43 protein-coding genes are annotated in these 50333 nt (G+C 48.8%); 30 read left to right on the forward strand and 13 right to left on the reverse strand.

Features of this window, described 5'->3' with window-relative positions:
• Window positions 1-467: 467 nt before the first annotated feature.
• The 5 genes from guaB (at window position 468) to BLT32_RS11505 (ending at window position 5926) form a co-directional block, all read left to right on the forward strand.
• On the forward strand, window positions 468-1937 hold the full coding sequence (gene guaB / locus BLT32_RS11485; RefSeq protein WP_053954408.1) for an IMP dehydrogenase: 1470 nt from the start codon (window positions 468-470) through the stop codon (window positions 1935-1937).
• An 11-nt stretch (window positions 1938-1948) separates the two neighbouring features.
• Window positions 1949-3526, forward strand: a complete 1578-nt coding sequence (guaA, locus tag BLT32_RS11490) for a glutamine-hydrolyzing GMP synthase (protein ID WP_053954409.1) — start codon at window positions 1949-1951, stop codon at window positions 3524-3526.
• Window positions 3527-3843: 317 nt separating this feature from the next.
• On the forward strand, window positions 3844-4095 hold the full coding sequence (locus BLT32_RS11495) for a helix-turn-helix transcriptional regulator (RefSeq protein WP_058576717.1): 252 nt from the start codon (window positions 3844-3846) through the stop codon (window positions 4093-4095).
• A 5-nt stretch (window positions 4096-4100) separates the two neighbouring features.
• Window positions 4101-5312, forward strand: a complete 1212-nt coding sequence (locus BLT32_RS11500) for a type II toxin-antitoxin system HipA family toxin (RefSeq protein WP_053954411.1) — start codon at window positions 4101-4103, stop codon at window positions 5310-5312.
• 89 nt (window positions 5313-5401) lie between these two features.
• Window positions 5402-5926, forward strand: a complete 525-nt coding sequence (locus BLT32_RS11505) for a hypothetical protein (RefSeq protein WP_053954412.1) — start codon at window positions 5402-5404, stop codon at window positions 5924-5926.
• 183 nt (window positions 5927-6109) lie between these two features.
• Here BLT32_RS11505 and BLT32_RS11510 read toward each other — a convergent pair whose 3' ends face one another.
• Window positions 6110-6859: a 3',5'-cyclic-nucleotide phosphodiesterase gene (locus BLT32_RS11510; protein ID WP_053954413.1), complete on the reverse strand. Its 750-nt coding sequence runs from the start codon at window positions 6857-6859 to the stop codon at window positions 6110-6112.
• A gap of 69 nt (window positions 6860-6928) precedes the next feature.
• Between BLT32_RS11510 and BLT32_RS11515 the strand changes: the two genes are divergently transcribed.
• The 6 genes from BLT32_RS11515 to BLT32_RS11540 all read left to right on the forward strand — a co-directional run bounded on the left by BLT32_RS11515 (window position 6929) and on the right by BLT32_RS11540 (window position 13671).
• Window positions 6929-7588: a DUF998 domain-containing protein gene (locus BLT32_RS11515; RefSeq protein WP_053954414.1), complete on the forward strand. Its 660-nt coding sequence runs from the start codon at window positions 6929-6931 to the stop codon at window positions 7586-7588.
• Window positions 7581-9842, forward strand: a complete 2262-nt coding sequence (locus tag BLT32_RS11520) for a heavy metal translocating P-type ATPase (protein ID WP_053954415.1) — start codon at window positions 7581-7583, stop codon at window positions 9840-9842. The genes BLT32_RS11515 and BLT32_RS11520 overlap by 8 nt, the downstream gene beginning before the upstream one ends.
• Window positions 9843-9848: 6 nt before the next feature.
• Complete coding sequence (gene murI / locus BLT32_RS11525; protein WP_053954416.1) at window positions 9849-10595, forward strand: glutamate racemase; 747 nt, start codon at window positions 9849-9851, stop codon at window positions 10593-10595.
• 447 nt (window positions 10596-11042) lie between these two features.
• Window positions 11043-11342: a type II toxin-antitoxin system HigB family toxin gene (locus BLT32_RS11530; RefSeq protein WP_053954417.1), complete on the forward strand. Its 300-nt coding sequence runs from the start codon at window positions 11043-11045 to the stop codon at window positions 11340-11342.
• A gap of 10 nt (window positions 11343-11352) precedes the next feature.
• Window positions 11353-11730, forward strand: a complete 378-nt coding sequence (locus BLT32_RS11535; protein ID WP_053954448.1) for a helix-turn-helix domain-containing protein — start codon at window positions 11353-11355, stop codon at window positions 11728-11730.
• Between the two features lie 252 nt (window positions 11731-11982).
• The gene (locus tag BLT32_RS11540; protein ID WP_053954418.1) at window positions 11983-13671 is read left to right on the forward strand and encodes an NAD-dependent malic enzyme; all 1689 of its coding nucleotides are present in this window, start codon (window positions 11983-11985) and stop codon (window positions 13669-13671) included.
• Here BLT32_RS11540 and BLT32_RS11545 read toward each other — a convergent pair.
• Window positions 13668-14819 (reverse strand): trans-sulfuration enzyme family protein, encoded by a 1152-nt coding sequence (locus tag BLT32_RS11545; protein ID WP_053954419.1) that lies wholly within the window; start codon window positions 14817-14819, stop codon window positions 13668-13670. The two genes, BLT32_RS11540 and BLT32_RS11545, sit on opposite strands and share 4 nt — an antisense overlap.
• 109 nt (window positions 14820-14928) lie before the next feature.
• On the opposite strand from BLT32_RS11545, the gene azu reads away from it, so the two are divergent.
• From azu to BLT32_RS12995, 6 genes are all read left to right on the forward strand, one after another.
• A complete protein-coding gene (gene azu / locus BLT32_RS11550; protein WP_053954420.1) occupies window positions 14929-15375 on the forward strand; it encodes an azurin in 447 nt (148 codons plus the stop codon).
• 84 nt (window positions 15376-15459) lie between these two features.
• Window positions 15460-16515 (forward strand): efflux RND transporter periplasmic adaptor subunit, encoded by a 1056-nt coding sequence (locus BLT32_RS11555; protein ID WP_053954421.1) that lies wholly within the window; start codon window positions 15460-15462, stop codon window positions 16513-16515.
• Window positions 16515-19610 carry an efflux RND transporter permease subunit gene (locus BLT32_RS11560; RefSeq protein ID WP_053954422.1) on the forward strand — a complete coding sequence of 1032 codons (3096 nt, stop codon included), beginning with the start codon at window positions 16515-16517 and terminating at the stop codon, window positions 19608-19610. Before BLT32_RS11555 ends, BLT32_RS11560 begins: the two co-directional genes overlap by 1 nt.
• Window positions 19611-19718: 108 nt before the next feature.
• Complete coding sequence (locus tag BLT32_RS11565) at window positions 19719-19994, forward strand: helix-turn-helix domain-containing protein (protein ID WP_053954423.1); 276 nt, start codon at window positions 19719-19721, stop codon at window positions 19992-19994.
• On the forward strand, window positions 19987-20619 hold the full coding sequence (locus BLT32_RS12990) for a HipA N-terminal domain-containing protein (RefSeq protein ID WP_053954424.1): 633 nt from the start codon (window positions 19987-19989) through the stop codon (window positions 20617-20619). The genes BLT32_RS11565 and BLT32_RS12990 overlap by 8 nt, the downstream gene beginning before the upstream one ends.
• Before the next feature lie 62 nt (window positions 20620-20681).
• Window positions 20682-20984, forward strand: a complete 303-nt coding sequence (locus BLT32_RS12995; RefSeq protein WP_235444014.1) for a HipA domain-containing protein — start codon at window positions 20682-20684, stop codon at window positions 20982-20984.
• Here the strand turns inward: BLT32_RS12995 and BLT32_RS11575 are convergent.
• The 4 genes from BLT32_RS11575 to BLT32_RS11590 form a co-directional block, all read right to left on the reverse strand.
• Complete coding sequence (locus BLT32_RS11575) at window positions 20977-21705, reverse strand: transporter substrate-binding domain-containing protein (RefSeq protein WP_053954426.1); 729 nt, start codon at window positions 21703-21705, stop codon at window positions 20977-20979. The genes BLT32_RS12995 and BLT32_RS11575 overlap by 8 nt on opposite strands.
• Entirely contained in the window at window positions 21706-22161 is a 456-nt protein-coding gene (locus BLT32_RS11580) for a tellurite resistance TerB family protein (protein WP_053954427.1), read from the reverse strand.
• An 8-nt stretch (window positions 22162-22169) separates the two neighbouring features.
• Entirely contained in the window at window positions 22170-23537 is a 1368-nt protein-coding gene (locus tag BLT32_RS11585; protein ID WP_053954428.1) for a sensor histidine kinase, read from the reverse strand.
• Window positions 23538-23795: 258 nt separating this feature from the next.
• A complete protein-coding gene (locus tag BLT32_RS11590; protein ID WP_053954429.1) occupies window positions 23796-24731 on the reverse strand; it encodes a LysR family transcriptional regulator in 936 nt (311 codons plus the stop codon).
• Between the two features lie 169 nt (window positions 24732-24900).
• Between BLT32_RS11590 and BLT32_RS11595 the strand changes: the two genes are divergently transcribed.
• From BLT32_RS11595 to aceK, 3 genes are read left to right on the forward strand one after another with little or no spacing between them, the layout of a single operon-like run.
• Window positions 24901-25191 (forward strand): helix-turn-helix domain-containing protein, encoded by a 291-nt coding sequence (locus BLT32_RS11595; protein WP_053954430.1) that lies wholly within the window; start codon window positions 24901-24903, stop codon window positions 25189-25191.
• Window positions 25181-26341, forward strand: a complete 1161-nt coding sequence (locus BLT32_RS11600) for a type II toxin-antitoxin system HipA family toxin (RefSeq protein WP_235444013.1) — start codon at window positions 25181-25183, stop codon at window positions 26339-26341. The genes BLT32_RS11595 and BLT32_RS11600 overlap by 11 nt, the downstream gene beginning before the upstream one ends.
• 50 nt (window positions 26342-26391) lie before the next feature.
• Window positions 26392-28086 (forward strand): bifunctional isocitrate dehydrogenase kinase/phosphatase, encoded by a 1695-nt coding sequence (gene aceK, locus BLT32_RS11605; RefSeq protein WP_053954431.1) that lies wholly within the window; start codon window positions 26392-26394, stop codon window positions 28084-28086.
• Here aceK and aceA read toward each other — a convergent pair.
• The 4 genes from aceA to argE all read right to left on the reverse strand — a co-directional run bounded on the left by aceA (window position 28070) and on the right by argE (window position 34182).
• Window positions 28070-29407 (reverse strand): isocitrate lyase, encoded by a 1338-nt coding sequence (gene aceA / locus BLT32_RS11610; protein ID WP_053954432.1) that lies wholly within the window; start codon window positions 29405-29407, stop codon window positions 28070-28072. The two genes, aceK and aceA, sit on opposite strands and share 17 nt — an antisense overlap.
• A 43-nt stretch (window positions 29408-29450) precedes the next feature.
• Window positions 29451-31034 carry a malate synthase A gene (aceB, locus tag BLT32_RS11615; protein WP_053954433.1) on the reverse strand — a complete coding sequence of 528 codons (1584 nt, stop codon included), beginning with the start codon at window positions 31032-31034 and terminating at the stop codon, window positions 29451-29453.
• A gap of 285 nt (window positions 31035-31319) precedes the next feature.
• Window positions 31320-32945: a methyl-accepting chemotaxis protein gene (locus tag BLT32_RS11620; protein ID WP_053954434.1), complete on the reverse strand. Its 1626-nt coding sequence runs from the start codon at window positions 32943-32945 to the stop codon at window positions 31320-31322.
• A gap of 76 nt (window positions 32946-33021) precedes the next feature.
• Window positions 33022-34182, reverse strand: coding sequence for an acetylornithine deacetylase (argE, locus tag BLT32_RS11625; protein WP_053954435.1), 1161 nt, complete (start codon window positions 34180-34182; stop codon window positions 33022-33024).
• Between the two features lie 98 nt (window positions 34183-34280).
• Here argE and argC point away from each other — a divergent pair, with 98 nt between their 5' ends.
• From argC to BLT32_RS11660, 7 genes are all read left to right on the forward strand, one after another.
• The gene (argC, locus tag BLT32_RS11630) at window positions 34281-35306 is read left to right on the forward strand and encodes an N-acetyl-gamma-glutamyl-phosphate reductase (RefSeq protein ID WP_053954436.1); all 1026 of its coding nucleotides are present in this window, start codon (window positions 34281-34283) and stop codon (window positions 35304-35306) included.
• Window positions 35303-36040 (forward strand): acetylglutamate kinase, encoded by a 738-nt coding sequence (gene argB, locus BLT32_RS11635; RefSeq protein WP_053954437.1) that lies wholly within the window; start codon window positions 35303-35305, stop codon window positions 36038-36040. The genes argC and argB overlap by 4 nt, the downstream gene beginning before the upstream one ends.
• A 2-nt stretch (window positions 36041-36042) precedes the next feature.
• Window positions 36043-36993: an ornithine carbamoyltransferase gene (locus BLT32_RS11640; protein ID WP_053954438.1), complete on the forward strand. Its 951-nt coding sequence runs from the start codon at window positions 36043-36045 to the stop codon at window positions 36991-36993.
• The gene (locus BLT32_RS11645) at window positions 36990-38201 is read left to right on the forward strand and encodes an argininosuccinate synthase (RefSeq protein WP_053954439.1); all 1212 of its coding nucleotides are present in this window, start codon (window positions 36990-36992) and stop codon (window positions 38199-38201) included. Before BLT32_RS11640 ends, BLT32_RS11645 begins: the two co-directional genes overlap by 4 nt.
• 3 nt (window positions 38202-38204) lie before the next feature.
• Entirely contained in the window at window positions 38205-40067 is a 1863-nt protein-coding gene (argH, locus tag BLT32_RS11650; protein WP_053954440.1) for an argininosuccinate lyase, read from the forward strand.
• Window positions 40068-40238: 171 nt separating this feature from the next.
• A complete protein-coding gene (locus BLT32_RS11655) occupies window positions 40239-41816 on the forward strand; it encodes a beta-helix domain-containing protein (RefSeq protein WP_053954441.1) in 1578 nt (525 codons plus the stop codon).
• A 72-nt stretch (window positions 41817-41888) separates the two neighbouring features.
• Window positions 41889-44594: a TonB-dependent receptor domain-containing protein gene (locus BLT32_RS11660; RefSeq protein WP_053954442.1), complete on the forward strand. Its 2706-nt coding sequence runs from the start codon at window positions 41889-41891 to the stop codon at window positions 44592-44594.
• A gap of 70 nt (window positions 44595-44664) precedes the next feature.
• Here BLT32_RS11660 and BLT32_RS11665 read toward each other — a convergent pair whose 3' ends face one another.
• Window positions 44665-45564 (reverse strand): mechanosensitive ion channel family protein, encoded by a 900-nt coding sequence (locus BLT32_RS11665; protein ID WP_053954443.1) that lies wholly within the window; start codon window positions 45562-45564, stop codon window positions 44665-44667.
• Between the two features lie 99 nt (window positions 45565-45663).
• On the opposite strand from BLT32_RS11665, the gene BLT32_RS11670 reads away from it, so the two are divergent.
• A complete protein-coding gene (locus tag BLT32_RS11670; RefSeq protein ID WP_053954444.1) occupies window positions 45664-47256 on the forward strand; it encodes an ABC-F family ATPase in 1593 nt (530 codons plus the stop codon).
• On the opposite strand, the gene BLT32_RS11675 is transcribed toward BLT32_RS11670, so the two are convergent.
• Window positions 47253-47912, reverse strand: coding sequence for a DUF1707 SHOCT-like domain-containing protein (locus BLT32_RS11675; protein WP_053954445.1), 660 nt, complete (start codon window positions 47910-47912; stop codon window positions 47253-47255). The two genes, BLT32_RS11670 and BLT32_RS11675, sit on opposite strands and share 4 nt — an antisense overlap.
• Before the next feature lie 193 nt (window positions 47913-48105).
• On the opposite strand from BLT32_RS11675, the gene BLT32_RS11680 reads away from it, so the two are divergent.
• Window positions 48106-49317 (forward strand): M24 family metallopeptidase, encoded by a 1212-nt coding sequence (locus tag BLT32_RS11680; RefSeq protein ID WP_053954446.1) that lies wholly within the window; start codon window positions 48106-48108, stop codon window positions 49315-49317.
• Between the two features lie 144 nt (window positions 49318-49461).
• On the opposite strand, the gene BLT32_RS11685 is transcribed toward BLT32_RS11680, so the two are convergent.
• Window positions 49462-50028: an ATP-grasp domain-containing protein gene (locus tag BLT32_RS11685; RefSeq protein WP_053954447.1), complete on the reverse strand. Its 567-nt coding sequence runs from the start codon at window positions 50026-50028 to the stop codon at window positions 49462-49464.
• A 31-nt stretch (window positions 50029-50059) separates the two neighbouring features.
• On the opposite strand from BLT32_RS11685, the gene BLT32_RS11690 reads away from it, so the two are divergent.
• The coding region (locus tag BLT32_RS11690; RefSeq protein WP_176764958.1) for a transposase at window positions 50060-50333 on the forward strand (274 nt) is incomplete at its 3' end.

The raw sequence follows: 50333 nt of genomic DNA on the forward strand, positions 1-50333 counted from the left end.
CTGGCCCGAATCTCCTGGGCTATGCTACACAAGCAGCAGGAATTTAAATTGAATTAAAACAGTATTTAAGTCTCATCCAGCAATGCGTAGTTGCATGGTGCAACAGGTAAAACCGACCCTTGAGATGCCGAGAGAACCTAGTGAGTTATAACTCAGAAGGGACGATATAGCGCCAAGGGTGCGGTTATCCATGAAGGCCAGAGCTCACTGAGGAATCACTTGCAGCTCAAAACAGGCCGTATATACGAGTGCAGTTTTATCCTGTCCACCTCACGCAAAGCTGGTTAGCAACAAGGTGAAATTATGTAACTAAACAACTTGCGTAATGTGAGGTGTCCATATATGGGTTTACGGCGTCCGGGCAGCTCCATAATATACATCCCAGCATTCATTATTTCCGCTTGCGTCAGCCGGGCAAAACGGGTAAAATCCACCCGCAACATGAATCCAGTCACGGAGTGTTGCACATGCTGCGAATTGCCCAAGAAGCCTTGACCTTTGACGACGTTCTGCTCGTTCCTGGTCATTCCGAAGTTCTCCCCCATACCGCTGATTTACGCACGCAATTAACGCGTGGAATTTCAATGAATATTCCGATGGTTTCGGCCGCCATGGATACGGTTACCGAATCAGCATTGGCAATTGCGCTGGCGCAAGAAGGTGGTATTGGTTTTGTCCACAAAAACATGACACCAGAGCAGCAGGCTGCACACGTCCGTAAAGTCAAAAAATACGAAAGTGGCATGGTTACAGACCCTGTTACTGTCCAACCGACAACAACCATTGGTGAAATTAAACAACTGACTGCCGAGCATGGCTTTCAGGGGTTTCCTGTGGTTGAGAAAAACGGTGATTTAGTCGGTATTGTGACTGGCCGTGATACCCGTTTTGAAGATGATGACGCGAAAGAGATTCGCCATGTCATGACGGGCAAAGATCGCTTGGTGAGTGTGCATGAAACGGCACAAAGCGATGAAATACTGCAGCTTATGCACAAGCATCGTATTGAAAAGATTTTAGTTGTGGATGACGCTTTCAAACTGAAGGGCATGATAACCCTGAAAGATTTTGAAAAAGCGGAAAACAAACCGAATGCCTGTAAAGATGAAAAAGGCTCTTTACGTGTTGGTGCTGCGGTTGGCGTTGGTGCTGGCACGGAAGAGCGCATCCAGCTTTTAGTTGAAGCGGGTGTTGATGTACTGCTTATTGATACTTCGCACGGTCATTCACAAGGTGTGTTAGACCGCGTTAAACAAGCGCGTAAAGACTACCCCGATTTACAAATTATTGCCGGCAACGTTGCGACCGCAGCGGGCGCTAAGGCGTTAGTTGAAGCCGGCGTCGATGCCGTGAAAGTTGGTATTGGTCCAGGCTCTATTTGTACAACGCGTATTGTTACCGGTTGTGGTGTGCCGCAAATCAGCGCCATTAGTGACGCGGTTGATGCATTAAAAGGCTCTGGCGTTCCTATTATTGCCGATGGCGGTATTCGCTTTTCAGGTGACATTGCTAAAGCTCTGGCGGCTGGCGCGCACTGCGTTATGGTTGGCAGCATGCTAGCCGGTACTGAAGAGTCACCGGGGGAAGTCGAGCTTTACCAGGGACGCTACTATAAATCGTACCGTGGTATGGGCAGCTTAGGCGCCATGAACCAAAGCAACGGCTCGTCTGACCGCTACTTCCAGAAAAGTAATGAAGCCGACAAGTTGGTACCGGAAGGTATTGAAGGACGCATCGCATACAAAGGCCCAATTTCTGCCATTATCCATCAGCAAATGGGCGGTCTGCGCTCGGCAATGGGTTTGACCGGTTGCCCGACTATTGAAGACATGCGCACCAAACCGCAGTTCGTAAAAGTGACGGCTGCCGGCATGGGCGAATCACACGTACACGATGTGCATATTACGAAAGAAGCACCGAACTACCGCAGCTCTTAACAGGATGACGAATGACTAGAGATATCCATGATCACCGAATATTGATTTTAGACTTTGGCTCGCAGTATACACAGCTGATAGCCCGCCGTATTCGTGAAATAGGTGTTTACTGTGAGCTTTGGGCGTGGGACGTTGACGAAGCCGATATTCGGGATTTTAATCCGAAGGGCATTATTCTTTCTGGTGGTCCGGAAAGCGTCGCTGAAGAAGGCTCGCCGCGTGCGCCAGACTATGTATTCGAAGCCGGCGTGCCTGTGTTTGGTATTTGCTACGGCATGCAAACGATGGCGCATCAATTAGGCGGCTCAGTGCAGTGCTCATTAGAGCGCGAGTTCGGTTACGCACAAATTGAACTGGTGGAAAAAAGCCCTCTGTTTGAAGCCATTGAAGATGCCGTCTCTGAGTCAGGTGCGCCTCTACTGGATGTTTGGATGAGTCACGGTGACAAGGTTGAAGCTATTCCTGAAGGCTTCCACACCGTCGCAAAAACGTCTTACTGCCCTTATGCAGCAATGGCGGACGAAGAGCGTCAATTTTATGGTGTTCAGTTTCACCCGGAAGTAACACATACCCGCCAGGGCGAGCGTATGTTGGAGCACTTTGTCAGCGGTATTTGCGGCTGTGAAAAGCAATGGACACCGGCGAAGATTATTGATGACGCGGTAGAGCGTATTCGCGAACAAGTCGGTACTGACAAAGTCATTCTGGGCTTGTCGGGCGGTGTTGATTCATCGGTTACGGCAATGCTGTTGCACCGTGCCATTGGCGACCAACTGACCTGTATTTTCGTAGATAACGGTTTGCTGCGCTTAAATGAAGCAGAGCAAGTGATGGAAATGTTCGGCGACCATTATGGCCTGAACATTCTGCCTATTGCCGCTGAAGATCGCTTCTTAGATGCGCTTAAAGGCGAAAATGACCCGGAGAAGAAGCGTAAAATTATCGGTAATACCTTCATTGAGATTTTTGATGAAGAAGCCGGTAAGCTGACCGAAGTGGATTGGTTAGCACAGGGAACTATTTACCCTGACGTGATTGAGTCGGCGGGCTCGAAAACGGGTAAGGCGCACGTCATTAAGTCACACCATAATGTGGGCGGCTTGCCTGAAGATATGCGTTTGAAGCTGGTTGAGCCATTGCGTGAATTGTTTAAAGACGAGGTGCGCAAAATAGGTCTGGAGCTTGGCTTGCCGTATAACATGCTGTATCGCCATCCGTTCCCTGGGCCAGGCTTAGGCGTTCGTGTATTGGGCGAAATTAAGAAAGAGTACTGTGACTTGCTGCGTCGTGCTGATGCTATCTTCATTGAAGAGCTGCACAATGCAGACTGGTATCACAAAGTCAGCCAGGCATTTGCGGTATTCCTGCCGGTGCGTTCTGTGGGCGTTATGGGTGACCAGCGTAAGTATGACTGGGTTATTGCGATTCGTGCCGTTGAGACCATCGACTTCATGACGGCACGTTGGGCACACCTGCCTTATGAACTGTTGGAGAAAGTCTCTAACCGCATTATTAATGAAGTTAACGGCATCTCCCGTGTGACTTACGACATCTCTGGTAAGCCTCCCGCAACGATAGAGTGGGAATAGCTATTGACTGGCTGTCGCAGGGAACCTTCCGAAAGACGCCCGCAAGTACATCCCTGTGGGGCTTGAGAGCGCCGTCCATGGCGCTGCACACTTTCTCCAGATTTTCCTGCGACAGCGTTACGTCAATAGCTGATACCTTCGACACTCTGGCATAACGTGCCTTAACACTCGTAACGCTTGCAAGTGCCTCAACTGCCTTTTGAGCTCTCCCCCGACAGTTCTTCATTACTAGCGAATAAGTTATTTTGACAGTTATTCTTGTCATTTCTGTGTTTTTTACTATTATGACAAATATATTTGTCAAAAAACTATTTGTTATGACTCCACGAAAAGAAATTGGTAAGCAGCTTCAGCAAGAGCGTAAGGCTCAAAAAATGTCACAAACGGAAGCTGCGGAGAAGATTAAAAGTAATCGTCAAACTATTTCAGCAATTGAGAGAGGTGTTTACCTGGGCTCGATTGCGACGTTTGAAAGGTACCTAATGCTCTTTGGCTATTCGCTGGCCATTACGAAAACAAAAATGCCGACGTTTGAAGAGCTTGATGACTTATTCCCGATGGAGGACTGAATAAAATGGCTGATGAATTAGCTCAGTATCCATCGCGTATAAGAGAACTCGAGATATACCTGAACGACCAACTGGCGGGGCGGCTGGTTCATGGTGCTCAGTATAGCTTTAGCTACGAAAAAAACGCCTGTCCGGTGTCTCTTTCTATGCCCAACCGGCTGGATCCGTATTCGTCAGGAAAGTTACCACCAATTTTTACGATGAACTTGCCGGAAGGTTTTGTGCGTCGATATATTGAGGAGCGATTAAGGCGCTATGCGATTGTAAACGACATGTATCTGTTAGCGCTGCAGGGGGATAACGGAATTGGCGCTATTAATTATCGGAATAATGAGTTGCCGCAAAGACCTCTGGAGAAAACGTCTCTGCAAGATATTTTGTCTTGGGATAATTCAAAAGAGTTGTTATTTCCGCAGCTTCTTGAGCGTTACTATTTGCAAACAGCGATATCTGGAGTTCAACCAAAAGTTGTTGTTCCCTCAGAAAAAGCGACGTTAGTTTATCCGGATTTGATCATTAAAACCTCCGATGAAGAATTTCCTAAACTCACCGCCAATGAGTTTATCTGTATGTCTGCGGCTAAGTTTTGTGACTTAGAGACACCTGACTTTTGGTTGTCTGATGATAGGCAGAACTTTGTCATGAGACGCTTCGATATTAATGGTGATAAAAAATACGCAGTTGAGGATTTTTGTGTACTCACCAAAAGAGACTCGACTGACAAATATCGCTCAAGTTATGAGCAAGTTATGAAAGTGGTTAAATTATTTACGCAGAGCACAAAGCAGCTTAATAAGTTGTATCAGTACATTGTTTTTAATGTTCTGATTGGTAATGGGGATGCTCACCTTAAAAACTTTTCCATTTTTTACGATGTTGCGAATAACAACGATATTCGACTGACGCCTATTTACGATGTGACGCATACAATTATTTATCCGACCATAGATAACGATATGGCGCTTAAGTTGTATGGAAGCAAAGCCTTTCCATCGGCTTATTATTTAAGAAAGTTGGGTGAGGATTTTGGTATAGCGAAACCCCTTGAGCAAATAGAAGTGATGGCGGATAAGTTATCTGACTTTATTAATGATTTTTCGGACTGGGCTATTTTCCCTGAGCTAAAAGAGTCACTGGAGCAACATCTATCTCGTGTAATGGTATCCCAGCCAACCATTAAAGGCTTCCGGCATCATAAAAGACGAAAATATACCTAACTTAGTTTTACCGAACTTTTACAGTGAGAAGCCTGTTGAAAAGCCTTTTAGGTGCGATAATAGAATTATTGTAACCAAGGAGGTAAGTCATGAAAAAGTTCGTATTATCAACAGCGCTAATTGCAAGTGGTTCGCTTTTCTTCTCAGCAGCGAGCAATGCTGACAGTGTTAATTATATTAGCGGTGGTTTTAACGACTTTTACAACTCAGACTTTTATGTAGAAGGCTCAACGAGTATTGCCGACAACTGGGTTGGCGAAGTGCAATTTACCGACATGGGTGATTACTCACTTCGCGCTGGCGCTAAGTATTTTCTGGATATGGGTGCAGACCGCCAGTTCAACACTTTCTTGAAAGGTGGTGTTAGTCATTATGACTTTGGTAACAGCGATGACACTAGCGCTTATGCTGGTATCGGCGCTATGACCAAGTTAAGTCAGCAGACTACCGCAATTGTTGATGCGGGTTACGACTGGGGTTTAGACGGCTTTGCATCGGTTAGCGCACGTTTACGTTATGCGTTTACTGACCGCTTCTCAGCTGACGCGGGTTTCCGCGGTAACTTCAACAGCATCGACAACGAAGTTCACTTAGGTGTTACTTACAGCTTCTAAGCGTTGATACAAGCATTGAAAGGTAGGGAGAGTCGCTTGTGAGCGCAAAGAGTATGAAGCCCCTAATGACGGAGTGTCGAAGGCCACGGAAGGCCTTCGTCAAGCCCTCATGGATGAGCTTGTAGCGTCTCCGACATAAGGGGCTTTATGCTCAAGCGAAACAAGTGATTCCCCTACCTTGAATTAAAGCACCACCGTATTTTTATGCGGTGGTGTTTTTGTGAGTAGCTCTCGTAGCTGTGCTTCGTAACTGGGTTTTAGATGAGTCACCCAAAGCTCTTTGGGCTGTAGCTTTAAACTGGCTAAAGCTTCCCGGAGCAAGCTTGGTGTCATGTGTTTGGTTTTCTGTGCGACGTCCATGAGCTCATCGGGAAAAGCGCATTCCAGCATTAATGTATCAATGTCACCGAGTGCGTTGAGTTGCTGGGTTAAAACGCTGCCGGCAATGGTATCCGCACAAAAGACAAAGTGTTGGCCGTTGTTCTTCACGCTGTAACCGACGGTTGGCACGCTATGCTCCACTTCAAAAGCTTTAATGCTCATGTCATCAATATCCACGCAATGGCCGGGCTGAATTTCTTCAAATTTTAAAATGGCTCCGGCACCTTCGGTCATGCTGCTGAACTCTGGCCATATGTCACCATTAAAAATATTGTCACGCAGTTTTGCCAGGGTATGCGGCAAAGCGTAAACCGTAACGGGTAAGTGCTCACTGTCGTATTGATTGCTTAAAAACGTGGGGAGTGCGGCAATGTGGTCCATATGGGAATGGGTCAAAAAGACATGACGCACTTGCCGCATTTGCGCCAGGCTTAAACGGTTTAAGCCGGTGCCGGCGTCAATAATGATGTTGGAGCGCAGCTGAATGCAGGTGGAACCATTTTTATTGTCGCCGCTCAAACCACCACTGCAACCTAACACTTGAATATTCACAAATGACACCCATCTTGGATTACACTGGGATGAAAGAGTATCATACTTAAAAACAGCCGAGGAGGCGTCATGCCCGAAGCCGACAATACACCTGCACAGCACAGCTCACCCATATTACCGCAACTCATTATTCTGACCGTCTTTTGGATTGGTTTACAGCTGGTTGCCAGTTGGGTTAAGCCGGGTTTTTCGCATATGAGTCAGTATATTAGCGAAATTAATGCCACCGGCACTCAGGCGGCAGGTGTTTTGGGTTGGGTCGGCTTTATTCCGCTGGGCATGATTGCGGCGGGTTTGCTGCTCACTGTACGCCCACACATACGAGTAAAAGGCGTTAGTCAGTTTGGTTGGTCATTATTGTTTTTCTATCCGCTGGCTTATATTGGCAGTGCGCTGGCGCCTTGCGACACCGGCTGTCCGGTAGACGGCTCAAGTTCGCAGGCGATACATAACGGTATTGCCGTTATCAGTTACTTTGGTTTTGCGTTGGGGGCATTGTTATTGGCGCTGACGCCGAAAACCACCTGGCCGGTTCGCGCGGCTTTTGTATTATTAGCGTTTATTGTTGCCTTAGGCTTCCTGTTGATGACTTCGCCGGAGCTGGCTGAGATTCGGGGCGCAGTACAACGTTATGTTGAAGTGGCGCAATTAATTGTCTTCTGGCTGCTACTGTGGCTGAAAGATTCGCAGGCCAATGGCGGTCAAACAACGGGAGCGCAGCATGAGTAAATCTGTTCGTTTAGGCATTCAGGGAATGAGTTGTGGGTCGTGCGCCGGTCGTGTGGACAAAGCGCTGAACGGATTAGAGGGTGTGGAAGCGTCGGTGAACCTGGCGTCGGACAGCGCCGAAGTGACCTATGCTGACAAGCTATCCGTGGATGACTTGATTAAAGCGGTGCAGGACGCAGGCTACGATGCCCACGAAGTGGTTGATCGCGACAAACAAATGCGCGAACAGCGTGAGCAACAGGCAAAAGAAATGCGCACGTTAAAAGGCCAGTTATGGCTTTCTGCATTGCTGACGCTGCCGGTGTTTATACTGGCCATGGGCAACCATATGGTGCCGGTATTTTCCGAGTGGGTGCATAACTCACTGGGCTTACAGACCAGCTGGTGGATACAGTTAGTGCTTACTACGGTGGTATTAGCGGTTCCTGGCGCGCGTTTTTATAAGTTGGGTATGCCTGCTTTATTCCGTGGGGCGCCGGACATGAACTCCCTGGTGGCTTTGGGCGCTACCGCCGCCTGGGGTTACTCGGTCGTGGCAACAATAGTTCCCTCCTGGCTGCCCAGCGAGTCAGTGAACGTTTACTTCGAAGCTTCTGCGGTTATTGTCACGCTGATATTGGCGGGGCGCTTTATGGAAGCGCGTGCCAAAAGCCATACGTCCGATGCTATTCAGCGACTGATGAGTCTGCAAAGTAAAACCGCACGAGTCGTGCGGGACGGTGAGGTGACCGAAGTCGATATTGCTGAACTGGGTAAAGGTGATGAAATTGAAGTGCGTCCGGGCGAGCGTATTGCACTGGATGGCGAAGTGTCTTCCGGTGACAGTTATGTGAACGAAGCCATGATTACCGGCGAACCCGAGCCGGTACATAAAGAAAAAGGCGACAAAGTGGTCGGCGGTACGCTTAATGAAAAAGGCACGCTGCGGTTTAAGGTCACAGCGACCGGCGAAGGCACCGTGCTGGCGCAGATTATCCGTATGGTTGAGCAGGCTCAGGGCAGTAAATTGCCGATTCAGGATACTGTGAACCGTATTACATTATGGTTTGTACCGGCGGTCATGCTGGTGGCGTTGCTAACCTTTGTGGTGTGGTACTTTGTGGCCAGTGAGTCAGCACTGACCTTTGCGCTGGTTAACGCGGTGGCGGTGCTAATTATTGCCTGCCCCTGCGCAATGGGGCTGGCAACGCCTACGTCTATTATGGTGGGTACAGGTCGCGGTGCTGAAATGGGCGTACTGTTCCGTCAGGGCAGTGCTCTGCAGGCGTTGCAGCAGTCGAAAGGCGTTATTTTTGATAAAACCGGCACGCTGACAGAAGGCAAACCGACCATTACCGACTGGCTTACCCTGAGTGACTTTGAGGAAAAAGAGGTACTGACATTAGCAGCCTCGGTTGAAGCTAAGTCAGAGCACCCCACCGCAGAAGCTCTGGTCAACTACGCCAAAGAGCAGGACATTAAAGTGAGCGAACCCGACAGCTTTGAAGCCATTTCCGGCTTGGGTGCTACGGGTAAAGTCGATGGTAAAACGCTTTATATTGGTACCAGCGAGCTGATGCAGGACAACGGTATTGCGCTTGATAACGAACCTGATGACGCGAAAAGCTGGTCTGAAAGCGGCCGCACACCCATTTATGTGGCGGTCGATGGAAAGCTGGCTGCGGTATTTACTCAGGATGATCCTATTAAGTCCAGCGCCAAAGAATTGATTAAACGCTTGCATGACGACGGCCTGAAAACGGCAATGGTCACAGGAGATGCCGAGTCCACTGCAAAACGCATTGCGAAAGAACTGGGCATTGACGAGGTGGTGGCTAACGTTAAACCCGATGGCAAAGTGGATGCCGTAAAGCGCCTTAAGAAGGAGTGGGGTCAAGTCATATTTGTAGGGGACGGTATTAATGATGCGCCGGCATTGGCCTCTGCTGACGTGGGCTTTGCTATAGGCACGGGCACCGACGTGGCGATTGAATCCGCCGATGTGGTGCTGATGTCAGATAATCTGACCGTGGTGCAACAATCATTTGCGCTGTCGGAAGCGACTATGCGCAACATTCGTCAGAATTTATTCTGGGCGTTTGCTTATAATACTGCGCTGATTCCTGTCGCGGCGGGTGTACTGTATCCGTTTTTCGGGATTTTGCTGTCGCCGATGCTGGCGGCAGGTGCGATGGCGCTGTCCAGCGTCTTTGTCATAACTAACGCGCTGCGTCTTAAAACGGTAAGCCTGGGCGCACAGGCGGAAAAGGAATAAACAGACATGAAAGTCGGAGTTTTTGACAGCGGTGTGGGTGGTTTAACGGTAGCTCGATCGTTGCAGCAAAGCGGTTGTTTCAGCGAGCTGCTGTATTACGGAGACACCGCCCGAGTGCCTTACGGTAGCAAAGACAGCAATACGGTAACGCGCTACGCGCTGGAAGCTGTGGAGTTTTTTAACGGCGCCGATGTAGATTGCCTGGTAGTGGCCTGTAACACCGTGAGTGTGACCGCATTAGAGCAAATGCAAAAGTTCTCTAACAAGCCAGTTTACGGGGTGCTGGAGCCAGGTGTTATGGCATTGCAGCAACTGCAGGGTATTGATACCAGCGCCCGGGTACTGGTTATTGCTACGCGTTCAACCATAAATTCCGGTGCCTATCAGCAGCAGATACAAGCGTTGGGCTATAGTCAGGTAGACGCCATGCCTACGCCGCTGTTTGTGCCTATTGTCGAAGAAGAGCTTTACGACGGGCCGATACTGCAGGAAACCTTTAAGCATTATTTCAGCAAGCTTGAAAAGCCTGATGTGGTGCTTCTGGGCTGTACGCACTTTCCGCTGATAGCCGAGAGCATTTCCGACTACTTCAACGGCGCCAAAACCATCCATTCCGGCGAGGCCATGCTGGCCTGGCTAAAGCAACACCTGGACTTAAGCGCCCAGTTTGAAAGCACACCGCTGCACATCATCGCCACCGAAAACGTCGACGCCGTCAAACGCACCGCCACCCGCTGGGGCCTAAAACTTTAGCCTGGACCCACGTAGCCTGACATTTATGTCAGGTGAGATATGGAGGACAACGCGAGTGCTGCGGTTATCAGTGGGGCTTTGGAGGACGCCCGCGAGTACGTCCCTGTAGGGCTTGAGCAGCGCCATCCATGGCGCTGCACACCTCCAAAGCCCCACTGGTAACCCTTGAAGCACTCGCTATTCCGCGTTTATAACCGATACGTAGCCTCTGATGTACTAAGTCAAAGGCTCTCTTTGCAACGCACGCGGTATCCCACCTGACATAAATATCATGCTACGCCTCTAGCATATTAATTCTTATGCCTCTTTAATCCTTCTCTTATTTTCTTCTTGTGAAATGTAGCTACTCTCAATAGATAAAAAGGTTTATTTCCCGTATTGGGAATTTTATTGACAAAACTTCTTTTTTTCCCATAATGGGAAATTAGGTTAGGGATAACTACGTTCATGAGAATTATATCAAGGGCAACTCTTCGCGAGTTTTGGGAAAAGCCTAGCTACAGGGATGCAGAGCAACCTTTAAAAGCGTGGTTCGATGAAGCTCGATATGCGTCATGGGAAAAGCCCCAGGATATAAAAGAGCAATACCGGCATGCGAGTTTTATAGCTAATAATCGGGTTGTGTTTAATATCCACGGTAACAAGTACCGGCTTGTTGTCGCGATGAAGTATGAGTTCTCGATGATTTACATTCGTTTCGTTGGTACGCATAAGCAATACGACGCAATTGATGCAGAAACAATTTAGAGGTGAGGGTATGACTATAAAGCCCATAAAAACAGCTGAGGATCATCAGCGTGCACTGGCTCGTATTGATGAGCTTTGGGATGCTGAACCCAACACAGAAGCGGCTGATGAACTTGATATTCTGGTGACTTTGATCGAAGCGTATGAAGAAGCGAAGTATAAAATCGATGCGCCCGATCCTGTGGAAGCGATTAAATTCAGAATGGATCAGGAGGGCCTGAGAGATTCTGACTTGGTGCCATTTTTAGGTCAGAGGAGTCGGGTTAGTGAGGTTTTAAATCGGAAACGGCGTTTAACGCTGCCTATGATTCGACGCCTTCATAGCGGCTTACATATACCTCTGGAATGCCTGGTTATGGATTACGAACTAGATCGAACTGAAGCTTGATGAGCGGTTGTTAAGGCGCATGTAAGCGTTACGAGTGTTGAAGGGCTTTATGTCAGAGTGTCGAAGGCCATGGATGGCCTTCGTCAAGCGTTCATGGATGAACTTGCAGCGTCTCTGGCATAAAGCCCTTCAACGCTCCAGCGAAACATGCGCCTTAACAGCCGCTTCCTCCCAAGCCCAGCGAAACATGTGAATCGCAGCCGCGTTTTGCTATGATATTCGTATTACTTTGGCTTTCAGGAGTTTGTACTTATGCCGCAGACGCAGCGCCCGCTTTATATTCCTTATTCTGGTCCGAATTTGTTGGAAACCCCGTTGCTGAACAAAGGCAGTGCGTTCAGTAAGGAAGAGCGCGCGGCGTTTAACCTGACGGGGCTATTGCCGCCTCGCTACGAGAGCATTGAAGAGCAGGCTGAGCGGGCGTACATGCAGTACAAGAGCTTTGAAACGCCTTTGAATAAGCACATTTATCTGCGCGCTATTCAGGACAACAACGAAACCTTGTTCTACCGCTTACTGGCGGATCATCTGGAAGAGATGATGCCAATCATCTACACCCCGACGGTGGGTGATGCTTGTGAAAAATTCTCGGATATTTACCGCAGCTCACGCGGCTTGTTCATTTCTTATTCTGAACGCGACCAGCTGGACGACATTTTGCGCAACGCCACGAAGCAAAAAGTAAAAGTCATAGTCGTCACCGACGGAGAACGCATTCTGGGCTTGGGTGACCAGGGCATTGGTGGCATGGGCATTCCAATTGGAAAGCTGTCGCTGTATACCGCTTGTGGTGGTATTAGCCCTGCGTACACCTTGCCGGTGATGCTGGATGTAGGCACCAACAATGAAAAACTGCTGGAAGACCCAATGTACATGGGCGCGCGTCACAAGCGTATTAATCAGGAAGAGTACGACGATTTCCTGGATAAATTTATTAAAGCTGTTACTAAACGTTGGCCGGAAGTGATGCTGCAGTTTGAGGACTTTGCTCAGCCTAATGCGATGCCACTGCTGCGTCGCTATCGTGATGAAGTCTGCTGCTTTAACGATGATATTCAGGGAACGGCGTCTGTCACCGTGGGTACTTTATTGGCGGCGTGTCGCCAGAAAGGTAAAAAGCTCAGCGAGCAGAAAGTGGTGTTTGTTGGTGCCGGCTCTGCGGGTTGTGGTATTGCTGAGCAGGTTATGATTCAAATGACTGCTGAGGGCTTAACGGAGGAGCAGGCGAAGAAGCAAATTTTCATGGTTGACCGTTATGGTTTGGTCATGGACACCATGGATGGTTTACGCGACTTCCAGCAGGCGTTGGCGCAAAAAACCGATGATTTAAACGACTGGGAATACAGTGGTGACTATCCGTCGTTGCTGGATGTAATGCATTGTGCTGAGCCAGATATTCTCATTGGTGTGTCCGGGCAGGCTGGCTTGTTTACCGAGCAAGTGATTGAGGCGATGGCAAAAAATGTCGAGCGGCCTATTATTTTCCCATTGAGCAACCCGTCTAAGCACGTGGAAGCGCATCCGGCTGATGTTCTTAAATGGACGAAAGGCAAGGCAATTGTGGCGACCGGTAGCCCCTTTGGCGAGGTTGAGTATGACGGTCAGTTGTATCCGATAGCGCAGTGTAACAACAGTTACATTTTCCCGGGCATTGGTCTGGGTGTGTTGTCGGTTAAGGCGCGTCTGGTTAGCGATGAAATGCTACGTGTGGCCAGTAAAACGCTGGCTGAGGCTTCTCCGAGCGCAAACGGGAAAGGTGACGCGCTATTACCGGCGTTCAATGACTTAACTCAACTTAGTAAAGACATTGCGTTTGCGGTGGGTAAAGTGGCTCAGCGGGAAGGCCTGGCGCTTGAAATTGATGACGATACGCTGCGTGAGCGCATCGACAACAATTTCTGGAAGCCGGAATACCGCTTTTATAAGCGCGTCAGCATTTAAGCGTGTGCGCTGTCGATGGCCTGTTGTAAGTCTTTCAGCAGGTCGTCGGCGCTTTCGATACCGACCGACAAACGCAATAAGTCTGAAGGAACCGGGGTGTCTGGTCCTTCAATACTGGCGCGGTGCTCAATTAGACTCTCTACGCCACCTAATGACGTAGCGCGATGCCAAAGCTGAGTTTGCGCAGCAACGGCAATAGCGGCTTTCTCACCACCCGCCAGACGAATAGACAACATACCGCCAAAGCCTCCCTGCATTTGCTTCGCGGCAACCTCATGCCCGGCAAAGCTTTTAAGCCCCGGATACAGCACTTCGACGATGTTAGGGTGTTGCTCTAACTGCTCAGCAATGTACAGCGCATTTTGACAGCTCTCGCGCACTCGTAAAAATAAGGTACGCATGCCGCGCAGCAGCTGGGACGCATCTTGAGGACTGGGTACTGCACCACTTTGTGCGCGAATAGCCACTAACCGCTGCCAGAACTCATTGTTTTCCCGCGCCGCCAACGCACCAGAAATAACATCAGAGTGACCGTTTAGATATTTGGTGGCTGAATGCATGACAATATCGGCACTTAAATCCAACGGCTTAGTGAGTAATGGTGTTGCAACGGTGGAGTCTACCGCCAGTAGCGCTCCGCAACTTTTTGCAATAGCCGACACGGCTTCTATATCGGTAACTGTCCACAGCGGGTTCCCCGGTGTTTCTAACCAAATAAGAGTCGGTGCTTTCTCATTGACTGACTCTTGCAACTCTTCGAGGTTACTCGTGTCTACAAAACGTATGTGTAATCCGGTGTCCTGACCAAAGGTTTTCAGCCACTGGCGCAGCGCCCAGTACATCACCTTAGGTGCTATAATGGAGTCACCGGGTTTTAAGGCTTGAAAGACCGCTGTCGCTGCCGCCATACCAGAGGCAAACAAGCGAGCATCAACAGCGTTTTCAAGCTCTGCCAGAAGCTTTTCAGCCGGGCGATAGGTCGGGTTGTCAGCTCTGGAATACACCAAACCGGAGCGGTACTGGTTATCGCTGTCGCGTAGATAGGTGGTAGATGTGTATACTGGGGGAATAATAGATACATCTTTAATGTATTTATTGATTCCGCCTTGTGCGAGCACAGACTGTGATGAAAAACGTGTTGTCGTCATAGAAGTCTCGTAAGGTTATCGTGTAAATATCTCGTACAAAGTAATCTCAATGCGAGATTTTACGTAATAAGGAAGTAGTTCGTTTCATCCTACATGAAGGAGTATTGTAATGCGTTATATTTTGTCTTTATTAGCAGGTTCATTGTTGTTTGTCGCAAACGCAGCGCAAGCCAACGAATGTGAGCTCACTATCGATAGCACTGACAACATGAGGTTTGATAAAAAGGAGCTATCAGTTCCTGCCAGCTGTAGCGAAGTAACTTTAACTCTGACGCACTCAGGTAAGTTGGACAAAAAAGTTATGGGACACAACTGGGTATTAAGTGAAGCGGGTGACATGCAGTCGGTCGTGCAGCAGGGTATGTCAGCAGGTCTGGAAAGCAATTATGTGCCAGAGTCTGACGCCGTTATTGCCGCAACTGATGTTATCGGCGGTGGTGAAGAGACCTCAGTGACGTTTTCTACTGAAGGTATGAGTGCTGACGGTGAGTACAAGTTCTTTTGTACTTTCCCGGGTCACTCAGCCATCATGCAAGGTACATTCTCTATTAAGTAACTGTTAATAGCAGAATTACTGACACAATGAGATGATACAGCTGCAGCCATTGGGCTGCAGTTTTTTTGGAGTTAACCGAAGTTTATGAAGCATTTTTTGTCGATTGCAGTATTAGGTTTGTTGTCTGCCTTTATGTACGCAAGTGCAGCGCAAGCTCAACAGTTTGGCTCTCGTGAAGCTTTGGTGCTGGTTGAGCCTGTGCAGTTTGAGCAGGAGAAAAACCGAGTTGAAGCGGTGGGAACGGCGGAAGCAGCACGTTCTATCACTATTTATCCGGCGGTGGGCGACCGTGTGGTCGCGGTGTATTTCGAGCCCGGACAAGTGGTGGAAGAAGGTGAGCTTTTGGTCGAGCTGGATGCAAGACGACAAAAAGTAGCGGTTGAGCAAGCGCAAATCAACTTAAGAGATGCGCAGCGCACTGTTGAGCGTTTGCGCGAAAGTCATGAGCGCGGCGCAGTGCCTCAGTCAGAGCTTGATAATGCGGTACTGCTAAAAGACTTAGCTCGTGTCGAATTAGATAATGCCAAAATTGAGCTGGAAGACCGCTTTATTCGTGCACCCTTTGAAGGTGTCATAGGCATTACCGACGTGGAAGTGGGGGATCGCATTGACGAGCAAACAGCTATTGCGACCTTGGATGACCGCTCTTCGTTATTAATTGATTTCAAAATTCCTGAAGCGGCGGTATCGCTATTGGGCGAAGGTGCCGAGCTGAAAGTGCAGCCGTGGCGTTATTCAGGGCAACCAGTAACGGCAGAAATTGTTGAAATGGACTCTCGGATTAATCCGCAAACACGGATGTATCGCGCCCGGGCACGCATTAATAATGAAAATGATGATTTTCTGCCGGGAACCAGTTTCCGTACGTCTATTTCTCTTGCTGGTCAGGAGTTCGCAGCAATTCCGGAAGCGGCCTTGTCCTGGGGCGTGAATAACCCGTTTGTCTGGGTGGTTGAAGGCAAAAATGCGAAGCGCGTGGAAGTTCAAATTGAGCAGCGTTTAGCGGGTCGGGTATTAGTCTCAGGCAATATTCAGCGAGACGACTTGCTAATTGTTGAGGGTGTGCAGAGCTTACGTGATGGGCAGCCGGTTAAGTTTGACCGTACCACCTTGGATAACGGCGGGGAGCTTAGCGAATAATGTCTGATAAGCAACTCGATACGCATACCGATACTAACGACTTACCGTCGGTGTCTATCCGCCGGCCGGTACTGATTGTTGTACTCAATATTCTGATTGCCATTGCTGGTGTAGCGGCACTGATGGGTGTTGAAGTGCGTGAGCTGCCCGATGTTGACCGACCTGTCGTTGGTGTGAGTGCCTCTCTGCCCGGTGGTGCGCCAGAAACCGTCGATGCGGAAGTGACCAGTATTTTAGAAGGGGCGGCAGCGCGTGTTTCGGGTGTCAGAAACATTAACTCGCAGAGTGAAGAAAACAGCGCCCGTATCTCCATTGAATTTAACCCGGGGGTTGACCTGGATGTGGTTGCGGCGGAAGTTCGTGAAGCGGTGAACCAGGTTCGCAGAGAGCTCCCCGATGACGTTGAACAAGTTAACGTTCGCAAGGCTGACAATGACGCACGCTCGGTACTGGATATTGCAGTCAGCAGCGACACCTTAACGCTTGAACAGTTAACACGCCGACTCGAGACGGACTTATCACCTGAGTTTTTGGCCATAAATGGTGTGGCTGATGTGCGCTTAAATGGTGATCGTGAACGGGTTATGCGGGTGGATCTGGATCCACTGAAACTGGTGAGCTTTGGTATTTCGGTCACAGATGTCGCCGACGCATTACGTCAGGCTCCGTTTGATGTGCCTGCGGGGAGTTTGAAGTCGACGGATCAGCGTTTGATTATTCGTGCCGATGCGACGGCAATCAACGAAGAGCAAGTCGAGAATATTATTATTCAGGACGACATTCGTGTGGGTGATGTCGCTCAAGCGTATTTTGCGCCGTCGGATGCCAGCAGCTTCGTGCGCTTGGATGGCAAGCCGGTGGTAGGTTTGGGAGTTATTCGTCAGGCGGGCTCTAACACCATTGAAATTTCTGACCGGGCCATTCAGGTACTGGAGCGTCTGCGCGATCGCTTCCCGGATATGGAAATGACCATTACCAATGACGATGCGCAGTTTATTCGTAAGTCGGTGGCGGAAGTTGTTACTACCCTTGCTATAACTATTGTGTTGGTGGTGGGAACCTTATGGGTATTTATTGGCTCTTTCCGGGCGACTATTATTCCGGCGCTGTCGATACCCGTGGCTTTATTTGGTGCGGTTGCCGCCATATGGCTGATGGGCTTTTCGGTCAACATATTGACCTTGTTGGCACTGGTTCTGGCCACCGGTTTGATTGTCGATGACGCTATTGTTGTCACGGAGAATATTCAGCGACGCCGTAATATGGGGCTCGGCAGCCGCGCCGCGGCCGTCCTGGCGACGCGAGAAGTGTTCTTCGCGGTGGTTGCGACGACAGCAGTTCTGGTTGCTGTATTTGTGCCCATTGCGTTTTTACCGTCAACCGCAGGTCGGTTATTTCGGGAGTTTGGCGGAGTGCTTGCCGCGGCCGTCGTTATTTCGTCTTTCGTGGCACTGTCGCTAGTACCGGCGTTTACGGCGCGTTTGCCTAAATCTGCCGGTAAAACCAATATCTTCGGCGGTATTGGCCACAAGTTCAAAGGGTTCTATCAAAGAACACTCCATAAGGCGCTGAATGCCAGCTGGGTGATAGGCGTAGTGTCGTTACTGGCAGCTGGCGGTGGCGTGGTGCTATTCGAGCAAATCGATAGTGAACTCATGCCCGATGAAGACCGCGGTGCGGTAAGAGTTTTTGCGCGTGGACCAGACGGTGTTGGTGTTAAGTTTATGGACCGACAGGCGCGTCAGCTGGAAGAGATCTTGCTCGAATATAAAGAAAGCGGCGACATTGAGTCCATTTATACCGTAGTTGGTCAGTGGGACCCGAACATTGTCTTTATCAGTGCCAACCTGAAGCCGTGGGAAGAGCGGGACATTAGTCAGCAGGAGATTATTGAGAATATCCGTGAGCCATTAAGCCAGGTACCGGGCGCGCCGGGCCGAGCCTTTGGTGACAACAGCCTGAATTTGCGAGGCCAGGGCGGTGGTATTGAAATGGCTATCACGGGCGAAAACTACGCCGAAATCTTTAAAGTTGCGCGCGAATTTACCGCTGAAGTTGAGCGACAGATTCCGGAAATGGGCAACTTAAATGTGTCGTATCAGCCTACACAGCCTCAGTTGCGCGTGAAAATTGACCGTCGCCGGGCAGCGGAGCTAGGCGTATCGCTTAGTGATATATCGTCGACATTGCGCGCCGCAATTGATGGCGATGACGTCGCTGACTTAAACGTCGGTGACCAACAAGTTCCACTCATGCTGCGCACTCGTAACAATATTATTCAGTCGCCGCAAGACATGCAGAATCTGTATGTGTCCTCAAGCGATGGTGGCTTAGTACCAATTTCCAGTGTCTCGGAAATTGTTGAAGAGGGCGTGTCGGCAGAGCTTGAGCGTCAGGCGCAGCGTCGCGCCATAGAAATTGACGGTGACTTACCGGAAGAGTTGCCTATGTCTGAAGCGGTAGAGCAGTTGCGTGCGGTTGCACAGGATGTTTTGCCAGACGGCATGGGCTTAGTGTTCCTGGGCGAAGCCTCGACCTTTGAGGACACCTCTCAGGAAGTGGCAATGACGTACATTCTGGCATTCTTAATAGTTCTGCTGGTATTGGCGGCACAATTCGAGTCGGTGAACAGTGCGGTGGTGGTTATGTTGACAGTGCCCTTTGGTATTGCTGCAGCAATTTATGCGTTGTTCTTAACTGGCACGTCAATGAACATCTATTCGCAAATCGGCTTAGTCATGTTGATAGGCTTGCTGGCAAAGAACTCCGTATTATTAGTGGAGTTTGCCGACCAATTGCGCGACCGCGGATTTAGCGTTCGTGAGGCTATAGAGGAAGCCGCGCTGATACGCCTGCGTCCAATTATGATGACTCTGGTGTCGACCATTTTAGGTGGTTTACCGCTGATATTGTCAGCCGGTGCCGGCGCAGAAGCTCGTAACTCCATTGGTTGGGTGGTATTTGGTGGCTTAGGTTTAGCCACGCTGTTTACCTTGTATCTAACGCCAGTACTGTACTTGTGGTTAGCCCGCTTCACTAAACCACGCGCTGACGAAGCCTCGCGCCTGGAAAAAGAAATGCAAGAAGCAAGGTAGCCTGCCGTTGGAGCACTGTACCTGACGTTATTTACGTCAGGTACGATTCTTATTTTATGCTATAATAGTAGCAATTAATCGTAATAAAAGACCATTTTTGCTGCTATTATGACACTTCAGCTAAACACAGCGTTTGACACGCAACTAGATTTAAAGCGACATATGAAGCAGCGCAGGAAAGCTCATAAGCTTTCTGTAGAGGCGTTGGCGGAAAAGTCGGGCGTGCCTTATGGGACTATTCGTAAGTTTGAGAGCACCGGGAATATCTCGTTACGCCAATTTCTCATGTTGGTGGAAGCATTGGGAGAGCTCAACAAGCTGCGCGAATTTCTGAAACAGGAAGAGAATCCCAAAACGATAGAAGAGGTTCTGAACAATGCTTGAAACACCTCTTCAGGTAAAAAGAACACTGACAACCGGTCAGTGCATCGATGTTGGAGCCTTGGCTGAAAATAAAACGGGTGTGTACTTTCAGTACGACAAAGAGTACCTGCAGCGTCGAAACTCGTCGTTAGCACCGTTCAATTTAGCCTTTTCGAAGGAGCTTCAAAAGGCACCTAAACAACCTCATTATGGGCTGCATGGTGTTTTCGCTGATAGCTTGCCGGACGGTTGGGGACTTTACCTACTCGATAGGGTACTACGAAAGAACGGGTTTAACCCTCAAAGGGTCAGTGCACTTGAGCGTTTAGCCGTTATTGGCGGAAATTGCCTGGGTGCGTTGTCGTATCAACCACAAACCTCGCTTAATCAGTCTCCAACAGAAGATATAGCTTTGACTGCTTTGGGAAAAGAAGCGGTTAAAGAGTTTGAGGGAACGGAAACCGAGCTCATTGAACACTTACAAACTGCCGGTGGCTCTGGAGGTGCGCGACCGAAACTAAATGCCACATTGATGGAAAACGGACAGTACTCAACGCATCCTTTAGAGAACCATCTTTGGATTATGTCGATTTGGTTAAAGCAACGAGGTTGCTATGTGGTGTTGATGATGCCAAAAAGCTTGTAAAGCGGATGTTGTTCAATTACATAATGGTAAACTAGGATGACCATTCAAAGAACTTCAGTTTTCTGGCCGACGATGAGGATAACTGGCAGCTCTCACCATGCTACGACATTGTATACAGCCCATCGCCATACGAGGAGCACATGACAGCTTTCAACGGCAATGGTCGCTTTCCCGATAAAGAAGCGCTCGAGATAATAGCTGCCCAGGCTGGTTTTAATAATTCGAAGCCCATTAATCAGATGGTGGAGGAAATCGCAGAGGCCGCTCAGTCGTTCGAGACTGAGGCGAAGTGTGTTGGTGTATCAAATACACTGATAAGAACAATAACGGAAGATATAAAAAAGCGTATTTCAACGATTAGTTAACGTCCCAACGGCGGCGGATTTGATCAAGTTCGCCGTTGTTTTCTAACGCTTCCAGAGCTTTATTTAATTGATTCAGTAATTCGTCACTGCCCGCTTTTACCGCAAAGCCGACAGGCACATTGATGTCGGGTTGCCATAAAACACGTACGTTGATATCCAGCTGCTTTGCCAGGTAACGGCCTACTGCTTCCGGCATGATAACGGCTTCCACTTCACCCATTGCCAACTGGTTCATTGCTTCAGCTTTTGACGATGCCTGATTAATACGAATCGCGTTATCCAGGCCTATGTCCTGCAAGTGCGCTTCCAATACCGAATGCCGGTCACCGCTAATACGTTTGCCGACCAACCCGCGTACGGATTCAGGACTGCTTTCATTGTCTAAAACAAACAAAGTAGTGACGCGATTATAATACGGACTGGAAAAGTCAAAATACTGCTGACGAATGGTGGTTTGCTCCATGCCCATTGCCATGTCGAGCTCGCCGAAACGCAGTAAACTGACCACGTTGTCCCAGTCGTGTTGGTGTAGCGTGTACTCTTTATTCAAATAATTGAACACCGCTTTGGTGACATCCACATCAAACCCAGTCAGCTCGCCATTTTCTGCAAACTGATACGGCGGGTAGCCGGTGGCTAAACCAATGTCTTCAGCGTTACTGAACGCTGAAGAGCTCAGGCTTAAAAAGGCCGTTAGGGTGAGTGTGGAAAGTCTGCTCATTTAGTGTCCTGTTACGGAAAGTTTCGCCTTTATATAGTCAGCGTGGCTTATGTACAACAAGTCGGCAAGCTTGCGAAGCATTGCTTCTTCGTGCGGATCAAGTTCATTATCAGTGTAGGCAACAGCCCACAAACTTTCCAATAATTGGACTTTTTCGCTGTATTCGAGGGCTTTGAGAGGTGCTGTAAAATCGTGCAGAGAAGCGGCTTCTTTTACTGCTTCTACGGCTTTATCAACAGCGCTTTCCGCAGCACTCCCTTCAAGTTGATATTCGTTTTTCAAGTCCGCTAGCAGGTAGTCGCGCTCTTCATTCGACAACACACCATCGGCCAGGCTAATTTCAGTCATGAGTATGAGTGATAAAAACGCCTCGTCGCTGAGACCCTCTGCATGATACTGCTTCGTCTGCTCCGCTGCTGGAGCAACATTAAAAAAGCTTTGTAAGGCTTTAAGCATACAACATCCTACTTCTGTAAATTGGGTAAATAAAAGGAAAACACCGTGCCTTCCCCCGGTGTTGATTGGACGTCGATTTCGCCCTTAAGTTTCTGCGTTACTAAGTTATAAACAATAGAGAGTCCAAGTCCTGAACCACCGTTGTGTCGAGAGGTGGTGAAAAAGGGCTCGAAAATATCTTTCAATGTATCGCTATCAATACCTTTTCCATTGTCGGAAAAGACAAACTGTACACCGTCTTTTTCCGGCTCCGCTGAAATCAGAATGCGATGCTCTTCGTCGGGCTCAACAAAAGCGTGCTCGTTAGTATTACTGATTAAATTCGTCACGATTTGCGCTAAAGCGCCTTGGTAAGTTCGTAAGGTGGTGGCTTCATCACAGCGAATATCAATACTGACTTTTTTCTTTTTCACCATCGGCTTCAGGCTTAAGGTGAGTGCCTGTAAATAATCTTTCAGTTGGCAGTCCACCAGCTCAAAGCTGGACTGATCAACCGCCGTTTTCTTAAAGTTTTGTATGAGAGTGGCGGCGCGCTCGAGGTTACTGTTCAGCAGGTCGTAGGCTTCAAAGGTATCGTCGATAAACTGGTTAAGCTGCTTTTTCGAAATAGAGCCTTCGGTAAAGGCCTGCTTCAGCTTTTTCAAACGATGCTCACAATGTGTGACTGCGGTCACCGAAATGCCTAGCGGCGTATTCACTTCGTGCGCAACGCCGGCCACTAGCTTCCCTAAAGCGGCCATTTTCTCCGTTTCAATGAGTCGCTCTTGTGCTTGTTTAAAGTTATCGAGCGCCTTGGTTAATGACTGTGTGCGTTCTGCAACCATACTTTCGAGTTGCTCGTTCTGACGAATCAGTAGCTGCTCAAAACGTTCGCGTTCCGCCGCACTCACTGCGCGCCCATAAATGTCGGCGAGAACCCCCACAAAAGCGACTTCGTCTGGTGTCCAGCTGCGGTGCTCTTTGCGTGTTTCGCAGCACATAACACCTATCATTTCACCCTTATGACGAAGGGGCACATCCAGTACCCCATAAATGCCGTACTCGGGTAAGTAGTCAGGGGCGAGTTCGGCGGTAATAGGGTTATTACGCGCATCGTTGGCAATAATGGTGCGCTCTGTTTCAAGTGCTTCAAAGTAAGACGGCAACTCGGACTTTCTCAACACGGGAGTTTCAGCGTCTTGGCGCAAGGTATCAATCAAGGCAGTCGCAATCATGCTTTGCTTGTCGGGCTGTAACTCCCAGATACTGACTCGCGTAATATCCAGACCTTTTAAGGCTGAATCCAGAATAAACTGTGAGGCACGTGCTAGGTTGCCACCGTCGATTTCCGGTGAGCGGGACACTTCGAGCAAAATGTTTTCCAGTGACTCGTTCATTGTTTATCCGTTTGTTGATCACCTGTTAACTATAACGTAATGAAAGACTTTGTCTATTGGTTGACCTGTTCATTAAACGACAAGAATGCGCATTTGGACGAGCTTAACTGGACTTTTTTTATAAAGGTTCATACAAAGGGAGCACGTTTTAAAAGAGGCAATACCATGAAAAAGACAACATTAACCTTGGCGGTGCGATATTACCAGCGCCTCGCGAGCGAGACGCCTTTTTCTGGGAAGAGTAAAGGTAATAGTGGCTCAGGACGCCGCCGCGGTTTCAGAAACCACCTGGCGGAACCAGCGGTGTCCTGCGTCGTGTTGTAAAAGCGGCGACCAAATCATGGTCAGTGTCAGTCCCGGAATATCAAACGGCGGCGCTTTCATAACCAGTTGGTCGTCGTCTTTATAAAGTTCGGCGGCTTGAGTTGGCAGTGTGGCAACCAGCCCCTGACGTGCCAAGTACATAGCGACGTGATAATTACGCGTAAATACTTTTATGTGGCGACGCTTGCCAATTTTATCGAGCGCATCGTCGACCCAACCCAGCTTCTGAACATCGTGCGGATCCATCCCGACACCGACACCAAAACCGGTTTTACTGACCCAAACATGCTGCGCTGTTAAGTAATTATCGAGCGTGTAGTTGTCGAGCAGCGGGTGGTCTTTATGTATTAAGCAGGAAAATTCGTCGGTCCAGAGAATTTTTTGGTGAAACGACTGTGGCAGCTGTTCAAATCGGTTAATGGCTAAGTCGACTTTGCCGTTTTCTACGTCATGAAAGCTAATGTCACTGGGCGTCATTATGTCTAACGACACGTTTGGGGCTTGTTCGTCGAGCTTTTCCAGTAACCGAGGCATCAGCGTTGATGCAGCATAGTCGGACGCCATAATACGAAAAACACGCTCACTGGTTGGCGCATCGAACTCCCGCACCGGCTGTATCATTTCTTCTACTGAATACAGCACAGTGCGCAGCGACTCCTGCATATCCAGAGCGCGCTGAGTTGGTTGCATCCCGTCGCTGGTGCGTACCAGAATAGGGTCATTGAGCAAGTTACGCAGACGTTTCAGACCGTTACTCATGGCTGGTTGCGTAATATTCAGCTGCGCCGCCGCCCGCGTGACGTTCTTCTCGCGCAACAAAACATCCAGGTAAACCAGCAGGTTAAGATCAATATCTTTAATGGTATTCATAACTGTCCAGAATCAGTGGGATATGAAAAATCTATCGGCATTATAAATAGGGTGAATGTATAACGCTAGCGCTGTTTATTTCGGATAACGCTTAAATTTATTTGATTATTTTTATTAATCCACCATAATTAATTTATTAATGTCTTTATCAATTATATTTGGTGGTTAAGTGCTTGTCGCTGAAGAGTTCTTATCAACGCTGGGGAAGCTCATAAAGCACCAGCGATCGCTGTCTATGGATCAAGCCGAGTTCGCCAAACGCTTAGGGTGCGGCGTCAATACGGTTTATCGTATGGAAAAAGGGCAGCCTGTAAATTCTCTGACACTATTGTCCGCGTTAGAGTTACTCGGGTTACTTGAGCATTTCACCAAAGTGCTTGACGACCAGTACGCGCGCGTCGCGAACGGGCCACAACGCAAACGTCGTAAGCTGGACGAGGACTTTTCAAATGACTTCTAAAGCGTATGTGTTTATTGAAGGCTTAGAGAGCGAGCCGGTTGTTTGCGGCATGCTGCAATATGATGCCGTCAATTCACTGGGGCGCTTTCGTTATGGCCAATCGTATTTAGCGCGCGATAATGCATTTGCATTGGATCCTATCCATTTACCCCTCTCAGAAGAGATATTTGAAACCCGCGCTAATAAGGGTCTATTTGGGGTTTTGATGGACGCCGGTGCTGATGCCTGGGGACGGAAACTGATTAACCAACTGAGAAAAACGAAACCTGAGAATGAGTTGGAATACTTAATTGCCGGTGCCTCAATGGGCGTGGGGGCTGTTAGTTTCAGTCTTTCACAGTCAAAAGCCAAAGCAAAAGTCTCTCGAAATACCTTAGATGACTTGCAGCTGCTTATTTCCGGAAAAAAAGCCATTTTGAGCGCTGAAAAAGTGTCTGTTGAAGTCAAAAAGGCCTTTCAGTATGGCGAGTCGATGGGTGGAGCAAGGCCGAAAACGTTGTTACAGCATGAAAATCAGCTTTTTCTAATAAAATTTAACCGCTCTGATGACCTTTATAATGTCGCCCGCGTTGAGGCCGCCACCATGGCTATGCTGAGTGAACTCGATGGCGTACGTGTTGCTAAAACAACGCTTGTTGAAGGTGATGAAGATGTGTTGATGAGCCGGCGCTTTGACCGACACGGTGTCGATATAACACATCACTTTATGAGTGCAAATTCGTTGCTGTCGGACGGGAGTGTCAGTGAAGCCATGCTTAAAAGCAGTTATTCGTACGGTGCACTGGCCGAGTATTTGCGTAAGTACAGTGAGTCGCCTGATGATGCGCCCGAGCTGTTTAAACGTATGGTATTTAACGTGCTCATAGGTAATACAGACGACCATGGTCGTAATCATGCGTTGCTGTGGGATTTAAAAAGCGGAGGTTGGCGCCTGTCTCCGGCTTACGATGTATTACCTATTAATAATAGCCAACAACACGCATTGGGTATTGGTGATGAAGGCAGAAAAGGGAGTTTGGCGAATCTGCTATCGCAAAGTCGACGGTTTGCGGTATCGCCGGCAAAAGCGCAAAAAATTGTCCAATCTACTCAAGAGCTGGTGAGTGGCCTCGTTATTTTGCATCTCAAGGCGTCGGTGAGGCTGATATAGAAAGCTTAAAAGCGATTATCCCGACTTCTGAACAACTGAAGGCTCCATAAATGAATATCACTTCAGAAACACTGGCACGTAGTATTCTCGATGGCTTTCATACCCATTACCGGCGTTTTCAGGCGCTGACGCAGGGGGCGCGGGAGCGCTTTTTGAAGCGGGACTGGACGGCAGTGGTATCGGCGGCAGCTGAGCGCATTCATTATTATGATCATCAGGTGGCGCTTACGGCCAAAAAGGTAGAACGTCGTGTCGATAAAGAGCTCGACGAAGCTTTGTGGCAGGCAACGCGGCAACGGTATCAGCAGCTATTGCAGTTTCACCCGCAGGCGGAGCTTGCTGAAACCTTTTACAACTCGGTGTTTTGCCGGGTGTTCGACCGTGCTTATTTTCACAATGACTATATTTTTGTGGAGACGGTTTTGGCGAACCACATTCCGGTGCCGGTGGAGAACGAGTGCCACTCATACTTTCCTGTGGTTGATGGCTTAGAAAAAACACTGACTCGCGTGTTTGACGACATAGGCCTGGGCGGTGAGTTTGAGAATTTTGAAAACGATATAGAGCAGCTGCGGGATAAGTTCTTCGAGCGCGCGACCGAGACCGACATTGAAGCCCACAATTTACGCATTGATGTCTTAAAAGCGCCGTTTTACCGCAATAAAGCGGCGTACATTGTCGGACGGGTGGTGACGGAAAATAACCACTATCCTTTTATTGTCCCTGTACTGATTAACTCTCAGGGCAAACTTTATGTGGACGCTTTTATTACGCGCTCGGACAGAATGGCGACCATTTTTGGTTTTGCCCGCTCCTATTTTATGGTGGAAACCGAGTCGCCGTCGGCGCTGGTCCGTTTTTTAAAAGACTTAATGCCGCACAAAACCCTGGCAGAACTGTACTCGTCGGTGGGCTTTCATAAGCAGGGAAAAACCGAGTTTTATCGGGAGTTTTTGCATCATTTACGCCGCACCGATGACCAGTTAGTCGCCGCCCCCGGTGTTAAAGGTATGGTCATGACGGTGTTTACGCTGCCGTCTTTTCCGTATGTGTTTAAGATCATTAATGACCGCTTAGGCAATACCAAAGAGTTTGGCCGACAGACGGTGATTGACCGTTACCGTATGGTTAAACGACACGACCGCGTTGGGCGTATGGCAGATACCCTCGAGTTTGTCGATGTCGCCTTGCCGCTGGAACGAATTTCAGCGGACTTACTGGAAGAGTTTAAGCAACGCATTGCTAACTCCATTTCAATTGAAGGCGATACGTTAGTCATCCATCAGTTATTTGTTGAACGCCGTATGACTCCGCTGAACCTGTATTTAGAATACGCCAATGACGCTGAAATTGATGCGGCAATGGACGAATACGGCTGGGCGTTAAAAGATATGATGGCAGCCAATATTTTTCCCGGCGACATGCTGCTGAAAAACTTCGGTGTGACCCGACATAAGCGCGTGGTCTTTTACGACTATGACGAAGTTCGATACTTAACGGATATGAGCTTTCGTAAGCTGCCCCAGAACGACTGGGAAGTGTCTATGGCGCCTGACGATGTGTTTCCTGAGCAGCTGGCGCAGTTTGCGGTACCGCAGGCCAAATACCGCGACCCATTACTGAAGCGTCACCCGGAGCTGGTTGATCCGACTTACTGGCGGCGCATACAAAAACACATCCGCGAGGGTGTTCTGACGGATGTGTTTCCTTATGAAGCCGAGCTGCGTTTTACGCGGAGGTTTTAAACTGCTCTTCTTCGGTTGAGCCGGTCAGTGCGGTGACGGATGACACGCCGCCCTGAATCACATTGGTAAGCTCGTCAAAGTATCCAGTGCCTACTTCCTGTTGGTGGGCCACGAAGGTGTAGCCTTTGTCTGCCGCTTCAAACTCCTGTTGCTGCAGTTTTACGTAGGCTGACATGTCGTTGCGTGCGTAGTCGTGCGCCAGTTCGAACATGTGGTACCACATATTGTGCACGCCCGCTAAGGTAATGAACTGGAATTTGTAACCCATCGCAGCTAATTCGCGCTGGAATTTGGCAATGGTGGCGTCGTCCAGATTACGTTTCCAGTTAAACGACGGCGAGCAGTTATAGGCTAATAGCTTACCTGGGTATTTCGCGTGAATGGCCTCGGCAAACTGACGCGCTTCGTCTAAGTCAGGCTTCGCCGTTTCACACCAGATTAAATCAGCAAATGGCGCATAGGCTAAGCCGCGTGAAATGGCCTGTTCAATACCCGGTTTAACGCGATAGAAGCCTTCTGCTGTGCGGTCACCGGTAATGAACGGTTTGTCGTTCGGGTCAAAGTCGGAAGTCAGCAAGTCGGCGGCGTTAGCATCAGTACGTGCAACAATGAGCGTTGGCGTACCAGCAACGTCAGCGGCTAAACGTGCGGCGGACAGTTTCTGTACGGCTTCTTGCGTAGGCACCAGTACCTTACCACCCATGTGACCACATTTTTTAACGGACGCTAACTGATCTTCAAAGTGAACCCCGGCGGCACCGGCTTTTATCATGTTTTTCATCAGTTCATAGGCGTTAAGTACGCCGCCAAAACCGGCTTCGGCGTCAGCGACAATGGGCGCAAAGTAGTCGACATAGTTGTCGTCTTCCGGTGTTACGCCTTTTGACCACTGAATTTGGTCAGCGCGGGCGAACGAGTTATTAATGCGCTCAACCACGGTGGGCACTGAATCGACCGGATACAGCGACTGGTCCGGGTACATGCTGCACGCAGAGTTATTGTCTGCAGCAACCTGCCAGCCTGACAAGTAGATGGCTTGTAAACCGGCTTTCACTTGCTGCACAGCCTGACCGCCGGTTAATGCGCCCAGTGCGTTGACATAGTCTTTGCCGAACTTTTCCTGAGCTTTGCCGTGAATTAACTGCCACAGTTTGTTCGCCCCGTTTTTGGCGTAGGTATACTCCGGTTGCACGGTGCCGCGTAAGCGAACAACGTCTTCGGCACTGTAAGGGCGCTCAATACCGTCCCAGCGTGAGTCTTTGTCCCACTGCTCTTGTAACTCTTTAACTTGCTGAGCGAATGATAAGTTTGTGGTTGTCATGATCGTATTCCTTGTTGTTCTTTAATAATGTTGTGAATTGAAATTAGTTGAGTTGCTCGTAGCCGGGCAGGGTCAAAAAGTCGACCAGCTCGTCGGCGGTGGTGATGTTTTCAAGCAGTGTCAACGCCTGTTCAAACGGCTCGTTACTCCAGCGCTCGCTACCCACTTCTTTTTTTACGACGTCGGCTTCTTCCTGCAGAAGTTGCGTGAATAAGGCTTTGGTGACCGGCGTGCCGTCCGAGAGCTTTTTGCCATGACGGATCCATTGCCAGATAGAGGTGCGGGAAATTTCTGCGGTGGCAGCGTCTTCCATCAGACCATAAATTGGTACGCAGCCTTTGCCGTTTAACCAGGCTGCAATGTATTGTAGAGACACGCGAATGTTGGTGCGCATGCCGGTTTCGGTGCGCTCGCCGTCACATGGCTGAAGTAATAACGCTTGGTCAATATCATTGTCGTCTTCGCGCAGTACATGCAGCTGATTGTCACCTTTAATACCATCAACAAAGATCTTGCGAACGGTATCGGCAAGACCGGGATGGGCTATCCAGGTGCCGTCGTGCCCGTTGTCTCGCTCCAGCGTCTTATCGGCGTGGACTTTAGCGAGGATTTTTTCGTTCTCAGCTGGATCTTTGCTGGGAATAAAAGCCGCCATGCCGCCCATCGCCAATGCGCCCCGTTGATGGCAGGTTTTGACCAATAAGCGCGAATAAGCGTTTAAGAACGGTTTGTCCATGCTGACGACCTGACGGTCAGGTAAGACACGATCGGCGTGCGCTTTCAGGGTTTTGATGTAGCTGAAAATGTAGTCCCAGCGACCACAGTTCAGTGCGGCAATGTGGTCTTTTAAGGCGTGCAGAATCTCGTGCATCTGAAATACCGCTGGCAGCGTTTCAATAAGCACGGTGGCTCGAATGGTGCTGGTCTTTAAGTTAAATTTTTTCTCGGTGAAGTGGAAAACGTCGGCCCACCATTTCGCTTCATCGCTGTGCTCGAGTTTCGGCAGGTAGTAATACACGCCAGAGCCCTGCTGCAGGCGTTGCTGGTAGTTCAGTAAAAAGTACAAAGCAAAATCCATCAAGGCGCCGGGAATCGCCTGACCATTGCGCTGTACGTGTTTCTCCGGTAGGTGCAACCCACGAACCCGGGCAATAAGCAGCGCCGGGTTCTCGCCGACTTTGTAATGTTTACCGCTGTTAGGATCGGTGTAGGTCATGCCGCCAATATTAGCGTCGCGCAAGTTAATTTGGCCGTTCACCATGCCGTCCCAGGTGGGCGACTGTGAGTCTTCAAAGTCGGCCATGTAGCAGTCGACGTTTGCGTTTAGTGCATTAATGACCATTTTGCGGTCGACGGGGCCAGTAATTTCCAGGCGACGTTTTTTTAAGTCTTTTGGCAGTTCGGCAATTTTCCAATGGCCTTCGCGAATGCCCTGGGTGTTGGGATCAAAGTCGGGAAGGGCACCGCTGTCGTAATAAGCCTGACGTTGCTGGCGATTTTCCAGTAGCTCGTTTAAACGAGGCTGAAACGTATCCACCAGCTCGGCAAGAAACTCTTGATGCTCATCGCTGAATAACGTTTTCGCATTGTTATCAAGCGGCTGACTGAATTGAAATAGATTGTTCATTTTTGAATCCGTTGTTACTGGTTTGTTAACACGGATTCAGAATAGGCGCTGGTCGCACCATTAGTCTAATTTATGCAGTAAATTAACGGTATTCACGTAAGTTATTTTAATGTTGAAGGTAGCTGTGTCTAAAATTCGAGCGGGGCTAGTCTGACTAATCTTTTAAATACTATTTTAATAGTATTTAAAAGGGTATGGAGCGGCTGTAGATAGATAATTCTATTTAAATAGACTTTTAGATGAGTGTAAGAGAAGGCATTGGCCCTCTCTTACACACTACGGAGTTTAGATTCTAAAGCGTTTGACTAATTCGCTCAGACTAACAGCCAAGCGTGACAGCTCGTCACTAGACGCGTTGGTCTGTTCGGCACCGGACGCGGTTGAGTTAGACAGGTCGCGAATGCTGACCAGGTTCTTATCAACGTCACGAGCCACATTGGCTTGCTCTTCAGCGGCGCTGGCAATGGAGGTGTTATGGTTGTTGATTTCGCTGACAGCGGTTGCAATAAGTTGCAATGCTTCGCCCGCTTCACGAGCCACATCGAGTGTGCGAGTCGCTCGTTCCATGCTTTTCTCCATGGTTGATACAGAGCGGTCGCTGGATTCGTTAATGGCCTTAACCATGTCCTCAATTTCAACGGTCGACTGCTGAGTCTTGTGAGCCAAAGAGCGTACTTCGTCGGCAACCACCGCAAAGCCTCGACCCGATTCACCAGCGCGTGCGGCTTCAATGGCTGCGTTCAGTGCCAGTAAGTTGGTTTGTTCGGCAATACCACGAATAACTTCCAATACCTTGGTAATGCTGGTAACTTTTTCTGCAAGTTCAGTTACGTTACTCGACGAGTCACCAATTTCTTGTGACAACTCTTCGATGGCTCTGACGGTTTGGCGAACTCTGTCGTCACCTTGTTGTGCTTGACGGTTGGCTTCTTCAGACGCTTCCGATGCATTTTGTGCATCCTGAGCCACGGTTTCGACAGCGGTAGTCAACTCGTTAACGGCAGTCGCTGCCTGTTCGAGTTCTTCGGTTTGCTGCTGAATAGTGCGGGTCGAATCTTGTGTTACCGAGCTTAACTCTTCAGAGGTTGACGCCAGCTGTTCGGAAGACTCAGAAATAGTACTGATGGATTCGCGCAGCTCGTCACGAGTTTTAATCAATTGTCTCAGTAATTGAGCCGGTTCATCGTTGCCGACAACGTCTATGGTTTGAGTTAAGTCGCGAGAGGCGATGACTTTAGCAAAATCCACAGCGGCGGATATTGGGCTGACGACACTTTTGGTTATCATAATAGCAAAGAAAATGAGTAACGATACGACCGCAATAATCGCAATGATGACAGCGATGTTGGCGCTTTCATGAACATTGGCCGCATTATCGCTTGCATCACTGATTAACGCCATTTCGCGCTGCTGAAGCTGGTCCAATTTAGCCGATATTTCACCACTCAATGGAATTAATGAGTTTTCACGCAGTGATGCGATAACATCAGGAAGTCTTGCATTAACTAACTCTAGAAACTGCTTGTTGAGCTGCCAATATTTTTTATCAAGCGCTTTGTACTCGTTAAACAGTTTTCGTGCTTCAGGGTCTTCGATAAGAGAACTGTATTCTTCCTGGGCTTCTTTTAAACTGGCCGAAGCTGAATCTAATCTATCTAAGTAGCGTTGCAGACGGTTAGGGTCGTTTAAATAGGTGTAAACGTTAGCTGAGTATATGTTGACGTAAAGAAACTCGTTATTTAGTGCATTGACTTTTTCCACTGCAGGCACTTGCTTGTCGGTAATAACATGCATGCGATCGGCAATGGCGCCCATTCTATTGAGAGCAAACAGCCCAAGAACGATAACGAATACGCCGATTAGACCGAATGCCCCAATGGCTCTGGTACCTATAGAAAACTGTCGTAACATGTGATGATCCTTTTACTAACGTTTAAACGACCTGGCATTAATCTAAATCAATGATGCTGCTTGTTTGTATCGGCAGCTAGTCGGAAAAACAATAGCTTTTTAATAACTTTTTTAGTTTTTCTTGAGTCGGTTCAATAGTTTCGGTCAATAAATACTCGTCGGGCTGATGCGCTTGTTTTATTGAACCGGGGCCCATAACTAAGGTTTCGCAACCTAACTCTTGCAGAAAAGGTGCTTCGGTGCAGTAGTTTACGGCCTGCGCTTGTGACTGCGAGACTTTTTCGGCGAGTTGTACCAAGGCTGTGTCAGGCGCTTGCTCAAATGCAGGAACTGGGTGGTGCAACGAGATAAGTTCGACACTGCCCGGATAGCGTTTTTGTATGCCTTTGGTTGCTTTATGCAAATGGACGTAGAGTTCATCGACAGATAATCCGGGGAGAGGGCGCACGTCTAAATGGAGTTCACAACAGCCGCAAATACGGTTGGCGTTGTCGCCACCATGAATGTGCCCGAAGTTCATCGTTGGTTGGGGCACAGTGAAGCTTGAATTTGAATATTTATGCTTAAATTCTTCTTTGAGTTGCATGAGTGAAGAAATGACTTCGTTCATAAGTTCAATAGCATTAATACCCAGCGCTGGATCGGAGCTGTGACCAGAGCGGCCGGTAATGCGAATGACCTCGCTCATATGGCCTTTGTGTGCATAAACAGGGCGCATGTCGGTAGGCTCGCCTATGACACAATAATCGGGGTGAAGGTTAGCAAAGCGACTGACTTCACGTGCACCATTCATGGTGGTTTCTTCGTCGGCAGTGGCCAGTACCATAATAGGCTTGGTTTGTTGGTGGGTATCCAGTTCACTCAAAGCTTGCATAACAAAGGCAAAAAAGCCTTTCATATCAATACTGCCAAGCCCGTACCAGCGGTTATCCTGTTCGGTGAGTTTAAAAGGGTCAAAATTCCACCGGCTGGCATCGTAGGGCACTGTATCGGTGTGCCCTGATAGCAGCAACCCGCCATTTCCTGTACCACGGCGAGCCAGTAAATTGTATTTACCCTGCTGACTTTTTAGTTCGTTAATCTCGCACTCAAACCCAAGCAAATCCAGCCACTCAGCCAATAAGTCAATAACCTTTTTATTGCTGGTGTCCCATTTCGGGTCGGTCGCACTAATAGACGGAATAGCAATCAATTGCTGGTACATCGAAAAGAAAGAAGGTAACGACTGAGCGTTCATAAACACGACTCCAAGTAAAATAGTTATTCATTATTATTGCATAAATATTTTTATTCGTTTATTCTGCATTTTTAAGCATAAACAGCAATGGTTTTTTCATGCAGTACCAGACACAACAGTCACACACCGTCGCCATTATTGGAGCCAGCGGCTATGTTGGCGCCGAACTCTCACGGTTAATACAGAAGCACTCAGCTCTAAAGCTGTTTGGCTGCTACGTGTCTGAGCATAGCAGTGATGCAGGCACCTTGCTCGGCGATTTACATCCGCAATATGCACATTCTTTAGCTGCACCTTTGCAGCCCTTGTCGAGCGCTGCTAAAGCGGCGATTATTGAACAAGCGGACACGGTATTTTTATGCACGGATCATGCGGTTAGTGTGGCATTGGCACCCGATTTTTTGCAGGCGGGGCTTAAAGTTATCGACTTGTCTGGTGGGTTTCGGCTGCACGATGTAAACCAGTATTCCGAATTTTATGGCTTTGAGCACAAGCACACCGACTGGTTAGACAGAGCGGTGTATGGTCTGGCTGAGTGGCACGCTGCGGATATTACAACCGCACAGCTGGTTGCGGTGCCCGGCTGTTATCCAACTGCTGCATTAATGGCGCTGCTTCCGCTAAAACAAAAAGCGTTGCTTACCGACAAAAAAGTGATTGTAAATGCGGTATCTGGTGTTACCGGGGCAGGACGTAAAGCATCACTGACCAGTCACGGTGCTGAGTTATCGCTACAAGCTTACGGACTCTTTGGTCACAGGCACACACCGGAAATAGCTCAACAGCTGCAACAAGAGGTGCTTTTCACGCCGCATTTAGCAAACTTCCCGAGAGGCATCTTAGCAACCGTTTATGCAACCTTGAATGACACGGTGACTGACGATGACCTTGCCAACGCTTATCAGTGCTATGCGAATACACCTTTGGTACGGGCGAAAAGTCAAAGCCGCCCCGCTATTAAGGACGTGGTGCAGCAGCCATTTGTGGATATTGGCTGGCACCGGCAGGGTAACCAACTCATTGTGCTGTCGGCAATTGATAACTTACTGAAAGGCGCGGCGAGTCAGGCTATTCAGTGCATTAATCTGCAACAGGGGCTGCCGGTTGAGGAGGGCTTGCTATGAAAGTCATAAAACTCGGTGGCAGCCTGTTAGAACAACCGGAAGCTTTAAGTGCGTTGTTTCAGTCACTGCAACAAAACGATGATGACATTGTGCTCGTGCACGGCGGCGGAGCGCTGGTACAACAGTGGTTGACAACGGCCGGTTTACAGAGTGAAAAGGTGAATGGTTTAAGAGTCAGCCCTGAGCAACACATGCTCTATATAGTTGGTGGTCTGGCGGGTGCGGCCAATAAAACCTTAATGAAACAAGCTATTACCGCAGGTTTAAAACCTATTGGTTTGACGCTTTATGAAGCGGGCGTTCTTTGTGCTAAACAGTCTGAAAACTTAGGTCAGGTTGGCGTCTGTCAGACTTCGGAAGCTACGCCCGGACTGTTGGCCGACTTACTGATGCATGGCTACCTACCCATTATCAGCTCTATCGGCTTTGGCGAAAACGGCGACTGGTTCAATGTGAATGCCGACGACGCCGCTGTGGCCGTCGCTGCCACCTACAATGCCGACTTGTTGTTTATTACCGACGTTGAAGCGGTGTTGGACGGCACTGGAACCCCTTTAAGCCATCTCAATTCAGAGTCTATTCAGCAACTTACCCAGGCGGGAGTGATTAAAGACGGCATGGAGGTAAAAGTTCGCGGGGCGTTAAGCGCCGCAAAACGCTTACGACGATGTGTGCGAATTGGCAGTTGGAATGTAATGAATAACCCCTTTTCAGGCACACAGATTAGTGAGTAAGTATGATGAAACATTGTTTATCCGGGCTGGAGTTTTCTCCGGCTGACACGTTACAGTTATTGGCGTTAGCGCAAGCGCAAAAAGCCTACCCCGAAAACTACCAACACACGCTGGCCGGCAAAAGCGTGGTTACCCTATTTGAAAAACCAAGCCTGCGCACGCGACTGTCTTTTGATATTGGTTTGCAGAAATTAGGCGGTCATGCCGTGTACCTGAACGAGCAGGGGCAGGGTATGGGCGTACGGGAAACCGTCGCCGATTACGCAAGAAACCTCTCCTGCTGGGCGGATGCCATTGTCGCCCGGGTGATGTCGCATAGCACCTTAGAAGAATTAGCGCAGCACGCATCAGTTCCTGTGGTGAACAGTCTGTGCGACTTGTTTCACCCCTGCCAGGCACTGGCGGACTTTCTAACTTTGCAGGAGCAGTACGGCAAGCTGAAGGGCTTGAAGTTAGTGTACCTAGGTGACGGCAACAACGTGTCGCACTCGCTGATGCTAACCGCCGCCACAGTAGGCACCGATTGCACCATTATTTGCCCGAAAGGCTATGAGCCCGATGCGGATCTTGTGGAAAAAGCGAAGACTTTGGCGAAGAAGAGCGGCGCCAACATTGTTGTAACGCATGATATTGCTGCGGTGGCAGGCGCCGACGCACTCTACACCGACACCTGGGTGTCCATGGGGGATGACAAACCTCTGGATGAAGTACGCGAGATTTTCCACCCCTATCAAATTAACGCGCAGCTGGTTGAGCACAGTGGTGCCACTTCGGTGCTGCACTGCCAGCCGGCACACCGCGGCTATGAAATTACCTCCGATGTTATGGACGGCCCACTGTCGCGCTGTTTTCAGCAGGCTGAGAACCGGCTTTACGCACAAAACGCCTTATTAACCTTGTTATTAAACCCAACGGCAGCAGTACTGCCAGAATCTATGGAGAAAGCCTCATGAGTCACGTGAAGAAAGTTGTATTGGCCTATTCTGGCGGTCTGGACACCTCGGCCATTGTGCCCTGGTTAAAAGAAAATTATGGCTGTGAAGTGGTGGCTTTTGTGGCTGATGTTGGCCAGGGCGCCGAAGAGCTGGAAGGCGTGGAAGAAAAAGCCAAAGCGTCCGGTGCGTCCGAATGCCACGTGGTTGATTTAAAAGACGAGTTTGTGAAGAGCTACGTGTACCCAACACTCAAAACCGGAGCCATTTACGAAGGCACCTATTTGCTGGGTACGGCCATGGCGCGTCCGATTATTGCCAAAGCGCAAGTTGAGGTGGCCCGTAAAGTGGGTGCGGATGCGCTGGCGCACGGTTGTACCGGTAAAGGGAATGATCAGGTCCGCTTTGAGTCCTGCTACGCCGCTTTAGCTCCTGACTTACACGTGATAGCTCCGTGGCGCGAGTGGGAGCTGAGCAGCCGCGAGTCTCTGTTGGGTTATTTGGCGGAGCGGGATATCCCGTGCTCGGCGTCAGCCACCAAAATCTACAGCCGTGATGCCAACGCCTGGCATATTTCGCACGAAGGCGGCGAACTGGAATACCCCTGGTGTGAGCCAACGGATAAAGTCTGGACCATGACGACATCGCCCGAGCAGGCACCGGATAAACCGGAGTATGTTTCCGTTAAGGTCAAAAATGGTGAAATTACGGCGGTGAATGACAAGGCGCTGTCGCCTTTTGAATGCCTGGATGTGTTGAATGACATTGCCGCGAAACATGGTGTCGGGCGCGTGGATATTGTGGAAAACCGTTTAGTGGGCATGAAAAGCCGCGGCTGCTACGAAACCCCTGGCGGCACCGTCATGATGGTGGCCTTGCAGGCTATTGACGAGCTGGTATTGGATAAAACCAGCCGCAGCTGGAAAGCGCAGTTGAGCGAGCAGTTCGCCCAGCTGTTGTATGACGGACGCTGGTTTACCCCATTGCAGCAGTCGGTCATGAGCGCGGCACAATCACTGTGCTCGACCGCCAGCGGCGACGTGGTGCTGAAGCTCTATAAAGGCTCAGTGACTGCGGTTCAGAAACGTTCTCCGAATAGCTTATACAGCGAAGACTTTGCGACTTTTGGTGCGGACGAAGTCTATAACCAGGCGCACGCCGAAGGCTTTATTCGGTTGTTCTCCCTTCCTAGCCGGATAGCGGCGTTACAGAAGCAACAAAAGGGGTAGATTATGGCGCTATGGGGTGGACGTTTTGCGGCAGGACCCGATGCCGCGTTTCAGCAGTTTAATGACTCGCTGCCTTTTGACTATGTGTTAGCTGAGCAGGATATCACCGGCTCTAAAGCCTGGGCGAATGCGTTGCACAAGGTTGGCGTACTGAACAGTGATGAATGTCAGCAGTTACAGCAGGCATTGAATGAACTGCTCAGTGAGGTGCGAGAAGACCCTGCGGCAGTCGCGGTGGGCGGCGATGAGGATATTCATTCTTTTGTGGAAGCGGCACTGATAGCCAAAGTAGGTGATTTAGCCAAAAAGCTGCATACCGGGCGCAGCCGTAATGATCAGGTTGCTACGGATTTACGCTTGTGGTGCCGTGAGCAGGCCGGAGCTCTGCAACAGTCGTTAAAGCAGACTCAGCAGGCATTGCTGGATCTGGCGCAACGTGAAAAAGACACGGTCATACCCGGTTACACACACCTGCAACGGGCGCAACCGGTTTTGCTGGCGCACTGGTGCCTGGCCTATGTGGAAATGCTGCAACGTGATAGTGGGCGCTTACAAGACGCCACTGATCGGCTCAATAAAAGCCCTTTAGGTTGCGGAGCTTTGGCGGGTACGGCTTATGCAGTTGACCGCGAAGCCATTGCCAGCGAGTTGGGTTTTAGTGAAGCAACGCGCAACAGTCTGGACTCAGTATCTGACCGTGACTTTGTGGTGGAGCTGTTAAGCACCGCGTCGTTGTCGATGCTGCATTTGTCGCGCTTAGCGGAAGATTTAATTTTCTACAATTCAGGCGAAGCAGGCTTTATTGAGCTGGCCGATAATGTGACCTCGGGGTCTTCGCTCATGCCGCAGAAGAAAAATCCGGACGCGCTGGAGTTGGTGCGGGGTAAAAGTGGCCGGGTGGTGGGGGCGTTAACCGGCTTAATGATGACCTTAAAAGCGCTGCCATTGGCTTACAACAAAGACATGCAGGAGGACAAGGAAGGGCTGTTCGATGCTTTTACCACCTGGCAGGCGTCACTGGCTATGGTGACTTCGACCCTGAATGGTCTGACGGTTAAGCATGAAGTCTGTCGCACAGCGGCGCAGGGCGGTTACGCGAATGCGACGGAATTAGCGGATTATATGGTGTCCAAAGGTATTCCTTTCCGGCAAGCGCATCACAACGTCGGTGAACTGGTGCAACAGGCTATTCAGGCGAAAAAACCATTAGAGGATATGCCGCTGGAGGCGTTTCAGGCAGTGGCCCCGGTGATTGAGCAGGATGTTTATGACTGGCTGACGCTGGACGCTCTGCTGGAAAAACGTTGCGCGCTGGGCGGTACCTCGCCGCAACGGGTGAATGAAGCTTTAAAAGCGACACAGCAGCAACAGCAGATTCAGGTGCGTGACGCCAACTTAGGGGATATTGGTGCCATTTTAGATTTAGTTCAGCACTGGGCCGGAGCCGGCGAGAACCTGCCACGAGCTAAAGATGACATTGTGCATTCTATTAACGAATTTGCGGTGACCGAAGTGAACGGCAAGGTCATGGGCTGTGCGTCTTTGTATATCTACACCACGGGCTTAGCGGAAATTCGTTCGCTGGGTGTTAATCCAAAAACCGAGGTGCGTGGTCAGGGTCGTATGCTGGTGGCTTACTTACTGAAAAAAGCCCGTTTGTTGCAGCTAAACCGGGTGATTGTACTGACCCGGGTGCCGGACTTTTTTGAGCAGCAGGGTTTTGACCATTGCTCGAAAGACACCTTACCGGAAAAGGTCATGAAGGACTGTGAGATTTGCCCAAGGCTGGCCAACTGCGACGAGCTGGCCATGGAATACCACCTTGAGCAGCCAAACGAACAGTTAATTTTTCGCTCGGCTTGTTAGTCAGGTTAGGGTTACTTATCCAACAAGTGCAAAGATCAAAAACTCGAGTTTTGGTTACAGAACCGTGAATATTTTGTGACACTTTTGTGTTGTCACAATGCTGTCATGCAAGCGTCTTAATCTGCTCCCGACTTAAATCACAACATGATATCAAGAAGTCGGGAGAACCCAATGAAATTCAATACCTTATTTAAAATCTCTGCGGTAAGTGCAGCACTTTTCTTAGCGGGCTGTGGTGGCGATATCAACGTAACCCCAACTGTGAACAACGGCGGTGGTTCAAATGCAGGTGGCGACACAGGTGGTGACAGCGGCTCATCAAACCCGTGTGCGACTTACGCAGACGTTCAGGGTGAGTATGACGGTCAAGACTGCTCTTATGACACTGACTTTGCCAGCGCAACGATTGAAATTACTGAAGACATTACGTTTGATGAGCTACCGGATGGCGGTGTTCACGTGTTCGAAGGTGCTTTGCAGATTGGCGAAGACTGTGACACCACAACCGATTGTGAAATTAACCAAAATGGTCCGGTGATGACGGTTGAGCCAGGCGCTATCTTAGCCTTCACATCAGGTGAAGCGATTATTCAGGTTGCCCGAGGCGCTCAGTTGAACGCCATTGGTACGTTCGATAAGCCTATTAAATTTACCTCAGCAAATGAGTTTGACCGTTTAAACGTCTCCGGCGACGCCCCACGCTACGCGGACTGGGGCGGTATCATCATCAACGGTAATGGTGTTACCAACGAATGTACTGATGCTGAACGTGACGGTGGTACCTGTAACCGTGAATCGGAAGGTATTGTCAGCTTCTACGGCGGTAACGACAACACTGACAACAGTGGCTCAATGAAGTACGCACAAATTTGGTACGCAGGCTCAGGCCCTCGTGACGGCGGTGATGGTGACGACTTGAACTCACTAACGTTGAACGCAGTAGGTTCAGGCTCTTCTTACGAATTCATTCACATTCATCAGGGTTTTGATGACGGCATCGAGTTTTTCGGTGGTGCGGCTGACCTGAAGCATATTGTAGTAACCGATACTCAGGACGACTCAATTGATATGGATGCAGGCTGGCAGGGCCGAGCTCAGTTCATGTTCATTAAGCACGGCACAGTGACTGTTGATGGTCAGACCAACTACATGGGTAACGGTGGTTTTGAGGCTGACGGTGAGAAAAACAATGGTCCGGACTACTCGCAAGCACCAACATCTGCACCGACTATCGCTAACGTGACTATTATCACTACCGACGGCACATCCGTACGTGATAACGACCCTTCAATCGCTACGAAATTTGACGATAACTTCCAGGGTCAAATGTACAACGTACTGAAAATCAAAGAAAACGGTACGGCAGATGACGGCTGTGTCTTCTTCACGTCAGACGGTGAAGCGGGTGTTGATAACGGTGGCCTGGACTTCTATAGCTCAGTACTGGCGTGTACTAACAACTTTGTGAACACCGGTGACAATACTTTCTCTGACGGCGAAACCTACACCCAGTGGTATCAAAACGACAGTGAGAATGAAATTCTGGATGGTTCAGCAACTGTGCTGAATGACGACGGCATTTCAACGGATATGTCTTCATCAATCACCATTGCAGCGGATGACTTAACCGCACTGAACGATGACTTCTTTACCCCGGTTGATTTCATCGGTGCATTGTCTAACGACGACACCAGCTCTGAGTGGTATCAGTGGGTAGACAACGCAGTAACAGCTTCTGAGCAGGACTAAGTTGAGTTACAGGTTAATGAATAGGCGCACATGAGTTGCGCCTATTTTCCGATTTTAGTGTAGGAGTTAGTTATGAAAAACCACTACAAACTCAAGCCTGTAGCGTTAGCGGTTAGCCTTGGTCTGGTTGCGACAAGCCCGGCAGCATTGGCACAACAAGCTGATGAAACTAACGTAGAACGTGAGTCAACTATTGAAGAAGTGGTGACTACCGGCAGTCGTTTGCAAGGAAGTGCGGCTGCAGTTGTTGAAGAGCGTAAAAATCAAGCTTTTGTGGCGGACATTTTAGGCGCAGAACAGCTATCTCGCTCTGGTGACAGTGACGCTGCTTCAGCGCTGCGTCGAGTCACCGGTTTGACCCTTGTCGATGGTAAGTTCATCTATGTTCGTGGTTTAGGTGAGCGTTACTCCAGTGCGCGCATCAACGGCGCTAGCATACCGAGCCCGGACTTAACGCGTAATGTGGTGCCGCTGGACATTATTCCATCGACCATTATTGAAAGCATGGCGGTACAAAAGGTATTTTCACCGTCGATGCCGGCGGCTTTTGGTGGCGGTAATATCGATATTCGCACGCGTTCATTGCCGAATGACTTTGTCTTTAATGTTGAAGCCGGTGTCGGTCTAAACAGTAATGCCGACGAAGGCTATACCTATAACCGCAACGACAGTGGCATTCCTGCGGGAATTCAGGACGCTATTGGTCGATACGAAGGCGATTTTAGCTTACGTAATATTATTAATACCGACGGCTTAACTGGCAGCGGTACTAGCGCGGGGGATCAGGCTCGTGCCATCAACGCGTCGCTGGCTAAGCAATTGCCGCGAGATATGGTGCTTCAGGAAGAGTCGTTAGACCCTAACTTTGATTTAAAAGCGACCTTGGGTAACAGCTTTGATGAGTCCTGGTTTGGCGGAACCTTTGGCGTATTGGCTGCTGCTTCCTACGACAATGACTGGGATGCATCAGAGCGTCGTAATGCCGTCATTAGTAACAACGCCGAAGCAGGCTGTTCAACGTCCTTAGAAACCGCGGAAGACGTTTCTAACTCGTGTTACAACACTTTGTCTGAAACCACTGTAACCACAGAAACTGAACGTTTAAATGGTTTCTTAACGGCGGGCTATCAGCTCGACACTCACAACGTTAGCTATACCAAAATTTATCTGGAAGACTCAGAGGACGAGTCAGAATTTGGTATTAAGCAAAGCCCGAACGGCAGTAACTTAAAAACCATTGCAGGAACGGGTATAGCTAACCGAGAGCATGAGTTTAAATATGAAGAGCGTGTTCTGGATGTTGACCAATTCCGCGGTCAGCACACCTTTATGGACTACTGGGGTGTTGGGTTTGACTGGCAGTACACAGAGTCAAAAGCGGAAACGGACATTCCGACCGATGTGTCTTACCGTTTTGATGACATCTACAACACTGATGGAAGCTTCTCTGAGACTCGTGTAACGGGTGATGACAACCGGGCGATTTTCCAGTTCGTTGACATGGAAGACAACGTGAAATCTTACGGTGGTAACTTCTCGCTCCCAATTATGTTGTCTGGTATTGAGCTGGAGCTGAAAGCGGGTTATGACTTTATGGATAAAGCTCGTTATTACAGCACCAGTCGCTTCAGTTTGGATAACGCCTCAGGTTCACGCCTGTCTGTGTTGGATGACTTGGACAATGTATTGGGTGTTACCGGTTATTTGACGGATGAGGTCATTGACGAAAACGATTTTCGTATTACCTTCCGTGAACCGGGCGCGCCAAATGCAGACGACTATTTAGCCGCTCAGAAAATTGATGCGTATTACGGTGAGTTCGACGCCATATTCGACAATACCTGGCGTGTCAGTGGTGGTATTCGCTACGAAGACTTTAAACAAGTGTCATTGGCGACCTCGAGCTTAATTTTCGACGAGCAGGATTTAAATAATTACTTTAATCCTCAGCGCGTTGTCGACAGTTCGATTTCCGAAGACGATATTTATACTGCTTTGTCGCTGACCTACATGGCAAGTGATAATTACCAGCTTCGCTTTGGTTATGGTGAAACAGTCGTTCGCCCGGACTTGCGTGAAACGGTACCTGTCGCTTACTACGACCCGGTTACAGACATTCGTACCTTTGGTACTGCTGGCCTGCAAAGTAGTGACTTGAAAAACTACGACGCTCGTTTCGAGTACTATGCGGATAACGGAGATAACTACACCGTTGCAGCGTTTTATAAGGATATTTCGAACCCGATAGAGTCGGTACTTCGTGTCGGAGATGAAGACTACACATTGACCTATGTTAACGGTGAGTCCGCTGAAGTCTACGGGGTTGAGTTTGAGTGGTTGCACGACTTAGGCTACCTGGCGAACGGCTTCTTCACCTCAGGTAACTTAACCTGGAGTGACTCAGAAGCGTCGATTGACCCTGCGTTGGCGGGTAACTTAACCAACCCGACGAAGCGTATGACCGGACATTCAGAGTATGTCGCTAACTTCCAGTTAAACTACGATTCTGCTAACGGTGAGCACTCAACCTCGTTGGTTTACAACGTCTTTGGTGAACGCATTCTGGCAGCCGGTGTTGGTGGTCGTGATGACGCTTATGAGCAACCATTCCATTCACTGGACTTGGTTTACAATTACTACCCGAACTTCAACTCAAAGATTGGCTTAAAAGTGGAAAACTTGCTGGGTGAAGATCAGGAAGTGAACCAATCGGACATTTTAGTCCGTAGTAAAGAAGTAGGAACCGTCGTTAGCTTGAGTTACAGCTACGAGTTTTAAACGAAGTAATCCCTGGTTGTTATTGTTGTAATTGCACGCCACCTCATCTGAGGTGGCTTTTTTTATGCGTCTATGCGTCTGCTTTTGTCATTTTTATTTCCAGCGGTTTTAGCGTGTCTAAATGCACGTCGCGTTGCGGGAAGGCAATAACAATGTTGCTTTCGGCGAAGAGCTTATCTATTTTAAAACGAATATCGGACTGAACACGACGAATATCCATAGGGGCTTCAACCGCTGTCCAGAACATTAAATTAAAGGTTAAGCTGTTGTCACCAAAGTCATCGAAGAACACTTCAATTGGCAGTTCCTGAACAATTTTTTCGTGTTTACTGGCTGCTTCCAACATCAGCTCGCGTACTTTATCTATCGGTGAGCCATAAGCCACTCCTACTGTCACCGTACTGCGTATTTCTGTTGAAACCAGCGTCCAGTTAACCACACGTTGCTCCAGAAAGTAGCTATTCGGAACCAATACATGAACGCCATCATAACGTTTAATTCGCACACACCGATTACCAATTTCTTCAATGCGACCTCGTTCATTTTCCAGCTCGACAATATCGCCAATACGAATAGGGCGCTCGGCAATCAGAATCATGCCCGATATTAAGTTATTCAATAAGTTCTGAGCACCAAAACCCACACCAATGGCCAGTGCACCACCGAGTACGGCAAATATCGTAATAGGTATGCCGGCAACCGGCAGGGCAATGAGTACGATAAGAACGTAAGCTAAAAATGAAAACAACTTACGAAAGGCGAAAATCGTATTCTGCGACGCATGGGCAGATTTCAGTGCGCGCTTGACCAGCCGTGAACCCACCCAGCGAATGACAATAACACCCACAACAATGAGCGCCAGGGCAATAATAACCTGGCTTAAATGAATTTGTGCGTCTCCGGTTTTCCAAAGCTCGGTATTCCAAATTTTACTAAAATTCGTGGAAACATCAGTCCAGGACATTTGCATCGTCTATTTACCTATTTGTGAATCTTTCTTTGTAATTTACGGGAAAAACACGTACATTGCGCGCTCAATTTTTACTCCCTCATTCTGGATATAGATTACGTGATTTCTGCTGCAAATATCACCATGCAATTTGGTGCGAAGCCTCTTTTTGAAAATATTTCTGTTAAATTCGGCAATGGCAATCGTTACGGCCTTATTGGTGCTAATGGCTGCGGTAAGTCGACCTTTATGCGCATTTTAAGTGGTGAGCAAGAGCCATCCGCCGGTAACGTGTCGTTAGAGCCCAACACCCGCATTGGTAAATTGCGTCAGGACCAGTTTGCCTACGAAGAATACAGCGTGGTTGATGCCGTCATTATGGGGCACGAAGAGCTCTGGGCAGTAAAAGAAGAGCGCGATCGCATATACAGCAGCGGTGAGATGAGTGAAGAAGACGGCATGCGTGTAGCCGATTTGGAAACCGAGTTCGCTGAAATGGATGGTTACACAGCCGAGTCTCGTGCTGGCGAATTGCTGTTGGGTTTAGGTATACCGGTAGAGCAGCACTTCGGCTTAATGTCGGCGTTGGCACCGGGCGTTAAAATTCGAGTTTTGCTGGCGCAGGTACTGTTCTCTGAGCCGGATATTATGTTGTTAGATGAGCCGACCAACAACCTGGACATTAACACCATTCGCTGGTTAGAAGATGTGCTGGCGGAAAAGCAAAGCACCATGATCATTATTTCGCACGACCGTCACTTTCTGAACACGGTGTGTACGCACATGGCGGATATTGATTACGGTGAGTTGCGTGTTTACCCAGGCAACTATGACGAATATATGTTTGCTGCGACTCAGGCGCGTGAGCAACTGATGAATGATAACGCTAAGAAGAAAGAGAAGATTGCAGAGCTGCAGAGTTTTGTTAGCCGCTTCTCGGCGAATGCGTCGAAAGCCAAACAGGCGACATCGCGCCAACGACAAATGGAAAAAATTCAGCTGGAAGAAGTGAAAGCCTCAAGCCGGGTAAACCCGTACATTCGGTTCACGCAAGAGAAGAAGCTGTACCGGCTGGCGCTTGAAACCGAGAATGTGCGTAAAAGCTTTGACGAGCAGGCGGTATTGAAAGGCTTGAGTACCTCGGTAGAAGTGGGCGAAAAAGTCGCCATTATTGGTGCCAATGGTATTGGTAAAACGACTTTGCTGAAATGTTTGATGGGCGACTATACACCGGAATCCGGCAGTATCAAATGGTCAGAAAATGCCAATATTGGTTATTACGCTCAGGACCACGCTCACCTGTTCAAACAGGAAATGACGGTGTACGAGTGGATGTATCAATGGAAGCAACCCAGTGACGACGAGCAGTCGATACGCGGTGTTTTGGGGCGTATGCTGTTTTCGTCAGACGATATTCAAAAGCCAGTGTCTATTTTGTCCGGTGGTGAGAAAGGGCGGATGATATTCGGTAAGTTAATTCTTCAGAAGCCCAATATTCTGGTGATGGATGAACCGACCAACCATTTGGATATGGAATCTATTGAGTCTCTGAACCTGGCGTTGGAGCAGTTCGAGGGTACTTTGCTATTTGTCAGTCATGACCGCGAATTTGTGTCTTCACTGGCTACTCGTATTATTGAAATTACCGACAAAGGCTTACGCGACTTTGCCGGCAGTTATGACGAGTATTTGGCACAGCTGGCTGCTGCTTAGTAGAAGTTCTTTGAGTTAAAGGTTTCTTTCAGGCTGTTTGCAAAAGCCACGAATTTCTCTTTAATGGTGCGTTTGACTTTTACCTCAACCGAACCGAGCACGTGAAAGCCTTCAATGCGAATATGGGGAACTTGCTTCAGGTTTCCCATGGACGGCGCTTTGTTTTCAGTGGAGCCAAGAATATTAAATACGTTGGTGCTTATCATGATTTCTTCAGGCACGTAAATCTCGAGACTTGAAAGCATCCCGACCACTTTGATCGTCACATCGGGGTGTTGGAATACCGCATCTGTAAAGTCGAGTTCGACAGAGCCCAGAAAGTCATACACCGTTATTTCACGCGGTACCGTCCATACGCCTGTTCGCTCGTTGGATGATAAAATAGAGACCACATTTTCTGTTGGTTGAGCACGACCCTCACCATATTGTGGTGAGAATTGCTTTTCTTTCATACTGTCGTAAGAGGTATCAGGTTTTAGCTCTAAGTCTTCAACCAGTTTTGCTAATTGGCTATGCTCCGTTGCGTCCATCGCCGCATCGAGACGGCGCTCAAACGCTTCTGAGGAAAGTTCCCCGTGACCGTAGTTCATGACCAGTTGGTCAATAGTTTCCTCACGAACCTTGTCTAAAGGTCGATCTTCGAATTTCACACTCATAATGCGTCCTTATTGTTCTTGTCTTTTTATTATGAGTCATAATGCAAGAGTTAAGCCAAAAACAAAATCTATATAAATCAGTGTGTTAAAAATTAAATCCTAAAGCTGGCTATTATATTTCGCCATTATTTAGCAGAATCGGCCATCTACTTGAATCTAGCGGTTCATACGAAATGACATTTTAGGAGGCAGAATGACCCATGGTGTAGGCATTACCGAAGCAAAGACCGCCCTCGATGCATTAGAAGATATGACACTGAATGTTCAGCCCATTACATTGGAAGAGTATCAGGCGAGAGTCGACAAAGCCCAGACATTGATGCGAGCCAAAGGCATCGATGCGATGTATTTAAATGCGGGTACTAATTTAGAGTATTTTACCGGTTTAAAATGGTACCCAAGTGAGCGTCTGGTGGGCGCAATTGTGCCTGTCGAAGGCGCGGTTACATTAATAGCGCCTGCGTTTGAAATTGGGTCACTAACGCAAGCGATGAAGCTGCCAATGAAGACCTTGCTGTGGGAAGAACACGAATCACCCTACGATTATATTATTGATTTTCTGAAAGAGAATGAATTGACCAAGGGTAAACTCGCGCTGGACGAGTCATCGTCTTATAGCATTGTTTCAAACCTTGAGGAGCGCTATCCGGCAGCGCAAATGTGCGACGCAAAAGTGATTACCGCTGAGTGTCGCATGCATAAGTCAAACGCTGAGCTCGCACACATACAAACCGCAATGGATATGACCATGGCGGTGCATCGTGCGACCGGGGCAATGCTACAGGAAGGGGTAACGGCCTCAGAGGTGCGGGCGTTTATTGACGAAGCTCATCGCAAAGTGGGCGCAAGTGGATCTTTCTTCTGCATTGTATTGTTTGGTCAGGGGACCAGTTACCCGCATGGCGTCAGTCATGAACAAAAACTGGAAAAAAATGACTGGGTCCTAATTGATACTGGTTGTAAGTTACATGGTTACCATTCTGACATTACCCGCACGTATCCATTCGGTGAGGCTAATGCTGAGCAAAAGACATTCTGGCAATACGAGCGGCAGCTTCAGCAAGCCGCATTTGATGCCGCGCACAATGGAAATACCTGCGAGTCGGTGGATGATGCGGTACGAGAGGAACTCGCTAAGCTTGGCTTAAAAGCGGACTATCAGTTACCCGGTGTCCCTCATCGAACGGGGCACGGTATTGGCATGGATTTACATGAATGGCCTTATCTGGTGGGCGGTGATAAAACCGTATTGGCACCGGGAATGTGCTTTAGCAACGAGCCGATGGTCATAAAACCAAACGCTTTTGGCGTCCGTTTAGAAGATCATTTCTATATAACGGACGACGGCCCTGTGTGGTTTACCGAGCCGTCGCGTGCAATGGATGACCCGTTTAATTTAGCGTGAATTAAATGGATAGCCGGAGCCATAGATGAAACCAGTGGCCTTACTGTCGACATAAGGTGCGCATCACCGCACCTTATATTATGTCACCCATAGCGACTTATCGTCTCGTATGGCATGGATAGAGCCAATCATCGGTATTGCTAATTAACGATCTATCATACTGAGATAAGCCTTTACGAATCGCTCTGCGCTGGCTTCATCAACCCCGAAATATAAACTCGGTTCAATGAGCTCCATTTCAATAATGGCGGGCGTATTATCATTCAATAAAGCAACATCAATTCTTGCATAGAGCAGTGTCTCGTCGACGCATCCTAACGCTCGCTCGGCTACTTCTTTGATGGCATTATCAGGATTCACCTGAAAGAATTCACCGCCGTGCTCTTCTTGAACTCTAAAGTCGCCGTTAGCGGGGCACTTTTTAATGGCATGACTGAAGACCCCGCCAAAATAGAATAATGAATATTCACCGTGCTCTACAATGGAGTTTAAAAACGGCTGCAACATGAATTCGCGACCGGCTGGGAAGTGTTCGGTCAGTGACTCTATCAATGCATCGGTAGAGCTGTCCTTTGACAGTCGGAACGTATCGTCTGCGTTGGCCGAAACTGTGGGTTTAATGATCAACTGCTGATTAGGCCATTTTACTTGAGCAGACCTTAACGTGTTGGTATTAAATGACTTTCGGTAGTGTTCAGAATTCTGTGTCATTTCGTTAAACTAAGCAAAAAAGAGATGACATATGACCAAAACCAATTTCGACATGGATGCCGCTTTAAAGCAGTTGCGTGAAGGCAAAGACCTCACCGGCAAAGACGGCATCCTGACACCGCTTATTAAACAACTCACCGAAGCCGCGATGCAGGCTGAGCTTGAAGAGCATCTCAGTGATAAAGAGCAATCTAACCGCAAGAACGGTTCGACGTCAAAAACAGTCAAGAGTCCTGCCGGCAGCTTTGAATTAGATACGCCCCGCGACAGAGCCGGCTCATTTGAGCCGAAACTGGTTAAAAAAC

Origin of the sequence: Idiomarina zobellii, assembly GCF_900100855.1 — a bacterium.
In the GTDB taxonomy this organism is placed as follows: Bacteria; Pseudomonadota; Gammaproteobacteria; order Enterobacterales; family Alteromonadaceae; genus Idiomarina; species Idiomarina zobellii.

Bases quoted from the DNA above. Each gene is read 5' to 3' on its own strand.
- BLT32_RS11495 (WP_058576717.1), top strand. From the start codon at position 3,844: ATGACTCCACGAAAAGAAATTGGTAAGCAGCTTCAGCAAGAGCGTAAG.
- argC (WP_053954436.1), top strand. From the start codon at position 34,281: ATGCAGTACCAGACACAACAGTCACACACCGTCGCCATTATTGGAGCC.
- aceA (WP_053954432.1), bottom strand. From the start codon at position 29,407: ATGACAACCACAAACTTATCATTCGCTCAGCAAGTTAAAGAGTTACAA.
- BLT32_RS11580 (WP_053954427.1), bottom strand. From the start codon at position 22,161: ATGCTTAAAGCCTTACAAAGCTTTTTTAATGTTGCTCCAGCAGCGGAG.
- BLT32_RS11520 (WP_053954415.1), top strand. From the start codon at position 7,581: ATGAGTAAATCTGTTCGTTTAGGCATTCAGGGAATGAGTTGTGGGTCG.
- BLT32_RS11560 (WP_053954422.1), top strand. From the start codon at position 16,515: ATGTCTGATAAGCAACTCGATACGCATACCGATACTAACGACTTACCG.
- BLT32_RS11575 (WP_053954426.1), bottom strand. From the start codon at position 21,705: ATGAGCAGACTTTCCACACTCACCCTAACGGCCTTTTTAAGCCTGAGC.
- BLT32_RS11545 (WP_053954419.1), bottom strand. From the start codon at position 14,819: ATGACGACAACACGTTTTTCATCACAGTCTGTGCTCGCACAAGGCGGA.
- BLT32_RS11645 (WP_053954439.1), top strand. From the start codon at position 36,990: ATGAGTCACGTGAAGAAAGTTGTATTGGCCTATTCTGGCGGTCTGGAC.
- argE (WP_053954435.1), bottom strand. From the start codon at position 34,182: ATGAACGCTCAGTCGTTACCTTCTTTCTTTTCGATGTACCAGCAATTG.
- BLT32_RS12990 (WP_053954424.1), top strand. From the start codon at position 19,987: ATGCTTGAAACACCTCTTCAGGTAAAAAGAACACTGACAACCGGTCAG.
- murI (WP_053954416.1), top strand. From the start codon at position 9,849: ATGAAAGTCGGAGTTTTTGACAGCGGTGTGGGTGGTTTAACGGTAGCT.
- BLT32_RS11515 (WP_053954414.1), top strand. From the start codon at position 6,929: ATGCCCGAAGCCGACAATACACCTGCACAGCACAGCTCACCCATATTA.
- guaB (WP_053954408.1), top strand. From the start codon at position 468: ATGCTGCGAATTGCCCAAGAAGCCTTGACCTTTGACGACGTTCTGCTC.
- BLT32_RS11530 (WP_053954417.1), top strand. From the start codon at position 11,043: ATGAGAATTATATCAAGGGCAACTCTTCGCGAGTTTTGGGAAAAGCCT.
- BLT32_RS11500 (WP_053954411.1), top strand. From the start codon at position 4,101: ATGGCTGATGAATTAGCTCAGTATCCATCGCGTATAAGAGAACTCGAG.
- BLT32_RS11600 (WP_235444013.1), top strand. From the start codon at position 25,181: ATGACTTCTAAAGCGTATGTGTTTATTGAAGGCTTAGAGAGCGAGCCG.
- BLT32_RS11675 (WP_053954445.1), bottom strand. From the start codon at position 47,912: ATGAGTGTGAAATTCGAAGATCGACCTTTAGACAAGGTTCGTGAGGAA.
- BLT32_RS11540 (WP_053954418.1), top strand. From the start codon at position 11,983: ATGCCGCAGACGCAGCGCCCGCTTTATATTCCTTATTCTGGTCCGAAT.
- BLT32_RS11505 (WP_053954412.1), top strand. From the start codon at position 5,402: ATGAAAAAGTTCGTATTATCAACAGCGCTAATTGCAAGTGGTTCGCTT.
- BLT32_RS11555 (WP_053954421.1), top strand. From the start codon at position 15,460: ATGAAGCATTTTTTGTCGATTGCAGTATTAGGTTTGTTGTCTGCCTTT.
- BLT32_RS11665 (WP_053954443.1), bottom strand. From the start codon at position 45,564: ATGCAAATGTCCTGGACTGATGTTTCCACGAATTTTAGTAAAATTTGG.
- BLT32_RS11535 (WP_053954448.1), top strand. From the start codon at position 11,353: ATGACTATAAAGCCCATAAAAACAGCTGAGGATCATCAGCGTGCACTG.
- BLT32_RS11620 (WP_053954434.1), bottom strand. From the start codon at position 32,945: ATGTTACGACAGTTTTCTATAGGTACCAGAGCCATTGGGGCATTCGGT.
- argB (WP_053954437.1), top strand. From the start codon at position 35,303: ATGAAAGTCATAAAACTCGGTGGCAGCCTGTTAGAACAACCGGAAGCT.
- aceB (WP_053954433.1), bottom strand. From the start codon at position 31,034: ATGAACAATCTATTTCAATTCAGTCAGCCGCTTGATAACAATGCGAAA.
- BLT32_RS11585 (WP_053954428.1), bottom strand. From the start codon at position 23,537: ATGAACGAGTCACTGGAAAACATTTTGCTCGAAGTGTCCCGCTCACCG.
- BLT32_RS11685 (WP_053954447.1), bottom strand. From the start codon at position 50,028: ATGACACAGAATTCTGAACACTACCGAAAGTCATTTAATACCAACACG.
- aceK (WP_053954431.1), top strand. From the start codon at position 26,392: ATGAATATCACTTCAGAAACACTGGCACGTAGTATTCTCGATGGCTTT.
- BLT32_RS11590 (WP_053954429.1), bottom strand. From the start codon at position 24,731: ATGAATACCATTAAAGATATTGATCTTAACCTGCTGGTTTACCTGGAT.
- azu (WP_053954420.1), top strand. From the start codon at position 14,929: ATGCGTTATATTTTGTCTTTATTAGCAGGTTCATTGTTGTTTGTCGCA.
- BLT32_RS11565 (WP_053954423.1), top strand. From the start codon at position 19,719: ATGACACTTCAGCTAAACACAGCGTTTGACACGCAACTAGATTTAAAG.
- BLT32_RS11640 (WP_053954438.1), top strand. From the start codon at position 36,043: ATGATGAAACATTGTTTATCCGGGCTGGAGTTTTCTCCGGCTGACACG.
- argH (WP_053954440.1), top strand. From the start codon at position 38,205: ATGGCGCTATGGGGTGGACGTTTTGCGGCAGGACCCGATGCCGCGTTT.
- BLT32_RS11680 (WP_053954446.1), top strand. From the start codon at position 48,106: ATGACCCATGGTGTAGGCATTACCGAAGCAAAGACCGCCCTCGATGCA.
- BLT32_RS11660 (WP_053954442.1), top strand. From the start codon at position 41,889: ATGAAAAACCACTACAAACTCAAGCCTGTAGCGTTAGCGGTTAGCCTT.
- BLT32_RS11655 (WP_053954441.1), top strand. From the start codon at position 40,239: ATGAAATTCAATACCTTATTTAAAATCTCTGCGGTAAGTGCAGCACTT.
- guaA (WP_053954409.1), top strand. From the start codon at position 1,949: ATGACTAGAGATATCCATGATCACCGAATATTGATTTTAGACTTTGGC.